Raw genomic sequence first — 55665 nt, forward strand, 5'->3', positions numbered from 1 at the left:
AGCTCAACCCGGGTGGGGTGGGGGTTTGTGGGGGTCGGGTGGGGCTTGTCGGGCGTTGGTGGGGGGGGGGGGGGGGGCCGGCCCGCCCCCCGGGGGCGCGCGCCCCCCCCGCGGCCGTGGGCGATGCGGTCACATGGCTGGCGGGGCGATACCGGGAGCACCTTCCCGAGGGGGACGGCTGGGTGCCGTTGGCGGAGCGTGATCGGATCGCAGGGGAGCAACTCGCCGGTGGTGTCGATGTGGTGTGGTCAGGCTGGGTCTCGGACACCTGGTGGTCGGGGCAGTACGTGATCGTGTGCCCCAACAGGCTCTGGCCCGAGCTTCCGTGTCCAACTGAGCGGGCTGATTGGCCCTGAGTCCGGAATGGTTCGGCCGCCATCGTCATGTGTGACGAAGGCGGCCGGAGGTGGTGAGTTCAGCGCAGGTGGTCGAAGGCGCCGGACTTGGCGCCGTCGAGGAGGGCGCCGATCTCGGTGCGGGTGTAGACGAGTGGGGTCTGCGTGGGGTTCTTGGAGTCGCGGATGGCGATGTGCTGGCCAACGATGCCGAACTCCACGCAGTTGTCGCTGCCGCCGCTGAACGGGGACTTCTCCCAGGCGACGTCGGAGAAGTCGATCTCGGCGGGGTTGGGCTTGTCGATCACGTGCGGGTCTCCTTGAGCATGCTGGTCAGGAAAGCATGGGTCTCGGGTGGGCCGAGGGCGCGGGCACGCAGGTGATCGAACACCTCCGTGTAGTGGGTCACCTCTTCGACGCCCTCCAAGTACACCGAGTTGGGGCCATTTTCCATCCACACGACCTCTGGATTGGGGTCGGGGAAGCCCATCAGGACGAACGGGCCGTCCAACCCTGGGTGGAAGCCGGCGCTGAAAGGCAGGAGCTGCACGGTGATATTCGTCCGAGTCATCACCTGGAGCAGATGTTCAAGCTGGCCGTCGAGCACGGCCGGGTCCGGGACCCTGCGGAAGGCCGCTTCATCGATCACGGCCCACAACTTGATGGCGTTGGAGTTCGCCAACAGGTCACGACGGCCCATGCGCACCTGCACCAGGGCTTCAACTTGGTGAGGGTCGAGGTCGAAGCGCATGTTGCCGATGACCTGCCTCGCGTACTCCTCGGTCTGCAAGAGGCCGGGAACGAGTTCGGTCTCGTAGGTCCGGAGCGAGTCCGCGCTGGACTCCAGGGCCAGGTAGCCGCCGTACTTGGTCGTGTTGATGACGGCGGAGTACTTCTTCCACCACGGCTGACGCTGCGCCGCGTCGGCGCGGACCAGGTCAAGGATGTCCTCGCGGGCTGCCGGGTCGGTTATGCCGTAGCAGTCCAGAAGAGCCTTCGCGAGCACCGGGGTTGTCCCACGGTCGCCGTTCTCGATGCGGCTCAGTGAGCCCTGGCTGACCTCCACCACGGCGGACACCTCTGTCAGCGTCAGGCCGGCCTGTGCCCTCAACTCCTTGAAGCGAGCGGAGAGCTGGCGTCGGTACACCGATGGCGGTGCCGGGTTCCTCTTCCATGCCATGGGCAGCAGTGTGCCACCTGGAGGCCTTGGGGCAACTCGAATGAGGGAAATTTGGTTGGGAATATTGCCCAAGTTGCTAGCGCCGGGACATGCTGCCGGAGGTAGCGATACGTGAGGGCATCGTCGCGGCTCGTGTCGGTGCGTGATCTCATAGGAGGCATCCGGTGCCGTCCATCAGGACCGAACCCCGACAGGTCTCATGGGTTGTCCCCTCGCGGGACGAAGCCGTCGGCTACGTGCGGCACAGAACGGTGGCGGAGATCAGAGCCTGGGGCATTGAGCTCGCCGATCCGCTTGAGGTCGAGCTGGTGGTCACCGAGTTGGTGACCAATGCGGTATCGCACGCAGGTGGGCAGGTCGTTGGCATCGGGGTTCGGGTGGCCAAGGCGGGGGCGGTGGTGATTCGGGTCAGTGATTCGCACCTGGGGTTCTTCGGTGGGCGGGTGTCGCGGGAACCCGGGGAGCACGGGCGGGGGCTCGTCATGGTGCGGCAGTTGGCGCGGTCTTGGTGGTGGGAGCCGTTGCCGGAGGGGAAGGTGGTCTGCGCCCTGGTGGACCTGGGCGGGGGAGGATGGGGGTGTGACGAGGATGAGTGATGGGCGGTACGCGCCGGCGGGGTCGTTGATCGGGATGGTGCAGCGGGGGCGGGGGTTGGGGGCCCGGATGGCTGTGGAGGATCCGGTGGGGGTGACGGAGCTTGTGTATGGGTGTGTGCGGTGGGACTGGCGGTGGGACTCGCAGGATGAGCGGGGGGTGTATCTCGCGCGGTTGGTGAGGGATCTGGGGTTGCCGCTGGGGCCGGTGGTGGAGGGGTTGGCCGGGGACGAGCAGCGGCGTGAGCGGGCGGCGCGGGTGTTGGGGTTGCTGGCGCTGAGTGGGTCGGGGGAGGCGCGGGAGGCGTTGCGGGGATATGTGCAGGAGGAGGAGCGGTGGGGGGTGGAGACGAAGCCTCGGCGGCCGAAGGCTCTGGGAGGGGAGACGAACGCGCGGCTGCTGGAACTGCTGGCCGATCCGGGGGAGTCGGAGGAGCGCAGGGTTGCCGCGCTTGATGTGTTGGACGACCGGGGGCCCGAGCCAGGGGTGATTCCGTTGGTGCCGTCGTTGGGGACGGTGGACGGGAAGTCCGCGCTGTGGCCGCTGATCGGGGTGGTGGAGAAGGCGGGGGCGGTGGCGGTTCCTGCGGCGCGGGAGTGGGTTGGGTCCGGGACACGGTGGTTGGAGGCACTGGGGTACCGGGTGCTGATTGAGCGCGGGGAGGTGGAGGACGTGCCGGTGCTGGTCGCGCGGTTGGAGCGGGACTGGGTGGAGAAGCGGTGGTGTGGGCCGGTGCTCACGGCGCGGGGGTTGGCGCGGTTCGGGGGTGAGGCGCGGGACGCGGTGTCGTTGCTGCGGCGGTTCTGGTTGTGGACGCCGCACTCGTATGAGCGGGCCGGGTACCTGGAGGCGTTGGCGGCGATTGAGCCGGCGGGGTTGGACGGGATCTATGTGGAGTGTCTTTGGGATTGCGAGGGGGAGGCGAGACTGATGGGGGTGGAGCGGGCTCCGGACCAGCCTGAGGTGAGGGAGAGGTTGGCCTACCTCAGGGACGATGAGATGGAGACGGCGGAGGTCAGGGCCGCCGCGCGGGAGCGGTTGGCGGCCCTGACCGGGTAGGGCTAGAGGCCCGGGATGCGGTTGTTGCGGTAGAGGTCGACGAAGAGCTGGTGGTCGGCGCGGGCCTGGGCGCCGTAGGTGTGGGCGAAGTCGACGAGCATCCGGGTGAAGCCGGGCTCGTCGCGGGCTATGGCCTCGTGGATGGCGTGCTCGGTGGAGAACGGGACCAGGGTGTGGCCGCTGGAGGACTCGTCGGCGGCGGCGTGCATGGTGGCGGTGGCGCGGCCCAGGTACTCGGTGACCGCCAGGAGGTCGGGCAGCTCGTTGAGGTCGCGCCAGTCGAGGTCGGTGGCGTACGGGGACACCTCGGCGACCAACTGGCCGCGGCCGCGCAGGGTGGTGTGGCCGAGCCAGGGGTCGCTGTGGGCCTGGAGGGCGCGCTGGGAGATCACCGTGCGGTGGCCCTCGTGCTCGAAGTAGCCGGCGATCGCGGGGTCGGTGACGTGGCGGGAGACGGCCGGGGTCTGGCCCTGCTTCATGTAGATGATCACGTCGTTCTCAAGGGCGTCGGTGTGGCCTTCGAGGAGCACGTTGTAGGAGGGCAGGCCCGCCGAGCCGATGCCGATGCCCCGGCGGCCGACCACGTCCTTCACCCGCAGGGCGGCCGGGCGCACCAGGGAGGACGGCGGGAGGGTGGCGAGGTACTCCTCGAAGGCGGCCAGGACCTCGGCCTTGGTGGGCTCGTCCAGTTCGATCGCGCCGCCGCCGAGGCGGAAGCGGCGGTCGTAGCCCTCGATCACGGTGTCGCCGTCGAGCAGGGAGACCCGGGTCTGCAGACGGGCCTGCTGGAGGGTGGCGAGGATCGGGCCGCCGGCGGTGTCCAGGGTGTACGGGTCGGCGTCGCCGGTGGTGACGTGGGCGGCGATCCGGTGGCGGTAGGCGTCGGCGAAGGAGGTGACCAGTTCGGTGATGGTCGCGTCGGAGAGCGCCTTGGCGTAGCCGATCAGCGCGAGGGAGGCGGCGAGGCGCTGGACGTCCCAGGTGAAGGCGCCGACGTAGGCCTCGTCGAAGTCGTTGACGTTGAAGACCAGGCGGCCCTCGGCGTTGAGGTAGGTGCCGAAGTTCTCCGCGTGCAGGTCCCCGTGGATCCAGACCCGGCTGGTGCGCTCGTCGAGGAAGGGCTCGCCGAAGGCGGAGAACGGCGCGGTGGTGAGGTCCGCGTAGTACAGGGCGGCGGTGCCCCGGTAGAACGCGAAGGCGGAGGCGGCCATCTTGCGGAACTTCACGCGGAAGGCCGCCGGGTCCTGGGCGAGCAGGTCGCCGAAGGCCGTGTCGAAGACTCCGAGTATGGCCTCGGCACGGTCGGTGACGGCGGGCTGTGAGTGGGACATGGGCGATCCTTCGGGGCGCGGCGGGTGGCCGGGGACAGCTGCGTCTGGAGGCTAGAGTAGGAACGTGAACGTGTGAGTGCTGGTCCGGGCCCTGGTTGTGGCTCGGGCCGCATCTGTTTCCGGGCACCCCTCGTGACCTGCGCGTTCGCCGGCCCACCTGTCTGCACCGAGTCTACGGAGGCCCCGCCTTGAGCGATCAGCCGTTCGCGCATCTGCACGTCCACACCGAGTACTCGATGCTGGACGGTGCCGCCCGGCTGAAGCAGATGTTCAAGGAGGTCGAACGGCTGGGGCAGACCCATGTCGCGATGACCGACCACGGCAACATGTACGGCGCGGCCGAGTTCCACAAGCAGGCCACCGCCGCCGGCATCACCCCGGTGATCGGCATCGAGGCGTACGTCGCCCCGGAGTCCCGCTCGAACACCAAGCGCATCCTGTGGGGCCAGCCGCACCAGAAGAAGGACGACGTCTCGGCGTCCGGCGCCTACACCCACAAGACCATCTGGGCCCGGAACAAGGAGGGCCTGCACAACCTCTTCAAGCTGACCTCGCGCTCGTACTCCGAGGGCTGGCTGGTCAAGTGGCCCCGGATGGACAAGGAGCTGATCTCCGACCTGTCCGGCGGCCTGATGGCCACCACCGGCTGCCCCTCCGGCGAGCTGCAGACCCGGCTGCGCCTGGGCCAGTTCGACGAGGCGCTGCGGTCGGCCGCCGAGTACCAGGAGATCTTCGGCAAGGAGAACTACTTCCTGGAGCTGATGGACCACGGCCTCGACATCGAGAAGCGGGTCCGCGACGGGCTGATCGAGATCGGGAAGAAGCTCGGCATCCCGCCGGTCGTCACCAACGACTCGCACTACACCACCGAGGCCGACGCCGGCGCCCACGACCTGCTGCTCTGCGTGCAGACCGGCAAGAACCTCTCCGACCCGGACCGCTTCCGGTTCGACGGCACCGGCTACTACATCAAGTCGGCCGCCGAGATGTACGCGCTCGACCAGTCGGACGCCTGGCAGGAGGGCTGCCGCAACAGCCAGCTGCTGGTGGCCTCGCGGGTCGACACCGAGGGCATGTTCAAGTTCCGCAACCTCATGCCGCGGTTCCCGATCCCGGAGGGCTTCGAGTCCGAGGCGGACTTCTTCAAGTCCAAGGTCTGGGAGGGCATGGACTGGCGCTTCCCGGACGGCTACGACGAGGAGCACAAGAAGCTCGCCGAGTACGAGATGGACACCATCATCCAGATGGGGTTCCCGGCGTACTTCCTCGTGGTCGCCGACTTCATCATGTGGGCGAAGAGCCAGGGCATCGCGGTGGGCCCGGGCCGTGGTTCGGCGGCCGGCTCGCTGGTCGCGTACGCCATGGGCATCACCGACCTCGACCCGATCCCGCACGGTCTGATCTTCGAGCGCTTCCTCAACCCCGAGCGCATCTCCATGCCCGATGTCGACATCGACTTCGACGAGCGCCGGCGCGGTGACGTGATCCGGTACGTGACGGAGAAGTGGGGATCCGACAAGGTCGCCATGATCGTCACGTACGGCACCATCAAGGCGAAGGCCGCCATCAAGGACTCCTCGCGCGTCCTCGGCTACCCCTACGCGATGGGTGACCGGATCACCAAGGCGATGCCGCCGGACGTCATGGGCAAGGGCATCCCGCTGTCCGGCATCACGGACAACAGCCACCCGCGCTACAGCGAGGCCGGCGAGATCCGCGGGCTGTACGAGACCGACCCCGACGTGCGCAAGGTGATCGACACCGCGCGCGGCATCGAGGGCCTGATCCGCCAGCCCGGTGTGCACGCGGCCGGCGTCATCATGTCCGCCGAGCCGCTGACCGACCACATCCCGGTCTGGACCCGGCACACCGACGGCGTCACCATCACGCAGTTCGACTACCCCACCTGCGAGGGCCTCGGCCTTCTCAAGATGGACTTCCTCGGCCTGCGCAACCTGACGATCATGGACGACGCCGTCAAGGCGATCGAGAAGAACAAGGGCATCAAGATCAACCTTCTTGAGCTGCCCCTGGACGACAAGCCGACCTACGAACTGCTGGCGCGCGGCGACACGCTCGGCGTCTTCCAGCTCGACGGCGGCCCCATGCGCTCGCTGCTGCGCCTGATGAAGCCCGACAACTTCGAGGACATCTCCGCGGTGCTGGCGCTGTACCGGCCCGGCCCGATGGGCGTCAACTCGCACACCAACTACGCGCTGCGCAAGAACGGGCAGCAGGAGATCACCCCGATCCACCCGGAGCTGGAGACGCCCCTGGAGGAGGTGCTCCGGCCCACCTACGGCCTGATCGTCTACCAGGAGCAGGTGCAGAAGGCCGCGCAGATCCTGGCCGGCTACTCGCTCGGCCAGGCCGACCTGCTGCGCCGCGCCATGGGCAAGAAGAAGAAGGAGATCCTGGAGGCCGAGTTCGTCCCGTTCCAGAAGGGCTGCCGGGAGCGCGGCTACTCGGACGCGGCGATCCAGGCGGTCTGGGACGTCCTCGTCCCCTTCTCCGGCTACGCGTTCAACAAGGCGCACACGGCGGGCTACGGGCTCGTCTCGTACTGGACGGCGTACCTCAAGGCCAACTACCCGGCCGAGTACATGTCCGGCCTGCTGACCTCGGTGAAGGACGACAAGGACAAGTCCGCCGTCTACCTCAACGAGTGCCGCAAGATGGGCATCAACGTCCTGCCGCCGGACGTCAACGAGTCGGACGCGGACTTCACCCCGCACGGTGACACCACCGTCCGGTTCGGCCTGACCGCCATCCGCAACGTCGGCGGCCCGGTCGTCGAGTCGATGATCCGGACCCGGAAGACCAAGGGGAAGTTCTCCTCCTTCCCGGACTTCCTGGAGAAGGTGGAGTCGGTGGTCTGCAACAAGCGGACCGTCGAATCGCTGATCAAGGCCGGTTCCTTCGACTCGCTCGGGCACACCCGCAAGGGCCTCACCGCGCAGTTCGAGCCGATGATCGACAACGTCGTCGGCATCAAGCGCAAGGAGGCCGAGGGGCAGTTCGACCTCTTCGGGGGCGACGCGACGAGCGACGAGCCGAGCTTCGGGCTGGACGTGGTGTTCTCGGAGGACGAGTGGGAGAAGTCCTTCCTGCTCACCCAGGAGCGGGAGATGCTCGGCCTGTACGTCTCCTCGCACCCGCTGCACGGCATCGAGCACGTGCTCGCCGACAAGGCGGACTGCGCGGTCGCGGACCTCGCGGAGCGGCCGGACGGGACGATCGTCGTCATCGGCGGCATCATCTCGGGACTCCAGCGGAAGATGACCAAGCAGGGCAACGCCTGGGCGATCGCGACCGTCGAGGACCTCGCGGGCTCGATCGACTGCATGTTCTTCCCGGCCAGCTACCAGCTGGTGTCCTCGCAGCTGGTCGAGGACGCGGTGGTGTTCGTCCGCGGCAAGCTGGACAAGCGGGAGGACGTGCCGCGGCTGATGGGCATGGAGCTGTCGGTTCCGGACCTCTCGAACGCGCACGCCGACGCGCCGATCATCATCAACATCCCGACCGGGAAGGTGACGCCCCCGCTGGTGGCGCGGCTCGGCGAGGTGCTGAGCAGCCACCGGGGGACCACCGAGGTGCGGGTCCGGCTGGAGGCGCGGAGCAAGACGACGGTGCTGCGGCTCGACCGGCACCGGGTGAAGTCGGACCCGGCGCTGTTCGGGGACCTCAAGCAGCTGCTCGGCCCGAGCTGCCTCGCGGGCAACGGGGCCGGCTGACGGAGCCCCGCGGGAGCGCCCGCATCCGGCCCGCGGCGGCCGGGTGCGGGCGCTCCGCCGTCACACGGAGTTGCGCAGCGGGGCCGGTACGGCGGTGTGCAGGGCGGAGACGAAGGCGGAGATCGCCGGGTGGGCGCCGGCGCCCGCGCGGAAGGCGGTGCGGGTGCGGCGGTACATCGGCAGCCGGGTGAGGACGACCCCCGGCGGGGGCCGGTCGGTGCCGAGGTGGGGGACCAGCGCCACCCCCTGGCCGGCCGCGACCAGGGCGAGCACGGTCGCGAAGTCGTCGATCTGGTGGCGGATCCGGGGCGCGAAGCCCGCGGCCTCGCAGGCCCGGACGGCCATCGTGTGGCACAGCGTGCCGGGCGGGGACAGGATCCACGGGGCGGCGCGCTGGTCGGCGACGCTGCCGGGGGTGCGGGCCGCCAGGTACATCGGCTCGGTGAAGATCGGCCGGGTCACCGCCAGGCCGGGCTCCGGGTCGGCGGGCACCAGGTCGTACTCGTGCACCAGGGCGACGTCCAGCTCGCCCGCGCGCAGCGCCGCCGCGACCGCGGCCGGGTCGACCTCGGTGACCATCGGCTCCAGGCCCGGGTGCCAGCCGGCCAGTTCGGCGAGGACGGCGGGGATGATCGCCCGGGCCGCCGACGGGTAGGTGCCGATCCGCAGCGGGCCGGCCAGGCCCTCGCGGGCGTGGGCCAGTTCGGCGTCCGCCTGCTCCAGCCGTTCCAGCACGGCCTCGGCGTGCCGGACCAGGTTGCGCCCGGCCGGGGTGAGGGTGACCCGGCGGCCGGTGCGTTCCAGCAGCGGGACGCCGGCCTCCTTCTCCAGGACGGACAGCTGCTGGGAGACCGCCGAAGGGCTGAAGCTGAGCGCCTCGGCGACGGCGGCGATGGTGCCGAGGTGGGCGAGTTCGCGCAGCAGGCGCAGGCGTCGGACGTCGAGCATCGGCTCAGCTTACGAGAAGCTTCGGAAACGTGAACTGGACCTGCGGGATCGGCGGGCCCGAGGATCGTGGGCATGGAACTCAAGGGCATTTTCGTCCCGCTGGTCACTCCGTTCGCGGCCGACGGCTCGGTGGCGCTGGACGCGCTGGAGAAGCTGGCCGGCTCGGTGCTGGACGAGGGCGCGGCCGGGCTGGTGGCGCTCGGCACCACCGGTGAGCCGGCGGCGCTGACCGCGGACGAGCGGCGCGCGGTCACCGAGGTCTGCGCGGAGGTCTGCGCCGCCCGCGGTGTGCCGCTGCTGGTCGGCGCGGGCGGGCCGGGCACCGCCGCGGCCGCCGAGGAGCTGGCCGGGCTGGCCGGGCGGGTGCCGGGGGTGGCGGGCGCACTGGTGACCGTGCCGTCCTTCGTCCGGCCGGGCGAGGCCGGGACGGTCGCGCACTTCCGGGCGCTGGCCGGGGCCAGCTCGGTGCCGCTGGTCGTCTACCACATCCCCTACCGGACCGGGCAGGCGCTGTCGGGCGCCGCGCTGCTGGAGCTGGCCGCGCTGCCGAACGTGGCGGGCGTCAAGTACGCCACCGGCGGGGTGGACCAGGCGGCGGTGGAGCTGCTGGCCGCCGCACCGGCCGGGTTCTCGGTGCTGGGCGGGGACGACGCCGTGCTGGCGCCGCTGCTGGCGCTGGGCGCGGACGGCGGCATCCTGGCCTCCGCCCACCTGGCCACCGCGCGCTTCGTCGAGCTGGCCGAGGCCTGGCGGGCCGGGGACGCGGCGCGCGCCCGGGCGCTGGGCCACCGGCTGACCGGGCTGGCGGTGGCGGCCTTCGCCGCGCCGAACCCGGCGGTGGTCAAGGGCGTGCTGCACGCGCAGGGGCGGATCCCGACGCCGGACGTCCGGCTGCCGCTGCTGCCGGCCGGTGCGGCGGAGGTCGAGCGGGCGCTGGAACTCGTCAGTGGTCTGGACCGCTGAGGACCACAGGATGGAATCCCGGGCCGTCCGTCGCCGATGACAAGGCATGATGGGCGGGGCGCGTCCGACCGTTCGCGTCGCCCGCCCGGCGGGATGTGTCGGACACGGCCGAGGTGCGGCCGTGAGCAGCAAGATCAAGAGGAGTAGTCGGATGAAGATCGGCATTGTCGGGGCCACCGGCCAGGTCGGCGGCGTGGTCCGCGAGATCCTGGCCCAGCGCGACCTCCCGGTGGAGCGGCTGCGGCTGTTCGCCTCGGCCCGCTCGGCCGGGCGCACCCTTCCCTGGAAGGGCACCGAGGTCACCGTCGAGGACGCGGCCACGGCCGACTACACCGGCCTGGACATCGTGATCTTCTCGGCCGGCGGCGCCACCTCCAAGGCGCTCGCCCCCAAGGTCGCCGCGGCCGGCGCCGTCGTCATCGACAACTCCTCCGCCTGGCGCCGCGACCCCGAGGTCCCGCTGGTCGTCTCCGAGGTCAACCCCGAGGCGATCGCCGACCGCCCCAAGGGCATCATCGCCAACCCGAACTGCACCACGATGGCCGCCATGCCCGTGCTGCGCCCGCTGCACGAGGAGGCCGGCCTCGCCGCCCTCGTCGTCTCCACCTACCAGGCCGTCTCCGGCAGCGGCGTGGCCGGCGTGGCCGAGCTCCAGGACCAGGCGGCCAAGGTCGTCGACAACGCCGCCGCGCTCGCCCACGACGGCTCGGCGGTCGAGTTCCCCGAGCCCAAGGTCTACCGGCGCCCGATCGCCTTCAACGTCGTCCCGCTGGCCGGCTCGATCGTCGAGGACGGCTCCAACGAGACCGACGAGGAGCAGAAGCTCCGCCACGAGAGCCGCAAGATCCTCGGCATCCCCGAGCTGAAGGTGGCCGGCACCTGCGTGCGCGTCCCGGTCTTCTCCGGCCACTCGCTGCAGATCAACGCCCGCTTCGAGCGCCCGATCAGCCCCGAGCGCGCGGCCGAGCTGCTCGCCGGCGCCGCCGGCGTCGAGCTGAGCGAGATCCCCACCCCGCTCCAGGCGGCGGGTCAGGACCCGAGCTACGTCGGCCGCATCCGGGTCGACGAGACGGTGGAGAACGGCCTGTCGCTGTTCGTCTCCAACGACAACCTGCGCAAGGGCGCCGCGCTCAACGCCGTCCAGCTGGCCGAGCTGGTCGCCGCCGAGCTCAAGGGCTGACCGGCCGCACGCGGTACGAGGGCCCCCGTCCGGGACCGCGGGACCGGACGGGGGCCCTCGGCGTCGGCGCGGGGAAAGCGGTGGACGGCCGGGGTTCGGCGGGTGGATCCCGGGGAAAAAGGTGACCCAACGATCGGGCGGTTGCGGGCACCCCCTCACCCCACTCCGCCCGGGCCGGGCGCACCGCGCCCACCCCGGCCCCGTCGGCCCCGGCGGAGCCCCACCCCGAGGGCGAGCGGAAAGAGGTGCGCGATGGACCGCTGTGTCGTCCTGGTGGACGCCGGATACCTGCTGGGCGCCGCCGCGAGCCTGCTCGCCGGTGACCCCTCCCGGTCCAAGGTCACCGTCGACCACACCGCGCTGATCGCCGCCCTGCGCGAGCGGGCCGAGGCCGAGACCGGCCTGCCGCTGCTGCGGATCTACTGGTTCGACGCCGCGCCCGAGCGCCGCCCGATGCCCGAGCACCGGCGGCTGCGCGTGCTGCCCCGGGTCACCGTGCGGCTCGGCGCGCTCACCCGGGCGGAGGGCCGCTGGGTGCAGAAGGGCGTCGACGCCGCGATGCACGCCGAGCTCTCCGAACTCGCCCGCAACCGGGCCTGCGCCGACGTGGTGCTGATCACCGGCGACGGCGACCTGCTGCCCGGCATGATGTCCGCCAAGGAGCACGGCGTCGTCGTCCACCTCTGGGCGCTGCAGGCCGCCGACGGCGACTTCAACCAGTCGGAGGACCTGGTCGGCGAGGCCGACGAGCGGCGGGTGCTGGACCGCGAGTGGATCGAGGGGTCGTTCAGCCTGCGCGACACCTCCAGCGTCTTCCCCGGCCCCGGCGCCCGGCACGACATCGCCAAGATCCTCGCCGCACCGCCCGCCGCGCCCCCCGCCACCCTGCCGGGCCCGCTGCCCGCCGCCCAGGTGCCGGGCCACCCCGCCGCCGACGAGCCCCCGGCCGTCGCCGTCGCCGCGGTGGCCGCCCCCGCCGTCAACGGGCGCCCGCAGCCGGCCGCCGCCGGGCTCAAGGTCGTCCCCACCCCCAAGGACCTCGCCGGGCGCAGCGCCGACCGGCAGGCCGCCGTCGCCCAGCAGAACGGGCAGCCGCAGAACGGCCATCAGCAGAACGGCCCGGTGCTGCGCTGGTCCTCGGACCGGGGCTGGATCGACCGGCCGGTCGCCGAGCCCGCCGTCACCGCCGGCGACGGCCTGCCCACCCTCGCCCAGCTCACCACCGCCGAACAGCGCTGGGCCGACCGCGAGGAGGACATCACCTCCATCGGCGGCGACGCCCACGAGGTCGGCCAGGTCTTCGCCCGCCGCTGGACCGACCGGATCGGCGACGCCGAACGGCTGACCGTGCTGTGGCCCGGCTACCCGCGCATCCCGCACCGGGTCGACGGCGAGCTGCTGCGCTACGCGGCCCGCTTCGGGCTGCTCGCGCACAAGGACGACCAGATCGACGAGCACGACCGGTACGCGATCCGGGCGGGCTTCTGGAAGGAGCTGGCCGCCCGGGTGCCCGGCGGGGACCTGGTCGTCGACGACTGACCGGCCGGGAGCCGACGGGGCCTGCCGTCGGGCGCGGGGCGGGGCCCCGTTGTCCGGTTCGCCCGTTGCACCGCGTAGAGTCTTCGGTCGTGAGCGACACGGCCGGGCGGGCACCCCAGGAGACCTCGCCGTGCTGTGCCGTACGCGACCTGGTCCGGACGTACCGCGCCGGGCGCGGCGCCTCCGCGACCGCGATCCGGGCCAACGACGGCATCACCCTGACCGTCCGGCAGGGGGAGATCTTCGGCCTGCTCGGGCCCAACGGCGCGGGCAAGTCCACCCTGGTCCGCCAGCTCACCGGACTGCTGCGGCCCGACTCCGGCAGCATCGAGATCCTCGGCCACGACGTGGTGCGGCACCCCGAACGGGCGGCCCGGCTGCTCGGCTACCTCGGCCAGGAGTCCACCGCGCTCGACGAGCTGACCGTCGCCCTCGCCGCCGAGACCACCGGCCGGCTGCGCGGACTGGGCCGGGCCGCGGCCCGCGCCGCCGCCGACGAGGTGATCACCGAACTCGCCCTGGAGCCGCTCGCCCACCGGCCGCTCGCCAAGCTCTCCGGCGGCCAGCGCCGGCTCGCCTGCTTCGCCGCCGCGCTGGTCGGCGACCGGCCGCTGCTCGTCCTCGACGAGCCCACCACCGGCATGGACCCGGTCGCCCGGCGCTCCGTCTGGTCGGCGGTCGAGCGCCGCCGGGCCGAGCGCTCCACCACCGTGCTGCTGGTCACCCACAACGTGATCGAGGCGGAGACCGTGCTGGACCGGGTCGCCGTGGTCGACGACGGCCGGGTGATCGCCTGCGACACCCCCGGCGGCCTCAAGGCGCTGGTCGACGGCGACGTCCGGCTCGACCTGGTCTGGCGGGACGAGGCGCCGCTGGCCGTCCCCGCCGTGGCGGCACTCGCCGAACGGGCCGAGCGCACCGGCCGCCGCTGGACCGTGCGCACCACCCCCGAGCAGGCCCGCGAGCTGGTCGCCGCCGTCACCACCGGCCCGGCCTTCGCCGCCCTGGACGACTTCACCCTGGCCACCCCGAGCCTTGAGGACGCCTACCTCAAGCTGGGCGGCCGCCACGGAGGACTGGCCAAGTGACGCTGCTCTCGGCACCGCCGCGGACCGCCCCGGGCACGGCCGGCGGGCCCGCCCCGCTCGCCCCCGCCGCCCGGCTGCTGCCGGCCCTGGCCGCCGTCTACCGGGCGCAGCTCGCCCGGGCCCGGGTGGCGCGGATCCCGCTGCTGTTCGTGGCCACCTTCCAGTCGCTGGGCATCCTGGTGATGATGCGGGGCGTCGTCGACGCCGGGCAGACCTCGGCCGCGCAGTACGTGGTCTCGGGCTCCAGCGTGCTGGTGGTCGCCTTCGTGGCGCTCAACCTGCTCGCCCAGTACTTCGGCCGGCTGCGGGCCAGCGGCGGACTGGACCACTACGCGACGCTGCCGGTGCCGGCCGCCTCGGTGGTGCTCGGCGCGGCGGCCGCGTTCGCCTCGTTCACCCTGCCCGGGACGCTGGTCACGGCCGGCGTCGGCGCGGTGATGTTCGGGCTGCCGCTCGGCCAGCTCTGGGTGCTGCTCGCGGTGGTGCCGCTGGCCGGGGCGGCGCTCTCCGGGCTCGGGGCGGCCTGCGGGCTGCTCGCGCCCAAGCAGGAGATCGCCACCATGCTCGGGCAGCTGGGCATGTCGGCGGCGCTGCTGCTCGGCGTCCTGCCGGTGGACCACCTGCCGCAGCCGGTGCTGTGGCTGCGCGACCTGCTGCCGTCCACCTACGCGGTGGAGGCGTTCGCCCGGACGTTCCGGCCCTCGCCGGACTGGGCGGCGGTGGTCGGGGACCTCGCGGTGTGCGCGGGGGTGGGCGTGGTGTCGCTGGCCGCGGCCACCTGGGCGTACCGGCGGGCGACCCGGCGGTAGGGCGTCGGGCCCGGTCGGGGCCTGTCGTCCGGCCGGTGGGTGGCCGGGCCGCGGGGGCGGCGACCGTGAAACGATGGGGGCGTGACCGCACCGAACACACCTCCGGAGCCCGCGCGCGCCGACGGCACCGACGCCGTGGCGGACGCCGTCCCCGCGGAGGCCGCGCCCGCTCCGTACGCCGCGCCCGCTCCGCACGCCGCGCGTGATCCGTACGCACTGCCGCCGGAGCCGGACCTGGTGGCCGCCCACGCGCAGCCGGCGGAGCCGGCGGCCCAGCGGCTGCTGCCCGAGCTGAGGGTCGGGGCGGCCACGGTGCTGGCCTGCCTGGTGCTGGGGGTCGTGATGGGCCTGCTGTGGGCCTGGCTGGCGCCCAAGGTGCCGCTGGTGGTGGACGGCAACAAGATCCTCTACGCGGACCCGGAGGGGGAACAGCGGGCCGGCGCCGACAGCGTGTTCGTGCTGATCGGGCTGGGGATGGGGATCCTGACGGCGCTGGGGGCGTTCCTGGTCACCCGCAAGCGGGGCGGCGGGATCGCGGTGGCGGTCGGGCTGGCGGTCGGCGGACTGCTGGCCTCGGTCGGGGCGTGGGGGCTCGGGCGGTGGCTCGGACCGGGCCGCGACCTGGTCGCCGAGGCACGGAAGGTCGGCAACGGCGGGCACTTCCGGGCGGACATCGACCTCGGCGCGTACGGGGCGGTGCTGGCGTGGCCGATGGCGGCGATGGTGGTGCTGCTGGCGCTGTCGGCGGCGTTCGGGAAGCGCGAGGAGGACCCGCCGCCGTACTGGGTGCCGGGGCCGCCCGCGGTGGACGCGGGGGCCGTGCCGGAGGACCGGCGCGAGGGCTGACGACACCGGGCCGGCGCTCCCGAGGGGGCGCCGGCCCCCGTGCGTCCGGGCCGTGCCCGCGCGGGCACGGCAGGTCGGCGGACCGGTGGACCGGTGGCCTGGAGGGTCAGCGGGCGATCGGGGCGGTGCGGGCGCCGGTGAGGGCGACGAGGTCGGCGGGGGAGAGCTCGACCTCCAGACCGCGGCGGCCGCCGGAGACGAAGACGGTGGGGTGGGCGAGGGCGCCGGCGTCGACGACCGTGCGCAGCGGGCGGCGCTGGCCGAGCGGCGAGATGCCGCCGAGGACGTAGCCGCTGCTGCGCTCGGCGGCGGCCGGGTCGGCCATCGCGGCGCGCTTGCCGCCGACCGCCGCGGCCAGGGCCTTGAGGTCGAGCTGGCCGGCCACCGGGACGACCCCGACGGTGAGGACGCCGTCGACGTCGGCGACCAGGGTCTTGAAGACCCGCTCGGCCGGCACGCCGAGCGCCTCGGCGGCCTCGCCGCCGTAGGAGGCGGCGGCCGGGTCGTGCTCGTAGGAGTGGACGGTGAACGGCACGGCGGCGGTCTCCAGGGCGACCGTCGCGGGCGTGCCCTGGCCGCCCTTCTTCGGCTTCCTGGCCATGGGGCTCCGCAATCGGTGGGGTCGGTCAGTTGGGGCTGAAGGACTGGCGGGTGAGGTTGACCGCGGGCAGCGAGGGCAGCCAGCCGAGCACCGCCGTCTCGCGGCGCAGCAGGTCCAGCTCCGCGCGCAGCCGCTGGGCGTTGTCGGGGCAGGCGAGCAGCTGTTGCTTGAGCGGGACCTCCAGGACGGCGGCCGCGGCGACCAGGTAGGACAGCACCTGCGGGTCCTCGGGCAGCTCCGGACGGCCGACGGTGCTGGCCTCGCGGGCGCCGGCGAGCCGGCGCTGGTAGGTGCGGAAGACCCGCTCGACCTCGGCGGCGAGCGCCCCGGAACCCTCGCCGGTGCGCTCCTCGATGGGTTCGAGCTCGCCGACCAGGTAGGGGCCGCCGACGTCGACGGACCGGAGCCAGAACCGGGTGGTGCCGGTGATCAGCAGCTCGTAGCGGCCGTCCGGCTGCGCCTTGACGGAGGTGACGTCGGCGACGCAGCCGATGTGGTGGAGCGCCTCCAGCGGGTCGCCGGTGGCGGTGCCGAGGCCGTCCAGCGGGCCGGCCGGGCCGTCGTCGGGGCGGACCGGGGCGACCTCGCGGCCGTCCTTGATGGCGAGCACGCCGAAGCGGCGCGGCCGGTCCTCGGGACCTTCCAGGAGGTCGGCGACGAGACGGCGGTAGCGCTCCTCGAAGACGTTGAGGGGCATCACCAGGCCCGGGTAGAGCACCGTGTTCAGCGGGAAGAGCGGAAGCCGTTCTGTCACGGCGGACAGCGTAGTTCCCCGGGCCCGCCGGGCCTTCACGGCCCTGGCGCCTGTCCGGGGCACGGCTAGCCGCGCTGGAGCATCCGGCTGGCCCCGGCGGCGACCGTGGTGGCGAGCACCCAGCCGACGACGACCAGGCCGGAGGAGATCCACTGGGCGGCGCCGCCGGGGTTCCAGCCGTTCTGGCCGAGGTCGACGACGGGCAGCAGCTGCCCGAGCGCGTACAGCACCGGGTTCCAGTGCGGCCGTTCGTCGGCCTTCAGCGGCTGCAGCGCGTGGGTGGCGAAGTAGAGGCTGCCGAGCGCCCAGGCGAGGAGGAGCCACAGGGCCGCCCGGCCGGGGCGGAAGCCGTAGCCGACGGTGGCGTCCTGGACCCGGCCCCAGACCCGGGCCGGCAGCGGCAGGGTCTGGTGGCGTCGGCGCTGCTTGGCGTAGAGCACCTCGCGGGCGTCGTCGTCGGCGCCGTCGCGGCGCAGGGCGGCGGCCAGCTGCTCGTAGGACTCGGGCTGGAACTCCACGGAGGAACGTTCCAGCCAGCCGATCCGCTCGCGGACGGGGAACGGCACGGCCGGGCGCAGGCACTCGTAGGTGAACCCGGTGAGGCCGACCGCGCCCTCCCGGGGCCAGGCACCGGGGGCGTCGACGAGGTTGCCGATCCGGGCCCGGGACAGCGAGACGCCGCCGCCGCCGGGGAAGCGGCAGGTGAAGCGCAGCTCCGGGGTCTGGATCCGGCGCAGGGCCAGCTCGTCGCCGTCGGCCAGGTGGAACTCGGCGTCGGAGAGCAGGCAGGCGTTTTCGAAGCGGCCGTCGGAGAGCCGGACCTGGCCGAAGGCGCGGAACGGCGTGCTCGGCGCGTCCGGCGGCGGGACCTCGCCGTACCCGGAGCCGTAGTAGGTCTGGGACCCGTACCAGCCGCCGTCGGCCGAGCCGCTCAGGTACAGGGTGTGGCCGACGGTGAGCCGCACGGCGTTGAGGGCGTTGCGGTTGCCCGGTACGGCGCGCAGCTGGGCGCCGCGCAGCGACAGCCGCCCGCCGATCCGGGCGGTGCGCAGGCTGACCTCGCCCTCGGTCGCCAGCCGGTCGGCCTCGCAGTCCTGGCTGACCGCGATGCCGTCGGCGGACAGCGCCCGGCCGAACCGGTCACCACCCAGGACGGCCTGGTTGATCAGCAGGTCGGTGCCGATCCGGGCGTCGGTGAGCCGCACGCCCTGGGGTATCCGGCAGCGGGCCAGGTGGAGGTCCCCGGAGGTGGCCAGCCGGGAGGCCTCCAGCCGGGGGATCAGGCAGTTGATGAAGCGCAGTGTGCCGGCCTCGGCCTCGGAGATCAGGATCTTCTGGTCGAAGCGGCAGTCGTGCAGTTCGACGTAGTGGCCGATGGTGCCGCCGGCCAGGTCGAGCGGGCCGGTGACCAGGGCGCCGGTCAGCTTGAGCGAGGCGACCCGACCGGGGGCGGGGGCGGGTCCGTCCAGCAGCAGCCGGGCGAGCACCCGGGCGCGGACCGTCCGCCCGGGGCCCCAGACGGCCTCGCCGAACGGGTCGTCCTCGGCGGTCTCGCCGCTGCGCAGGTCGTGGATCCGGCCGAGCCGGAACGCCTGCCAGAGCGCCTGCTCGGCCGCCGTCCAGTCCTCCGGTGCCCGATCCGTCATGGTTCCCCCCGATTCCCCACGGCCTCCCCCGGCCGTCTCGCCCTTCGTATCACGGACTGAAATGCGGGACCGTCGGTTCCGGCCACTCCTTACACTGGGTGGCGTGATCTCTCGAATCGATCTGCGCGGCTCGCTCGACGACCCGCGCGACCTGCTGCCCCGTGCCGACTTCGACGTCGCGGCCGCCCTGGAGAAGGTGCGTCCGATCGCCGAGGACGTACATCATCGCGGGGTCGCGGCGCTGATCGACATCACCGAGCGCTTCGACGGCGTGCGGCTGGAGTCCACCAGGGTCCCGGCCGAGCAGCTCACCGAGGCCCTGGCCGGGCTGGACCCGGAGGTGCGCGCCGCGCTGGAGGAGTCGATCCGCCGCGCCCGCATCGTGCACGGCGACCAGCGCCGCGAGGGGCACACCACCCAGGTGGTGCCCGGCGGCACGGTGACCCAGCGCTGGGTGCCGGTGGACCGGGTCGGGCTGTACGTGCCGGGCGGACTGGCCGTCTACCCGTCCTCCGTTGTGATGAACGTGGTGCCGGCCCAGGAGGCGGGCGTGCGCGGCATCGCGGTGACCTCCCCGCCGCAGAAGGCCTTCGGCGGCCGGGTGCACCCGACCATCTTGGCGGCCTGCGCGCTGCTTGGGGTCACCGAGGTGTACGCGGTCGGCGGCGCCCAGGCGGTCGCCATGTTCGCGCTGGGCACCGAGGAGTGCGCGCCGGTGAACATGGTCACCGGCCCCGGCAACATCTACGTCGCCGCCGCCAAGCGCTACTTCGCCGGGCGGATCGGCATCGACTCCGAGGCCGGCCCGACCGAGATCGCCGTCCTCGCCGACGACAGCGCCGACCCGGTGGACGTCGCCGCCGACCTGATCAGCCAGGCCGAGCACGGCCCGACCTCGGGCTCGGTGCTGGTCACCGACTCGGTGGAGCTCGCCGACGCGGTCGAGGCCGAGCTGAAGACCCAGGTGGCCCGTACCCGGCACAGCGAGCGGGTGGCCGAGGCGCTCGGCGGCCGGCAGTCCGGCATCATCCTGGTCGACGACCTGGAGCAGGGCCTGACCGTGGTCAACGCCTACGCGGCCGAGCACCTGGAGATCCAGACCCGGGACCCGCACGCGGTCGCCGCGAAGGTCCGCAACGCCGGCGCGATCTTCCTCGGCCGGTTCACCCCGGTCTCGCTCGGCGACTACGCCGCCGGCTCCAACCACGTGCTGCCCACCGGCGGCTGCGCCTGCCACTCCTCGGGCCTGTCCGTGCAGACCTTCCTGCGCGGCGTGCAGGTCGTCGAGTACGACCGCGAGGCGCTGGCCGGCATCGCCAGGCACGTGGTCAACCTGGCGAACGCCGAGGACCTGCCCGGTCACGGCGACGCGATCAAGGCCCGATTCGACTGGACGGTTCCCGGCACGTGACGACCATCGACGACCTCCCCGTCCGGGACGAGCTGCGCGGGCAGTCGCCCTACGGCGCCCCGCAGCTCGACGTCCCGGTCCAGCTGAACACCAACGAGAACCCGTACCCGCTCCCCGAGGAGCTGGTCGCCCGGATCGCCGAGCGGGTCGCCGAGGCCGCCCGCGGGCTCAACCGCTACCCCGACCGGGACGCGGTCGAGCTGCGCGAGGGCCTGGCGGCGTACCTCACCCGCACCACCGGCCACGCCGTGGCCCGGGAGAACGTCTGGGCCGCCAACGGCTCCAACGAGGTGCTCCAGCAGCTGCTGCAGACCTTCGGCGGACCCGGCCGCACCGCGCTCGGCTTCGAGCCCTCGTACTCGATGCACGCGCTGATCTCCCGCGGCACCGGCACCGACTGGATCTCCGGCCCGCGCAACGCCGACTTCACCATCGACGTGGACGCGGCCGTCGCGGCGATCGCCGAGCACCGCCCGCACGTGGTGTTCGTCTGCTCGCCGAACAACCCGACCGGCACCGCCGTCGCGGCCGACACCGTGCTGCGGCTGTACGAGGCCGCGCAGGCCGCCCGGCCCAGCCTGGTGGTGGTCGACGAGGCGTACGTCGAGTTCTCGCACCGCGCCTCGCTGCTCCCGCTGATCGAGGGCCGCCCCAACCTGGTGGTCTCGCGCACCATGTCCAAGGCCTTCGGCGCGGCCGGGCTGCGCCTGGGCTACCTGGCCGGCGACCCGGCGGTGGTGGACGCGGTGCAGCTGGTCCGCCTGCCGTACCACCTGTCGGCCGTCACCCAGGCCACCGCGCTGGCCTGCCTGGAGCACACCGACACCCTGCTCGGCTACGTCGGCCGGCTCAAGGAGGAGCGCGACCGGCTGGTCGGGGCGCTGCGCGGGCTCGGTCTGGAGGTGACCGACTCGGACGCCAACTTCGTCCAGTTCGGCCGCTTCGCCGACACCCGCGCCGTCTGGCAGGCCATCCTCGACCACGGCGTCCTGGTCCGTGACAACGGCGTCCCCGGATGGCTGCGCGTCACCGCCGGCACCCCCGCCGAGAACGACGCCTTCCTGGACGCCGTCCGACTCGTGATCAAGGAGCTCTAACCCGTATGACCCGCATCGGACGCGTCGAGCGCACCACCAAGGAGACCGCCGTCCTGGTCGAGATAGACCTGGACGGCACCGGCAAGACCGACATCTCCACGGGCGTCGGCTTCTACGACCACATGCTCGACCAGCTCGGGCGCCACGGCCTCTTCGACCTCACCGTGAAGACCGACGGCGACCTGCACATCGACACCCACCACACCATCGAGGACACCGCCCTCGCGCTCGGCGCCGCCTTCAAGCAGGCGCTCGGCGACAAGGTCGGCATCTACCGGTTCGGCAACTGCACCGTGCCGCTGGACGAGTCGCTCGCCCAGGTGACCGTCGACCTCTCCGGCCGCCCCTACCTGGTGCACACCGAGCCGGAGTCCATGGCGCCGATGATCGGCACCTACGACACCACCATGACCCGGCACATCCTGGAGTCCTTCGTCGCCCAGGCCCAGATCGCCCTGCACGTCCACGTGCCGTACGGACGCAACGCGCACCACATCGTGGAGTGCCAGTTCAAGGCGCTGGCCCGGGCCCTGCGCTACGCCGCCGAGCGCGACCCGCGCGCGGCCGGCATCCTCCCGTCGACCAAGGGTGCGCTGTGAGCAACTCCGCGATGATCCTCATTTTCGTCGGGCTCTTCCTGGCCGGCGGCGTCATCTCGTTCTGGAAGCAGAAGCAGTCCAGGGGCGTCATCCTCGTGCTCGCCCTGGGCTCGCTGATGTGCCTGGGCTCGGGCCTCATGCGCCTGTAACCGTCGAGCGAACGAAAGACTGGACACCTGAACATGGGCAAGAACGTCGTGGTGCTCGACTACGGCTCGGGCAACCTCCGCTCGGCGCAGCGCGCCCTGGAGCGGACCGGGGCGAACGTCACCGTCACCTCCGACTACCGGACCGCGATGGACGCCGACGGCCTGCTCGTCCCGGGCGTCGGCGCCTTCGAGGCCTGCATGCGCGGCCTGAAGTCGGTCCGCGGCGAGTGGATCATCGGGCGCCGGCTGGCCGGCGGCCGGCCGGTGATGGGCATCTGCGTGGGCATGCAGATCCTCTTCGAGAAGGGCGTCGAGCACGGCGTGGAGACCGCCGGCTGCGACGAGTGGCCGGGCACGGTGGAGCCGCTGGAGGCGCCGGTCGTGCCGCACATGGGCTGGAACACCGTGGACGCCCCCGAGGGCAGCCGGATGTTCGCCGGCCTGGACGCGGACACCCGCTTCTACTTCGTCCACTCCTACGGGGTGCGCAGCTGGGAGCTGGAGGCGCACAGCGCGCGGATCAACCCGCCGCTGGTCAGCTGGGCCACCCACGGGCAGCCGTTCGTCGCGGCCGTCGAGAACGGTCCGCTGTGGGCCACCCAGTTCCACCCCGAGAAGTCCGGCGACGCCGGTGCCGCCCTGCTGACCAACTGGGTCAGCACCCTCTGACGACGGAAGAGTTGTAGATCATGAGTAGCCTCGAACTGCTGCCCGCCGTCGACGTCCGGGACGGCCAGGCCGTCCGCCTGGTCAAGGGCGCCTCCGGCACCGAGACCTCCTTCGGCGAGCCGCTCGCCGCCGCCCTCGCCTGGCAGAACGCCGGCGCCGAGTGGCTGCACCTGGTCGACCTCGACGCCGCCTTCGGCACCGGCTCCAACCGGGACCTGGTGCGCGAGGTCACCGGCACCCTGGACATCAAGGTCGAGCTGTCCGGCGGCATCCGCGACGACGCCTCGCTGGCCGCCGCGCTGGCCACCGGCTGCACCCGGGTCAACCTCGGCACCGCCGCCCTGGAGAGCCCCGAGTGGGTCGCCAAGGTCATCGCCGAGCACGGCGACCGGATCGCGGTCGGCCTGGACGTGGTCGGCACCACCCTGCGCGGCCGCGGCTGGACCAGCGACGGCGGCCAGCTCTTCGACGTGCTGGCCCGTCTGGACGCCGAGGGCTGCGCCCGCTACGTGGTCACCGACGTCAACCGGGACGGCACCCTGACCGGCCCCAACCTGCAGTTGCTGCGCGACGTGTGCGCCGCCACCGACAAGCCGGTGGTCGCCTCCGGCGGCGTCTCCTCGCTGGACGACCTGCGGGCGATCGCCGGCCTGGTCGGCGAGGGAGTCGAGGGCGCCATCGTCGGCAAGGCACTCTACGAGCAGAAGTTCACGCTCGGAGAGGCGCTGGAGGCGGTTTCGGGATGACGGAGCGTCGGATCGTACGCGGCCGGGTCGGCGGGTTCTCGTCCTGGGAGGAGGTCCTCGGCGCGTCGCAGGCGGTCGCCGCCGGGGACACCGTCCACGTGGCGGGCGCCCGGCCGCTGGTGGACGGAGTGCTGCACGGCGAGGGCGACCCGTACGAGCAGGCCCGGACCGCCTTCGGCAACGCCCTGGAGGCCCTGGCCGCGTACGGTCTGACGGCGGACGACGTGGTCCGCACCCGGGTGTACCTCACCCACGCCCGTGACATCGACGCGGCCGGCCGCGCCCACCAGGAGCTCTTCGGCGCCGTGCGCCCGGTGGCCGCCGTCGTGGTGGTGCAGAGCCTGGTCGACTCGCGGATGCTCGTCGAGATCGAACTCGACGCCCACCGCGGCGGACTGGCCGCGACCCTGGAAGCTCTGGAAGGCAATCAGCCGTGACCCTCGCAGTACGTGTCATCCCCTGCCTGGACGTCGACGCCGGCCGCGTGGTCAAGGGCGTCAACTTCCAGAACCTGCGCGACGCCGGGGACCCGGTCGAGATGGCCAAGCTCTACGACGCCGAGGGCGCCGACGAGCTGACCTTCCTCGACATCACCGCCTCCTCCGGTGACCGCGAGACCACCTACGACGTGGTCCGGCGCACCGCCGAGCAGGTGTTCATCCCGCTCACCGTCGGCGGCGGCATCCGCGCCGTCGAGGACGTCGACAAGCTGCTGCGGGCCGGGGCCGACAAGGTCGGCGTCAACACCGCCGCCATCGTCCGCCCCGAGCTGGTCCGGGAGATCGCCCAGCGGTTCGGCCGCCAGGTGCTGGTGCTCTCGGTGGACGCCCGCCGATGCCCCGAGGGCACCGAGACGGCCTCCGGCTTCGAGGTCACCACGCACGGCGGCCGCCAGGGCACCGGCCTGGACGCCGTCGAGTGGGCCGGGCGCGCCGCCGAGCTGGGCGCGGGCGAGATCCTGCTCAACTCGATGGACGCCGACGGCACCAAGGACGGCTACGACCTGGAGCTGATCAGGGCCGTGCGGGCGACCGTGTCGGTGCCGGTGATCGCCTCCGGCGGGGCCGGGAAGCTCGCCGACTTCGCCCCGGCGGTGGAGGCGGGCGCGGACGCGGTGCTGGCCGCCAGCGTCTTCCACTTCGGCGACCTGCGGATCGGTGAGGTCAAGGACGCGCTGCGGGAGGCCGGGCACCCGGTCCGTTGAGGTCCCCGGGGTCCGTGGCCGGACCCCCGTCGGCCAGCTCCAGCAGACCGGGCAGCGAGAGCACGGTGGTGCTGCGCCGGCCCAGCCGGAGCAGGCCGAGGCCGGCCAGCTCGTGCAGGGCGTGGTGGACCCTTCGCTCACCGGCCCCGGTCAGGGCGGCCAGCTCGGCCTGGGTCAGCCGCGGGCGGACGGTGATGCCGGTGCCGCGCGGGCCGGCGGTGCCGTACCGCCCGGCGAGGTCGGCGAGCTGTCGGGCGAGCCGGTTCAGCACCGGCTCGGAGGCGAGGCCGACCAGCCGGCGGGTGGTGGCCCGGCCGCGGTGCACCAGGCAGCGGCTGAGTGCGATGCCGGCCGGGGCGTGGGCGCCCAGCCAGTGCAGCCACTCGGGCTGGGAGATCCGGCGCACGGTGACCGGTCCGGCCGCGGTCACGGTCGCCGAGCGGGGCCGCCCGTCGAGGGCGGCGGCCTCGCCGACCACGTCCCCGTAGGCCCGGACGTCCAGCAGGGCCGTCGTGCCCGCGGTGTCCTCGACGGTGGCCTTGGCGAAGCCGGTCAGCAGCAGGAGGACGAAGCCGCCGGGGTCCCGGTCGAGGATCAGCGTCTCGCCGCGGCCGTGCGCGCGCCGGGTGCCCAGCCGCAGGACGGCCTGCTCGGCGGCGAGCGCGGCGGGCGAGCCGTCGCGCCGCAGCTCGGCCAGCAGGGTGCCCTCGGGCCAGCCCCCGTCCGCCGCTCCTGTGCGCTGCACGGCCTCACCCCCTGCGCCGCTGGTGAGGCTAGCGCAGGGGGTGGGGCGGCGGAAGCGGTCGGGGCCGCCGGTCAGGACTCCTTCGGCGGCTCGCCCTTGATCAGGGCGAACGGGGCGCCGAACGGGTCGGCCAGCCAGGCGATCCGGCCGACGTCCGGGACGCTCTCCGGGCCCATCAGCACGGTGGCGCCGGCGCCGGTGGCCCGGGCGACCACGCCGTCCACGTCGGAGGCGCCGAAGTACGGCGTCCAGCTGGGCGGCTGGGCCTCGTCCATCACCGGGGCGATGCCGCCGAAGGCGGTGCCCCGCAGGTCGCCCTCGGCCGGGGAGACCACCTTGTACGTCATGCCGGGCGCGGGGAAGTCCTCGGAGCGCCAGCCGAAGGTCGTCCGGTAGAAGGCGAAGCCCGCGTCCACCGCGCTGGTGTGCAGCTCGGCCCAGATCAGCGCGCCGTCCTCGGAGACGACGTCCAGGCCGGTCACCGTGCCGGGCTGCCAGACCGCGAACTCGGCGCCCTGCGGGTCGGTCAGCTGGGCCATCCGCCCGGCGTCCATCACGTCGAAGGCCGGGACCCGCACGGTGCCGCCGGCCTGCTCGACGGCCTTGCCGGCGGCCTCCGCATCGGGCGTGCGGAAGTACGTCGTCCAGGCGGACCGCGCGCCCTCCTCGGTGAGCGGGCCGACGGCCGCGGCCGTCCTCCCGTTCAGCTGGAGGAAGCCGTAGCCGCCGGCCTCCGGGCCGGCGGACTGGAAGGTCCAGCCGAAGACCGTCCCGTAGAAGCCGGCGGCGGCCGCCGGGTCCGGGCTGCCGAGGTCGATCCAGCAGGGGGAGCCGGCGGGGAAGTCGGTGGTGAGCATGGTGTCGCGTCCCTTCGGGGGAGGGGGGACCGGTCACGTCCGGCCCGGGCCGGACGGCACCCGCCCGGCCCTGCCACCTGCGAGTCTGCACCCCGCCACCGACATCCGCAGCCGGGGCCGCTAGGGCGTCGGCAGGACGTGGCGCAGCGCCTCGACGGCGTCCTCGGGGCCGTCCACGGCCAGCTCGGCGCGGGCGCCGCGGCCGAAGGCGAAGAGCACCAGCTCGCCCGGCTCGCCGGTGATCCGCACGGTCGGCAGGCCGGCCGGGCCGACGGTCAGGCTCCGGCCGTCCGGGCGGCCCAGCTCCAGCCGCACCGGGGAGCGGCGGCCCGCCTCCAGCCGGGCGATCAGCGGCAGCCGGCGCCAGAGCGCCTCGGCCCGGCCGGGCGGCACGGTCTGCGGCCCGGGGCCCTCGCCGGCCCGGGCGACGTCCTCGGCGTGCACGTAGTACTCGACCGTGTTGGCCGCCTCGTCCGCGCCGGGCAGCGAGAACAGCGAGAGCACCGGCGGGCCGGAGCGGAACATCCGCACCAGCTCCTCGTAGGGCCGGTCCGCGTACGACTCCTGCACCCGGTGGGTCCAGCCGGCCAGCGGGCCGATCCGGATGCCCGCGGCGGCGTCCGGCCGCCGCTCGCGGATCACCAGGTGGGCGGCGAGGTCCCGGGTGGACCATCCGGCGCAGAGGGTGGGCGCGTCCGGCCCGGCGGCGGCCAGCAGTTCGGCCAGGCGGTGGCGCTCGGCGAGGGCGTGGTTCGACATGCCCCCACCCTAGAAGGACTGACGGTGGTTCAGCGCAGTCGGCCGGTGAGCTTGGTGGAGCCGGGCCGGTTGCTCGCCGTCAGGATGCAGGTGTAGTCGCGCCATCCCTGCTGGTAGAAGGTGAAGGTCGGGCCCACCGGGTAGCCGTAGTACGGCCCGCCGCCGCCCTGCCGGGCCTCGGCGGCGGCCTGCGCCTCCTTGCAGCCGTCCCGCATCGCGTTGGCCAGCTGGTAGTCGCCGGGCAGTCCCTCCGGCAGCAGCTGGTCGGCGATCGCCTCGCCGTCGTGCTTCTCCTCGCAGGGCCGGGCCTCCGGCTTGGTGACCGTCTTGCTCAGCTGCGGGTGGTCCAGGCAGGTGCCGACCGGGAAGAAGGAGTACGGCACCGTCCTGGTCGGTGTCGGGGTGGGGGTCGGCGTGGGCGTCGGGGTGGGGGTCGGCGAGGCCGTGGTGGGGGAGGGCGGGGGCGGCTTGGGCGCCGGGTCGTCCTCGGGCCACAGCAGGACCGTCGCCACCACCGCGAGCAGGACCGCCAGCACCGCCGCGACGGCGATCAGCAGGCCCCGGGACGGGCGGGAGTCGGAGGTGCCCCCCGGGCGGGGGAGGTCGTCGTCGCCCGGCGGTTCGGCGGGCCCGGCGGCGCGCTGCTCGGAGGTCATGACCACGAGAATGGCGCAGACCGGGCCCGCCCGGCAGGCGGTTGGAACAACTCGTTCGATCGGATGGTCTGTCCGGCCGCGCCGCACCCGTCCGCCGCCGCCCACCGGCGCGGTCGCGATCCGGACGGCGGCCCGGCCGGGCGGACCGGGCTGACACAATGGCCCCATGTCCACCACACCCGCCGCCCCCGGTTCCACCGCCCTGGCCGCCGACATCGCCGCCCGCCTCAAGCGCACCGAGGACGGCCTCCTCCCGGCGATCGCGCAGCAGTACGACACCGGCGAGGTGCTGATGCTGGGCTGGATGGACGACGAGGCGCTGCACCGCACCCTCACCACCGGCCGCTGCACCTACTGGAGCCGCAGCCGCCGCGAGTACTGGGTGAAGGGCGACACCTCCGGCCACGCCCAGGAGGTCAGGTCGGTCGCGCTGGACTGCGACGGCGACACCCTGCTGGTCAAGGTCGACCAGACCGGCGCGGCCTGCCACACCGGCGACCGCACCTGCTTCGACGCCGATGTGCTCCCGCTCGGCTGATCGAGCACCCGGCCGGCCGCCCGGCCACCCCCTAACGTCCCTCCGTCGTAAGGTGCCGCCCGTCATGGACCTCGAAGCCTTCCGCAAGCTCGCCGTCGACACCCGGGTCATCCCGGTCACCCGCAGGCTCCTCGCGGACGGCCTCACCCCGATCGGCCTCTACCGCAGCCTCGCCGACGAGCGCCCCGGCACCTTCCTGCTGGAGTCCGCCGAGCAGGGCCGCAGCTGGTCGCGCTACTCCTTCGTCGGCGTGCGCAGCGCCGCCACCCTGACGGCGGGCCCGGACGGCACCGCCCGCTGGCTCGGCGCGCCGCCGGTCGGCATCCCCACCACCGGTGACCCGCTGGAGGTGCTGCGCGCCGCACTGCGGGCCCTGCACACCCCGCGCCACCCCGACGACGGCCTGCCCCCGCTCACCGGCGGCCTGGTCGGCTACCTCGGCTACGACGTGGTCCGCCGGCTGGAGAAGCTGCCCGACCTCAACCCGGACGACCTGAAGCTGCCCGAGCTGACCCTGCTGCTCGCCACCGACCTGGCCGTGCTCGACCACGCCGACGGCACCGTGCTGCTGATCGCCAACGCGGTCAACCACAACGACCTGGCCAGCGGCGTGGACGAGGCCTACGCGGACGCCGTCGCCCGGCTCGACGCGATGGAGGCCGACCTGCTGAAGCCGGTCGACCCGGGCCTGGCCACCTTCACCCCGAGCGGCCCCGGCGAGGTCCGCTCGCCGTTCGGCGGGGAGCCCTACCGGGCCGCGGTGGAGGAGATCAAGGAGCGGATCCGGGCCGGCGAGGCGTTCCAGGTGGTGCCCTCGCAGCGGTTCGAGGCGCCCTGCCCGGCCTCCGCGCTCGACGTCTACCGCGTCCTGCGCACCACCAACCCGAGCCCGTACATGTACCTGTTCCGCTTCCCCGGCCCGGACGGCGGCGCCGAGGGCGGCTTCGACGTGGTCGGCTCCAGCCCGGAGGCGCTGGTCAAGGTCACCGACGGCGAGGCGATGCTGCACCCGATCGCCGGCACCCGGCACCGCGGGGCCACCCCGCACGAGGACGCCGAGCTGGCCGCCGAACTGCTCGCCGACCCCAAGGAGCGGGCCGAGCACCTGATGCTGGTCGACCTCGGGCGCAACGACCTCGGGCGGGTCTGCGCGCCGGGCAGCGTCGAGGTCGTCGACTTCATGCAGATCGAGCGGTACAGCCACGTCATGCACATCGTCTCCACGGTGACCGGCAAGGTCGCCGAGGGGCGGACCGCCTTCGACGTGCTGACCGCGTGCTTCCCGGCCGGCACGCTGTCCGGGGCGCCCAAGCCGCGGGCGATGCGGATCATCGAGGAGCTGGAGCCCACCCGCCGCGGCCTGTACGGCGGCTGCGTCGGCTACCTGGACTTCGCCGGGGACTCCGACACCGCGATCGCCATCCGCACGGCGGTGCTGCGCGACGGCACCGCCTACGTCCAGGCCGGCGCCGGCGTGGTGGCCGACTCCGATCCGCACGGCGAGGACACCGAATGCCGCAACAAGGCCGCCGCCGTCCTGCGCGCGGTCGCCACGGCGAATACGCTGCGTAGGCCGTAGGAGGCCGGCACCCGCGCGGGTCGCGGGGCCGCCGCGGCGGAAGGGACAGCAGGATGCCGGACGCGCAGCGGCGGATCGTGACCGCCGCCAGGGAACAGCTGGTGCGGCAGCCGGGCGGCCACGGGGGCGTCCTCGCGGACGTGCGGCTGGACGGGCAGGCGGCCGCGCTCGTGCTGCTCGCCCCGGGCGCGGTGCCGGACCCCGCCGGGCACTACCGGGCCGTGGACGCGCGGGTGGTGCTGGACGTGCTCCCGGTGCCGGAGCCCGTCGGACGCCACCGGTTCCACGCCGCCGCGGGCGTCCCGCTGTACGTCGTGGTGGACCCGGGGGAGGGGGTCTGCACGGTGCACAGCCGCCCGCTGCCCGGCGTCGGGTACCGGGAGGCGGAGCGGGTGCCCTTCGGGAACGATCTCTTCCTGCCGCTGGGGGAGCGGACGCTGGTGCTGGAGACGGGCGACTTCCCCGCCGAGCCGCCCACCCCGGGTGCGGCGGAGGGATGAGGGCGGGGGACACTGGAGCGGTGAGCGCTGAAGCCCCTACCGACACCGTGTCCGCCGACCCCGCCGCCGCCCCCGCGCCCGCCGCGGGCGCCGGGCGGCGCACGCTGGGGGTGATGCTGCTGCTCACCGTGCTGGGCGCGGTGCTGGTGCTGACCGCCGCCGGCCGGGTCTGGGCCGAGGGGATGGCGGGGACCCTGGAGGTCTCGGTCACCGGCGGGAGGATCTCCGAACTGCCCGCCGGGCTGGCGCTGGTGGCGCTGGCCGCGGCGGTCGCGGTGTTCGCGGTGCGCGGCACCGGCCGGCTCGCGGTGGGGGCGCTGACCGTCCTGGCCGGGCTGGGCGCGGCGGCCACCGCCGCGGCCGGCGCCGGGGACACCGCCGCGCTGGACGCCGAGGCGGCCCGCAAGCTCGCGCTGACCGGGTCGGCCGCGACCGGGATCGGGCACACCGCCTGGCCGTGGGTGGCGCTGCTGGGCGGGCTGCTGCTGGCGCTGGCCGGACTGCTGACCGTCCGCTACGGGCGCGGCTGGCCGGCCATGGGCAGCCGGTACGAGGCGCCGACCGGCCAGGCGCCGGCGAAGCGGCGGGCGGCCGCCGCCGACAACACCCCGGCGGACCTGTGGAAGGCGCTGGACCGGGGCGAGGACCCGACGGCGGGCTGACCGGCCGCACGGGCCCGCGCGGCACTGTGACGCGATAGACCCGCCACCCCCTTTGGGGCGCCGGTGTGTGGCCCGGCACAATGGAGGCGTCCATGGGACACGTCACCCCGTGAGGGGCCGAGCAGGCCCGGTCGGGCCCCGAGAGCGTAGGAGCACCATCCAATGGCAGCAGCAGCACACGGCCACAACCCCGCCGCCTGGACCGGCGTGACCATCGCCTTCATCGGCTTCGGCATCGCGGGCGTTGCGATGATCCTGCCGTCGGTGCTGCTCACCGTGGCCGGCCTGGCGGTCGTCCTGATCGGCGGCGTGGTCGGCAAGGCCATGTCGATGGCGGGCATGGGCAAGCAGCCCAGCACCATGGTGTACACCCCCGAGGAGCAGGCCGCGCTGGCCGCCGCCGCGGCCTGACCGACCGGCACCTCGCGCGAACGGCGGCCCACGGGCCGCCGTTTCGCTTCTCCCGCGCGGCCGCCGGGGCGGGCACAATCATGGGCGTGAACGCCGCCCCCGCCCCCACCGCCGCCGCCCGGCCCTCCGCGCCGCGTCGGCTGGTGCCGCCGCTGGCCGCAGCCGCCGCCGTGGCCCTCCCCGCCGGGTACGTCGCCGCGGTGGACCCGAACGACCCCGGGCACTACCCCGACTGCCCCTTCCTGGCGGCCACCGGCTGGTGGTGCCCCGGCTGCGGCGGGCTGCGCTGCGTGCACGCGCTGACCCACGGGGACCTCAGCGGCGCGCTGCACGACAACGCGGTGGCCGTGCTGCTGTTCGCCGTGCTGGGGGTGCTCTGGGTGCGCTGGCTCTGGGCGGCGCTGCGCGCCCTGCCCGGGCCCCGGCTGGTGCTCGGGGCCCGCCGCTGGGCGCTGGTGGGGCTGCTCGTCCTGGTCTTCACGGTGGTCCGCAACCTGCCGATCGGCGCCGGCCTGGCCCCGCCGCCGGTCTGACCGGCGCGGTGGCGACGGTGTGAAGCCGCAGCTCGCGGCGGTACCCGGGGGTCCGTTCCGTGAGACGCGCGCCGGGCGGATGCGCTGTGCGCTCCCTCTTGCCGATACCATCGAAGGGCCGGAGGCCCGCTGGCCACCCGGCTCCTCGCTAGCAGAACCAGGACTAGCAGACATGATGGGGGCGCCCGAGTGAGTGTGCTCGACTCGATCGTCGAAGGGGTCCGCGAGGACCTCGCCGAGCGGCAGGCCCGGGTCTCGCTGGACGAGCTCAAGGAGCTCGCCGCCAAGGCCCCGGACGCCAAGGACGGCGTGGCGGCCCTGCGCGGCGACGGCGTCCGGGTGATCTGCGAGGTCAAGCGCTCCAGCCCGTCCAAGGGCGCGCTGGCCACGATCGCGGACCCGGCGTCGCTGGCGATCGACTACGCGGCCGGCGGTGCCGCCGCGATCAGCGTGCTGACCGAGCAGCGCCGCTTCGGCGGGTCGCTGGCGGACCTGGACGCCGTCCGGGCCGCCGTGGAGACGCCGCTGCTCCGCAAGGACTTCATCGTCACCGCCTACCAGCTGTGGGAGGCCCGCGCGCACGGCGCGGACCTGGCGCTGCTGATCGTCGCGGCCCTCGACCAGCCGGCCCTGGTGTCGCTGATCGAGCGGGCCGAGTCGATCGGCCTCACCCCGCTGGTCGAGGTGCACGACGAGGAGGAGATCAAGCGCGCGGTGGACGCCGGTGCGCGGATCATCGGCGTCAACGCCCGCAACCTCAAGACCCTCGAAGTGGACCGCGACACCTTCGGCAACGTCGTCCACGCCATCCCGGACGGCATCGTCAAGGTCGCCGAGTCCGGCGTGCGCGGCCCGCTGGACGTGATCTCCTACGCCAACCTGGGCGCGGACGCGGTGCTGGTCGGCGAGTCGCTGGTGACCGGCAGGGACCCGCGGGCCGCGGTGGCCGACCTGGTCGCGGCCGGCGCCCACCCGGCGATCCGGCACAAGGACTGATCCCGCCGCCATGAAGATCGCCACCCGTCTCGCCCCCGGCTGCCGCCCGCGCGGCTGCCGCGCGCCCGCGCGCCGGGTGCTGGGGCGGCGGGTGCGGTACGTCATCGGCTGCGAGCCCGGGCAGGTGCCGGGGAGGCGATGGCGCGCGACGTCCGGCTGAACCAGGCCGACAGACGTCACCGTCAACCGTCGTCATCTTTCCCGAGGGACTCCACCATGTCCGAACGGTCCGACAAGGACTACCTGCCCGGCGCCGAGGTGCCGGACGCGCGCGGCTACTTCGGCGCCTACGGCGGCCGCTTCATCCCGGAGGCGCTGGTCGCCGCCGTGGAGCAGGTCGCCGAGGAGTACGAGAAGGCCAAGGCCGACCCGGCCTTCGCCGCCGAGCTCGACGCGCTGCTCAAGGACTACACCGGCCGCCCCAGCCCGCTGACCGACGTCAGCCGGTTCTCCGCCGAGGCGGGCGGCGCGCGCGTCCTGCTCAAGCGCGAGGACCTCAACCACACCGGCTCGCACAAGATCAACAACGTGCTGGGCCAGGCCCTGCTCACCCGGCGGATGGGCAAGACCCGGATCATCGCCGAGACCGGCGCCGGCCAGCACGGCGTGGCCACCGCCACCGCCTGCGCGCTGTTCGGCTTCGACTGCACCATCTACATGGGCGAGGTCGACACCCAGCGCCAGGCGCTGAACGTCGCCCGGATGCGGATGCTCGGCGCCGAGGTGGTGGCCGTGAAGTCCGGCAGCCGCACCCTCAAGGACGCCATCAACGAGGCGTTCCGCGACTGGGTCGCCAACGTCGACTCCACCCACTACCTGTTCGGCACCGTGGCCGGCCCGCACCCCTTCCCGATGATGGTCCGCGACTTCCACCGGGTCATCGGCGTGGAGGCGCGCGAGCAGGTCCTGGAGCGCACCGGGCGGCTGCCCGACGCGGTCGTCGCCTGCGTCGGCGGCGGCTCCAACGCGATGGGCATCTTCCACGAGTTCATCCCGGACGCCGGGGTGCGCCTGATCGGCTGCGAGGCGGCCGGCGAGGGCGCCGAGACCCCGCGCCACGCGGCCACCCTCACCAAGGGCGACCCGGGCGTGCTGCACGGCTCGCGCACCTACGTCCTGCAGGACGAGGACGGCCAGACCATCGAGTCGCACTCGATCTCGGCCGGCCTCGACTACCCGGGCGTCGGCCCGGAGCACGCCTGGCTGAAGGACACCGGCCGGGCCGAGTACCGACCGGTCACCGACGACGCCGCCATGCAGGCGCTGCGGCTGCTGTCCCGCACCGAGGGCATCATCCCGGCCATCGAGAGCGCGCACGCGCTGGCCGGCGCCCTGGAGCTGGGCCGCGAGCTCGGGCCCGAGGCCACCATCCTGGTCTCGCTCTCCGGGCGCGGCGACAAGGACATGCACACCGCCGCCGAGTACTTCGGCCTCTACGACGAGCCGGGCGCCGGCTCCGCCCACGGGGGTAAGTGACCATGGCTTCGAAGCTCAGTGGCATCCTGGCCGCCGCCAAGGCGGAGGACCGCGCCGCGCTGATCGGCTACCTGCCGGCCGGCTTCCCGTCGGTGGACGGCGGCGTGCGGGCGGTCAACGCGCTGATCGAGGGCGGCTGCGACATCGTCGAGGTCGGCCTGCCGCACTCCGACCCGGTGCTGGACGGCCCGACCATCCAGACCGCCGACGACATCGCGCTGCGCGGTGGCGTGCGGATCAAGGACGTGCTGCGCACCGTCCAGGAGGTCGCCGCCGCGAACCCCGCCGCGGCGGTGCTGGTGATGACCTACTGGAACCCGGTGGACCGGTACGGCGTCGAGCGGTTCGCCGCCGACCTGGCCGCGGCCGGCGGCGCGGGCTGCATCCTGCCGGACCTGCCGGTGGAGGAGTCCGAGGAGTGGCGCAAGGCGGCCGGGGAGCACGGTCTGGACACCGTGTTCGTGGTCGCGCCGAGCAGCAAGGACAAGCGGCTGGCCGAGGTCACGGCGGCCGGCAGCGGCTTCGTGTACGCGGCCGCGGTGATGGGCGTGACCGGCAGCCGGGCGCAGGTCGGCGACCTGGCCGAGGACCTGGTCGCCCGGACCAGGGCCACCACCGGGCTGCCGGTCTGCGTCGGCCTCGGGGTGTCCACCCGCGAGCAGGCCGCCCAGGTGGCCGGGTTCGCCGACGGTGTGATCGTCGGCTCGGCCTTCGTGCAGCGGATCCTGGACGCCGACGGGGACGAGCGGGCCGCGCTGGCGGCGGTGCGCTCGCTGGCCGGCGAGCTGGCGCAGGGCGTCCGCCGGAGCTAGGACCGGAACGCCTCCGACGGCCCGCCACCCCTCCCGGGGGTGGCGGGCCGTCGCCGTCCCAGGACCCGTTCGACCCGGCCGGTCAGCCCGCCGACCCGAACGGGTGAACAGTGGCGGGCACGCGCACCAGCCGGCGGTTGGGCGGCGTTGAGTGGAGGGAGGAGTGCACGAGCGACGTGCCCGCGGGCCAAGCGAGCGGAAGGGGTCGGCCGATGCCCGGTCTTCAGCGAGCCGTGCTGCTGCGGGCGGCCGCGGCCGCGCTGGCGCTCGGCGCCGCGCTCGGGGCCCAGTGCGCGGTCGGCCCGGCGCTGGCCAAGCGGGGGGTGGAGCGGGCGGAGCGGGACGCCTTCGTGTGCGCGGAGGCGGTCCGGATGGAGGCGGCGGCGCGGACCGGTCGTGCGGAGGCACCGGGTCCGCCGGGCCCCGCCGACCCGGGCCGGGCCGCCGCCGGCCGCTACGACCTCGACCACTACGACCTCGACCGCTACGACCTCGACCGCTACGACCTCGACCGCTACGACCTGGGGTGGCCGCCCGGCTGCGATCCCGATCACCCTTTGGGGTGAGACCGCGGCGGAGTGGATCGGCCGTCACTCTTTCGGCTTGACTCCGAGAACCCGAGAAACCCGGCGTCCTCGGCGGCGTTCACAGGGCGTGACGGTGTTTCCCGAGGGGATTGTCCGGCCGGCCGGGCCGGTGGCGGAGTGGATCGGCACGGCCGCCCGGCTGGGCCTGGCCGTGGTCTGGGGCTGGGCCGGGCTGGCGAAGATCGCCGACCCCGCGGAGGCCGCCCAGGCGGTGCGCGCGTACGAGATCCTGCCCGAGTCCCTGGTCAAACCGGTGGGCCACGGGCTGCCCTTCCTGGAGCTGGCGCTCGCCCTGCTGCTGGTGGCCGGCCTGGGCGTGCGCCTGGTCGCGGCCGTCTCGGCCGTGCTGCTGCTCGCCTTCGTCGGCGGGATCGCCTCCGCCTGGGCGCGCGGCATCTCGATCGACTGCGGGTGCTTCGGCGGCGGCGGGGCGGTCGACGCCTCGCAGACCGAGTACCTGCAGGAGATCCTGCGCGACACCGGGTTCCTGCTGCTGGCCGGCTGGCTGGTCTGGCGGCCCCGCACGAAGCTCTCCGCGGACGGCCGGCTGGCCGGCTGAACGCCCGCCCCGCCCACCGCACCCCCACCCCCCCGAACCTGGAACTCCAAGGCTGATGAGCGAGAAGAACCGAGAAGGCAAGCGCACCGCCCGTGAGCGGATGCTGGCGGAACGGGCCGAGGACGAGGCCCGCGGCCGGCGGCGGAGGAAGCTGATCGTCGGCGGCGTGGCCCTCGCGGTGATCACCGCAGCCGTGGTCACCGGCGTGGTGGTGCAGGACCAGCGCTCCACCCCGGAGACCCCCAACGCCGCGCCGGCCGGCACGATCGGGGACAAGAACCTGGTCGTCCCGGTGGGCTCGGACAACGCGCCCTCCGTCCTCACCGTCTACGAGGACCCGCGCTGCCCCGCCTGCGGCATCTTCGAGCGGGAGTTCTCGCCCACCATCAGCCAGCTGGAGGACGCGGGCAAGATCTACACCAACTACCACATCGTCTCGTTCATCGACCGGGCCGTGCAGGGCAAGGGCTCCAAGTACGCCGCCAACGCGCTGGGCTGCGCCCAGGAAGCCGGGCACTTCCGCGACTACCACGACGTGCTCTACCGCAACCAGCCGGACGAGACCAACGACGCCTTCGGCAACAAGGCGGTCCTGATCAACCTCGCCAGGCAGGTCGAAGGCCTGGTCACGCCGACCTTCGAGGCCTGCGTCAACGACCTGGAGTTCGGCGACTGGGTGTCGGCGGTTCAGCAGGACTTCGACAAGTCCAACTTCAAGTCCACGCCGACGGTGCTGCTCAACGGGCAGCCGATCTACCCGAAGTTCAACAACGAGGAGATCACCCCGGCCAACCTGGTGAAGTGGGTGGACGCCGCCAACCAGGGCAAGCCGCTGGGCACTCCGGGCACCCACGGCCAGTCGCCGGCGCCCACCAGCACCGCCTCGGAGTCGAACAACCCCTCGCCCACCGCCGGCTGAACCTGCCGCGTACGCTGCGGGGTGGTCGCCGCCCCCTCCCCGTCCGGAGGGGGTGGCGGCGGGCGCCGCTCCGGGGCCCGGCCGGGGCCCGCGCACCGATCTGTGCCCGACTGTGACCCGCCGGGGTGCCCTGGACGGGCCGCCGACCCTGTAGCGTCGGAGCTGCCATGGATATCGCCTACATTCCCAGCCCGTCGCGGGGTGTCCTGTACCTCGGACCGATCCCGCTGCGCGCCTACGCCTTCTGCATCATCCTCGGTGTCGTCGTTGCCGTCTGGCTCGGCAGCAAGCGCTGGGTCGCCCGGGGCGGTGGCCGGCACACCGTCGGGGACATCGCCGTCTGGGCCGTGCCGTTCGGCCTGGTCGGCGGTCGGCTGTACCACGTGATCACCGACCACCAGCTGTACTTCGCCGAGGGGAAGAACCCCTGGAACGCCTTCAAGATCTGGGAGGGCGGCCTCGGCATCTGGGGAGCGATCGCGCTGGGCGCGGTCGGCGCCTGGATCGGCGCCCGCCGCCGCGGCGTCCCGCTGCCCGCCTACGCGGACGCGATCGCCCCGGGCATCGTGCTCGCCCAGGCGCTCGGCCGCTGGGGCAACTGGTTCAACCAGGAGCTGTACGGCCGGGAGACCACCCTGCCGTGGGGTCTGGAGATCACCAGGACGCTGCCCGACGGCGAGGTCGTCACCACGATCCACCACCCGACCTTCCTCTACGAGTCGCTCTGGTGCGTGGGCGTCGCCGTGCTGGTGATCTGGGCGGACAAGCGGTTCACCCTGGGTCACGGGCGGGCCTTCGCGCTGTACGTCGCCGGGTACACCGCGGGCCGGTTCTGGACCGAGTGGCTGCGGGTCGACGAGGCGCACCACATCCTGGGGCTGCGGCTGAACGACTGGGTGGCGATCGTCGTCTTCGTCGCCGCCGTGGCGTACTTCGTGATCGTCGGCAGGAAGCGGCCCGGCCGGGAGGACCCGGCGAGCATCGACCCGATGGCGCGCGCCGAGGCGGAGGCCGAGGCCGGCGCCGCGGGCGAGGAGCCGGGTGACGGCCCGAAGGGCGACCTGCCGAAGGGCGGTCTGCCGAAGGCGGAGCGCGACGGCAAGCCCGCCGACGGGCTCGCCGAGAAGCTCGACAAGCTGGAGAAGGGCGCCAAGCACCCCGCCTGACCTGCGCCGCCGCTCGCCGCCGGCCGCCCCCGCACCCGTGCGGAGGGCGGCCGGAGCCATGTTCGGACAGCCTTACTTTGCTGGAAATGCCCAGCTCAAGAGGGCTACGGTCATGCAGTAAGGCGATCGGACCAAGGGACGGAGGGGAACGGCCGTGACTGCGACCGCCCTGGAGCACGAGACCGGACAGCACCCCCGGATACCCGCCGCCGGGCACCACCGGGACGTCAACGGCGGCTGGCTGCGACCCGCGGTGTTCGGGGCGATGGACGGCCTGGTGTCCAACTTCGCACTGATGACCGGCGTCGTCGGCGGCGCCGTCTCCACCAGCACCGTGGTGCTCACCGGCCTCGCCGGACTGGCGGCCGGCGCCTGCTCGATGGCGGCGGGCGAGTACACCTCGGTGGCCTCCCAGCGGGAGCTGGTGCAGGCCGAGATCGAGGCCGAGCGGCTGGAGCTGCGCCGCAACCCGCACGGCGAGCTGGCCGAGCTGGCCCAGCTGTACATCGAGCGCGGGGTGGACCCGAAGCTGGCCCACGAGGTGGCGCGGCAGCTGTCCGCGGACCCGGAGCAGACGCTGGAGATCCACGCCCGGGAGGAGCTGGGCGTCGACCCCAACGACCTGCCCTCGCCCTGGGTGGCGGCCGGCTCCTCGTTCGTCTGCTTCGCGGTCGGCGCGCTGCTGCCGCTGCTGCCGTACCTGCTGGGCGCGACCTCGCTGCTGCCGGCGCTGCTGGTCGCGGCGGCCGGGCTGTTCGTCTGCGGCGCGGTGGTGGCCCGGGTGACGGCGCGCAGCTGGTGGTACAGCGGTCTGCGGCAGCTGGTGCTGGGCGGGGTCGCGGCCGGGGTGACCTATCTGCTGGGCGCGCTGATCGGCGGACAGGTCGGCTGACGGCCGGGCTGTTCGAGGAGCCGTCCTAGGGGGGGCGACCGAGGCCGGGCGGGGTCGCCGGGTGCTGTGCTGTTGCATTGTTATGCGTCCGAACGGGTGAGGTTGCACACATGGCGGCCCGGCCACGCCTGGCCTTGTCTCGGAATGTGGGCCGCCTGGCCGAAGAATCGCATCCGCGGATCGACTTCCGAGATGGAATCGCAGGCGGCTGTGATCGACTTCGATGACGGCCCGATGTCGCCCCTGTTTCAGGGCGTGGGGCGCCGGGCACAATCGTCGGGACGTGCGGTGTGGCACGTCCCCTCATCATCCCCGTGACCTGCGGATCCGTCCGCGATGTGGACGCAGATTTCCGCTTCCCGGGGTCTTCGGCATCATGTAACGTGCGTGCCTCAATCGCATCAGGGCCAACGTCGTCCCTACTGCATCAGTTTCGAAAGACGACGACGGGAGAGCCGATGCTGTCTGCATCCATGCACTCCGCCAACGAGCCCCAGGCCGGCGCCGCCCGCCCGCCGTACGCGCTCGTTCCGGATGCGCGACCTGCTGCTCAGGGCCTGTACGACCCGCGGAACGAGCACGACGCCTGTGGCGTCGGATTCGTCGCCACGCTGACCGGCACCGCCGACCACACCGTCGTCGAGCAGGCGCTGACCGTCCTGCGCAACCTGGAGCACCGCGGCGCCACCGGCGCCGAGCCGGACTCCGGTGACGGCGCGGGCATCCTCACCCAGGTCCCGGACGCCTTCCTGCGCGCCAAGGTCGACTTCGACCTCCCGGCGGCCGGCGCCTACGCGGTCGGCATCGCCTTCCTGCCCGACGCCGACGACCAGGACGCCGCCGCCGTCGCCCGGATCGAGGCGATCGCGGGCGACGAGGGCCTGACCGTCCTCGGCTGGCGCGACGTGCCGGTCACCCCCGACCTGCTGGGCGCCACCGCCCGCGGCGTCATGCCGCGCTTCCGCCAGCTCTTCCTGGCCGGCGAGGGCAAGGCCGGCATCGAGCTGGACCGGGTCGCCTTCGTGGTCCGCAAGCGCTCCGAGCGCGAGGCCGGGGTCTACTTCCCCTCGCTGTCCGCGCGCACCATCGTCTACAAGGGCATGCTGACCACCGGCCAGCTGGAGCCCTTCTTCCCGGACCTGTCGGACCGGCTCTACGCCTCCGCGCTCGGCCTGGTGCACTCGCGCTTCTCCACCAACACCTTCCCGAGCTGGCCGCTCGCCCACCCGTACCGGTTCGTCGCGCACAACGGCGAGATCAACACGGTCAAGGGCAACCGGAACTGGATGACCGCCCGGGAGTCCCAGCTCGCCACCGACCTCATCCCGGCCAACCGGAACGGGCAGGGCCTGGAGCGGATCTTCCCGATCTGCACCCCGGACCACTCCGACTCGGCCTCCTTCGACGAGGTCCTGGAGCTGCTCCACCTCGGCGGCCGCTCGCTGCCGCACGCCGTGCTGATGATGATCCCGGAGGCGTGGGAGAACCACGCCACCATGGACCCGGCCCGCCGCGCCTTCTACCGGTACCACTCCAACCTGATGGAGCCCTGGGACGGCCCGGCCTGCGTCACCTTCACCGACGGCACGCAGATCGGCGCCGTGCTGGACCGCAACGGCCTGCGCCCCGCCCGCTACTGGGTCACCGAGGACGGCCTGGTCGTCCTCTCCTCCGAGGTCGGCGTGCTCGACATCGAGCAGACCCGGGTGGTCAAGAAGGGCCGGCTGCAGCCCGGCCGGATGTTCCTCGTCGACACCGCCGAGCACCGCATCGTCGAGGACGAGGAGGTCAAGTCGGCGCTGGCCGCCGAGCACCCCTACGAGGAGTGGGTCGAGGGCGGGCAGATCCAGCTCGCCAAGCTCCCCGAGCGCGAGCACATCGCGCACACCCACGCCTCGGTCACCCGCCGCCAGCAGACCTTCGGCTACACCGAGGAGGAGCTGCGGGTCGTCCTGGCGCCGATGGCGAAGACCGGCGCCGAGGCGCTCGGCTCGATGGGCACCGACTCGCCGATCGCCGCGCTGAGCGAGAAGCCGCGCCTGCTGTTCGACTACTTCGTGCAGCTCTTCGCGCAGGTCACCAACCCGCCGCTGGACGCCATCCGCGAGGAGCTGGTCACCTCACTGCTGTCCAACCTCGGCCCCGAGGGCAACCTGCTGGCCGCCGAGGCCGCCGCCTGCCGCTCGGTCGGCATCACCTTCCCGGTGATCGACAACGACGAGCTGGCCAAGCTGGTCCACATCAACGCGGACGGCGACCAGCCCGGCCTCAAGGCCGTCACGCTGTCCGGCCTGTACAAGGTCGCCGGCGGCGGCGAGGCGCTGGCCGCCCGGCTCGCCGCGATCGCCGCCGAGGCCGACGCGGCGATCGCCGACGGCACCCGGATCATCGTGCTCTCCGACCGGCACTCGGACGCCGAGCACGCCCCGATCCCCTCGCTGCTGCTCACCTCGGCGGTCCACCACCACCTCATCCGCACCAAGCAGCGCACCCGGGTGTCGCTGCTGGTCGAGGCGGGCGACGTCCGCGAGGTGCACCACGTCGCGCTGCTGATCGGCTACGGCGCCGGCGCGGTCAACCCGTACCTGGCCATGGAGTCGGTCGAGGACCTGGTCGCCCAGGGAGTCTTCATCGAGGGCGCGGAGCCCGAGAAGGCGATCAAGAACCTGATCAAGGCGCTCGGCAAGGGCGTGCTCAAGGTGATGTCCAAGATGGGCATCTCCACCGTCGCCTCCTACCGCGGCGCGCAGGTCTTCGAGGCGATCGGCCTCTCCCGCGAGCTGGTGGACGGCTACTTCGCCGGCACCACCACCAAGCTCGGCGGCATCGGCCTGGACGAGATCGCCAAGGAGACCGCCGCCCGGCACGCCAAGGCCTACCCGGCCTCCGGCATCCCGGCCGCGCACCGCGCGCTGGAGATCGGCGGCGAGTACCAGTGGCGCCGCGAGGGCGAGCCGCACCTGTTCGACCCGGACACCGTGTTCCGGCTGCAGCACTCCACCCGCAACCGCCGGTACGACATCTTCAAGCAGTACACGGACCGGGTGAACGAGCAGTCCGAGCGGCTGATGACGCTGCGCGGCCTGTTCACGCTGGACGCGCTCGGCCGCACCCCGGTGCCGGTCGAGGAGGTCGAGCCGGTCTCCGAGATCGTCAAGCGGTTCTCCACCGGCGCCATGTCGTACGGCTCGATCTCCCGCGAGGCGCACGAGACCCTGGCGATCGCGATGAACCGCCTCGGCGGCAAGTCCAACACCGGCGAGGGCGGCGAGGACCCGGACCGCCTCCACGACCCGGAGCGCCGCTCGGCGATCAAGCAGGTCGCCTCCGGCCGGTTCGGCGTCACCTCCGAGTACCTGGTCAACGCCGACGACATCCAGATCAAGATGGCCCAGGGCGCCAAGCCCGGCGAGGGCGGCCAGCTGCCCGGCCACAAGGTGTACCCGTGGGTCGCGAAGACCCGGCACTCCACCCCGGGTGTCGGCCTGATCTCGCCGCCGCCGCACCACGACATCTACTCGATCGAGGACCTGGCGCAGCTGATCCACGACCTCAAGAACGCCAACCCCGAGGCCCGCATCCACGTGAAGCTGGTCTCCGAGGTCGGCGTCGGCACGGTCGCGGCCGGCGTCTCCAAGGCGCACGCGGACGTCGTGCTGGTCTCCGGCCACGACGGCGGCACCGGCGCCTCGCCGCTCACCTCGCTCAAGCACGCGGGCGGCCCCTGGGAGCTCGGCCTCGCCGAGACCCAGCAGACCCTGCTGCTCAACGGCCTGCGCGACCGGATCGTGGTGCAGACCGACGGCCAGCTGAAGACCGGCCGCGACGTCGTCATCGCCGCCCTGCTGGGCGCCGAGGAGTTCGGCTTCGCGACCGCCCCGCTGGTGGTCTCCGGCTGCATCATGATGCGCGTCTGCCACCTGGACACCTGCCCGGTCGGCGTCGCCACCCAGAACCCGGTGCTGCGCGAGCGGTTCTCCGGCAAGCCGGAGTTCGTGGTCAACTTCTTCGAGTTCATCGCCGAGGAGGTCCGGGAGATCCTGGCCTCGCTGGGCTTCCGCTCGATCGAGGAGGCCGTCGGCCACGCCGAGCACATCGACGCCCAGGCCGCGATCGGCCACTGGAAGGCCGCCGGGCTCGACCTGGCCCCGCTGTTCCACGTGCCCGAGCTGCCCGAGGGCGCGGCCCTGCACCGCACCACCACGCAGGACCACGCGCTCGACAAGGCCCTCGACAACCAGCTGATCGACCTGGCCCAGGACGCCCTGGAGAACGGCGACGCCGTCCGCATCCAGCTGCCGATCCGCAACGTCAACCGGACCGTCGGCACCATGCTCGGCCACCACGTGACCAAGCGGTACCGCGGCGAGGGCCTGCCGGAGGGGACCATCGACGTCACCTTCACCGGCTCGGCCGGCCAGTCCTTCGGCGCCTTCGTGCCGCGCGGCATCACGCTGCGCCTGGAGGGCGACGCCAACGACTACGTCGGCAAGGGCCTGTCCGGCGGCGTGATCGTGGTCCGCCCGGCCCGCGACGCGGCGGCGATCGGCAACGACGCGCAGAACCACGTCATCGCCGGCAACACCATCGGCTACGGTGCCACCGCGGGCCGGATCCACCTGCGGGGCAAGGCCGGCGAGCGGTTCGCGGTCCGCAACTCCGGGGCGACCCTGGTCGTCGAGGGCGTGGGCGACCACGGCCTGGAGTACATGACCGGCGGCCGGGTGGTCGTCCTCGGCGAGACCGGGCGCAACCTGGCGGCCGGCATGTCCGGCGGCATCGCCTACGTGCTGGACCTGCGCCCGGCCAACGTCAACAGCGGGATGGTGGGCATCGAGGCCCCCGACGCCGCGGCCCGGGAGTGGCTGCGCGAGACCGTGCAGCAGCACTACGAGGAGACCGGCTCCACCGTCGCCGCCGAGCTCCTGGCGGACTGGGGCAGCGGGGTCTCCCGCTTCTCCACGATCATGCCGACCGACTACAAGGCCGTGCTCGCTGCCAAGGACGCCGCTGAGCGCGATGGCCTCTCCGAGGCCGAGACCACTCGCAAGATGATGGAGGCGGCACATGGCTGACCCCAAGGGCTTCCTGACCACGCCCAAGCAGCTGGCCGAGCGGCGTCCGGTGGACGTGCGCCTGCGCGACTGGAACGAGGTCTACGTCGAGCGCAGCCTGCTGCCGATCATCACCAAGCAGGCCGGCCGCTGCATGGACTGCGGCATCCCGTTCTGCCACAACGGCTGCCCGCTCGGGAACCTCATCCCCGAGTGGAACGACCTCGCCTACCGGGACGACTGGAAGGGCGCGATCGAGCGGCTGCACGCGACCAACAACTTCCCGGAGTTCACCGGGCGGCTCTGCCCGGCGCCCTGCGAGTCGGCCTGCGTGCTCGGCATCAACCAGGACGCGGTGACCATCAAGAACGTCGAGGTCACCATCATCGACAAGGCCTGGGACCGCGGCGGGGTCACCCCGCAGGTGCCGGAGCGGCTGTCCGGCAAGACGGTCGCCGTGGTCGGCTCCGGGCCGGCCGGCCTGGCCGCCGCCCAGCAGCTCACCCGGGCCGGGCACACCGTGGTGGTCTACGAGCGGGCCGACCGGATCGGCGGCCTGCTGCGGTACGGCATCCCCGAGTTCAAGATGGAGAAGCGCCACATCAACCGCCGCGTCGAGCAGATGCGCGCGGAGGGCACCCGGTTCCGCACCGGCGTGCACGTCGGCGAGGACATCACCGGGCAGCAGCTGCGCGAGCGCTTCGACGCGGTGGTCGTCGCGGCCGGCGCCACCACTGCCCGCGACCTGCCGGTGCCCGGGCGCGAACTCAAGGGCGTCCACCAGGCCATGGAGTACCTGCCGCTGGCCAACAAGGTGCAGGAGGGCGACTTCGTGGAGTCGCCGATCAGCGCCAAGGGCAAGCACGTGGTGGTCATCGGCGGCGGCGACACCGGCGCGGACTGCGTCGGCACCGCGCACCGGCAGGGGGCGGCCTCCGTCACCCAGCTGGAGATCATGCCGCGGCCCGGCGAGGACCGGCCGGCCAACCAGCCGTGGCCGACCATGCCGATGACCTACAAGGTCACCTCGGCGCACGAGGAGGGCGGCGAGCGGGTCTACTCCGTCTCCACCACCCACTTCAGCGGCGACGAGGAGGGCAACGTCCAGGAGCTGCACCTCGTCGAGGTGCGGTTCGAGAACGGGAGGTTCGAGCAGGTGCCGGGCACCGAGCGGGCCATCCCGGCGCAGCTGGTCACCCTGGCGATGGGCTTCACCGGGACGGACGTGAGGAACGGTCTGGTGGAGCAGCTGGGCGTGGACCTCGACGCACGCGGTAATGTGGCTCGCGACGGCCGCTTCGCCACCAACGTCGATGGCGTCTACGTCTGCGGCGACGCCGGACGAGGCCAGTCGCTGATCGTCTGGGCCATCGCGGAGGGCCGCTCGGCCGCCGCGGCGGTCGACACCTACCTGGGCGGCAAGACTCCGCTGCCCGCCCCGATCCGGCCGACGGACCGCCCCCTGGTGGTCTGATCCGGTCCAGGTAGCCCGGCGCCGCATCGCCGGGTCGTACCGAGCCGCACCCCGTCAGCGTCGCCGGGCCACCGCGGTCCATGGCGCCTGCCCACATCCCCGACCAGTTTGGGGGCAGGCGCCTTTCGCGTTTTCCGGGTCCGGGCGCGCCGGGGCCGGGCGGCGGCGCCGCGGGGCGGCGCGGGGTGGCGCCGGGCGGCGTCAACCGGCGGCGCCGTTGGCCGAGTCGCACCGGTGCGGGGCGTCCGGCGGGGGTTGGGGATGTCCATGGCGACGGCGGGGGACTAGAGTGCGTTCGGGGAGCTACGGGGTGGCTACCGCGCGTATCCGGACGCCGGTCGTCCGGGCGGCTCCGCCGAGGGTGTGCGGATGTCCGGTGACTCCGCAGAGGGTGTTCCGAGGACTGTTGTTTGTCGGTCCCTGATGGAAGACTGCGGCCGACGGCCGGGGGGCTGCGCGAGGTGCGGAGGGTTGAGGCGATGGGTGCGACTCAGGCGGGTGGTGGTGCCACCGTGCGGCGGCTGCTGCTGGGGTCGCAACTGCGAAGGCTGCGGGAGGCCCGCGGCGTCAGCCGGGAGGAGGCCGGGTACTCGATCCGGGCCTCCGAGTCGAAGATCAGCCGGATGGAGCTCGGCCGGGTCGGCTTCAAGGAGCGCGACGTCGCCGACCTGCTGACGCTGTACGGGGTCGACGCGGAGCCGGAGCGGGCCTCGGTGCTGGGGCTGGTGCGGGCGGCCAACGCGACGTCCTGGTGGCACGGCTACGGGGACGTCCTGCCCGGCTGGTTCCAGAACTACCTGGGCCTGGAGGAGGCCGCCACCGAGATCCGCAGCTACGAGGTGCAGTTCGTCCACGGGCTGCTGCAGACCGCCGACTACGCGCGGGCCGTGATCACCCACGGCGGGCACGTCACCGAGCCGGCCGAGATCGAGCGGCGGGTGGAGGTGCGGCTCAAGCGCCAGGAGGTGCTGACCGCCGAGCGGGCGCCGCGGCTGGTCGCGGTGCTGGACGAGGCCGTGCTGCGCCGTCCCTGGGGCGGACCGGAGCTGATGCGGGCGCAGGTCGACCGGCTGCTGGAGCTGGCCGGGCTGCCGAACGTCGAACTCCAGGTGATGCCGCTGGGCTTCGGCGGGCTGCGCGCGGAGGGCGGGGCGTTCTCGGTGCTGGCCTTCGACGAGCAGGAGCTGCCGGACATCGTGTACCTGGAGCAGTTCACCACCGCCCTCTACCTGGACAAGCCGGCCGAGGTCGCCGAGTACGCGGGCGCGATGGACGGTCTGGTGGCGGACAGCCTCTCCCCCGAGCGGACACGAGAACTTCTTCGCTCCGTACGCCAAGAGCTCTGACGGATAAGTACGATGAGCCCCGATCAGATCTGATCGCGAACGACCGCGAACGAGGTTCGTGCGTTCCCGTAGGCATGAGAGGGATCAGATGTCGTACCTTTCCGAGTTGGCGCTGCAGTACATCGACGGCGAGTGGCGCGAGGGCAGCGGCTCCTGGGACATCGTCGACGTCGATCCCTTCACCGGTGACAAGATCGCCGCCATCACCGTCGCCACCGTCGAGGAGGTCGACCAGGCCTACCGGGCGGCCGCGCAGGCGCAGAAGGAGTGGGCGGCCACCAACCCCTACGCCCGCCGGCTGGTCTTCGAGCGCGCGCTGCGGATCCTGGAGGACCGCGAGCAGGAGATCACCCGGGACATCATGACCGAGCTCGGCGGCACCGCCGTCAAGGCCTGGTTCGAGCTCTCGCTCACCAAGGACATGCTGCGCGAGGCGATGCAGCTGTCGCTCCGCGCCGAGGGCCGGCTGCTGCCCTCCCCGGTGGACGGCAAGGAGAACCGGCTCTACCGGCTGCCGGTCGGCGTCGTCGGGGTGATCAGCCCGTTCAACTTCCCGCTGTTCCTGTCGATGAAGGCGGTCGCCCCGGCGCTGGCGCTCGGCAACGGCGTGGTGCTCAAGCCGCACCAGGAGACCCCGGTGGTCGGCGGCACCCTGATCGCCAAGATCTTCGAGGAGGCGGGCCTGCCGGCCGGCCTGCTGAACGTGGTGGTCACCGACATCGCCGAGATCGGCGACGCCTTCATCGAGCACCCGGTCCCCAAGGTGATCTCCTTCACCGGCTCCGACAAGGTCGGCCGGCACGTCGCCACCGTCGCCGCCTCGCACTTCAAGCGCACCGTGCTGGAGCTGGGCGGCAACAGCGCGCTGATCGTGCTGGACGACGCCGACCTCGACTACGCGGTGGACGCGGCCGTGTTCAGCCGCTTCGTGCACCAGGGGCAGGTCTGCATGGCCGCCAACCGGGTGCTGGTCGACCGCGCCGTCGCCGAGGAGTTCACCCGCAGGTTCGTCGCCAAGGTCGCCACCCTCAAGGTCGGCGACCCCCGGGACCCGGCCACCCACATCGGCCCGCTGATCAACCCGGTCCAGGCCGACTCGCTCACCGCGCAGGTCGACCAGGCGATCGCCGCCGGCGCCACCGCGCTGCTGCGCGGCACCACCACCGGCAGCCTGATGGAGCCCGTGGTGCTGGGCGACCTGCCGTCCGACGCGCCGATCCTGCGGCACGAGCTGTTCGGACCGGTCGTGCTGGTCGTGCCCTTCGACGGCGAGGACGAGGCGGTGCGGATCGCCAACGACACGCCGTTCGGGCTCAGCGGCGCCGTGCACACCGCCGACGTCGAGCGCGGTGTGCGGGTCGCGCAGCGGATCGAGACCGGCATGATCCACGTCAACGACGGGACCATCGCGGACGAGCCGGTGGTGCCCTTCGGCGGCGAGAAGAACTCGGGCGTGGGCCGGCTGAACGGCGACGCCACGGTCGACGCGTTCACCACGGTGAAGTGGATCTCGATCCAGCACGGGCGCAGCCGCTTCCCGTTCTGACGCGGACCCGGCCGTCCCCCGACCTCGGAGGGGACGGCCGGGTTCCGGTTGATGGCCGGGGCTGCCCTATGCTGCGCCCTGTCGGATCGTGTGGGGACGGTGTTCGACGGTGTGTGACCGGAACGGACCGAAGGGGTGGCAGAGGTGACCGGGTTTCAGGAGATCGGCCGGGAGTGGCTCGTCGGGGGCGAGGGTGACGAGGCGCGGCCGCCCGCCGACCTGCGCCCCGAGATCCCGCACCCCGCGCGGATGTACGACTACTACATCGGCGGCAAGGACAACTTCCCGGCCGACCGCGAGGCCGCGGAGCGGGTGCTCGCCATCAGCCCGATGGTGCGGCTCAGCGCGCTGGCCAACCGGGCCTTCCTCGGCCGTGCGGTGCGCCACCTCGCCGGCGAGGGCATCCGGCAGTTCGTCGACATCGGCACCGGCATCCCCAGCGCCGGGAACACCCACGAGGTCGCCCAGCAGGTGCGGCCGGACGCACGGGTGGTCTACCTCGACAACGACCCGATCGTGCTGGTGCACGGCCGCGCCCTGCTGAGCGGCACCACCCCGGAGAGCACCTCGGTGGTCCAGGCCGACCTGCGCGACCCGGCCGCGATCCTGGCCACCCCCGAGGTCCGGCGGGCGCTCGACTCCGGCGAGCCGGTGGCGCTGCTGCTCGTCGCCGTCCTGCACTTCATCGACGAGGAGGACGACCCGTACGGCATCGTGCGGACCCTGGTGGACGCCCTGCCGTCCGGCAGCCGCCTCGTCCTCTCCCACGGCACCCTGGACTTCACCCCGACCGCCGACGCCGGCCGCGGCGCCGCCGTCTACCGCAACGCCTCCGCCCAGCTGACCATGCGCAGCCGCGCGCAGGTGCTGCGCTTCTTCGACGGCCTGCACTTCGCCGACCCCGGCCTGGTCACCGCCCCGCTCTGGCGCCCCGACAGCCCCGAGCAGGCCACCGACTCCCAGATCGGCATCTGGGCCGCCGTCGCCGAGAAGCCCTAGGCGGGGCGCGGAGGCCCTAGGCGGGGTAGCGGAGCAGCTCGGCGGTCCCGAGCTCGAAGGAGAACGGGGCCGGGATCGGCACGCCGTCGCCGAACTTCCCCGTCCACCGCCGGTGGTATGTGGCGCCGCCGGGCTCGGAGTGGAGGGTGAGGGTGCCCTCGCGCGGGTCGATCACCAGGTAGAGCGGGATCGCCATCTGCGGGTAGTCGCGGACCTTTCCGACCAGGTCGTTCTCCGGGTTGGAGGGGGAGACGACCTCGACCGCGATCGCGGCCAGCTCGGCGGGGACCTGGTTGCCGCCGAGCTCGACGGTGTCGAGCGGGATGTAGGTCAGGTCCGGGTTGCGGAGTTTGCCGGTGTGGGGCGAGGCGAGATCGGTGTTCTCGCTGGGCATCAGCTCGGCCGGGCAGTGGGCGTCGAACTGGCGGCGGACGACCAGCAGGTTGCGCTGGTGGATCACCGATGGGCCGGCCGTCATGATGATCTCGTCGCCGGAGACCTCGATCTTCCAGCCCGACGGCGGGGTGAGGCTCTGTGCGTACGCCAGCAGCTGTGTGTGCCGTTCGGGGATCTGGAAAGCGGTCATACAGCCATCTTCTCACCTGGGGCTGCCGGTCCACGCGGTAGTTCGTAGCACGAATTGTGGCTGTTAGGCTGAGTGGGTGGACACGAGCAAGGGTGGCGGGATCGGGGTTGTCGGGGCGCTGGTGCGGGCGGCGTTCCTGGTGGACGCGGTGTACGCCGAGTCGGCGCGGGAGCACGGGCTGACGCCGCAGCAGGGGCAGTTGCTGTGCGTGCTGATGGGGCGGTCGTACGTGATGGGGGAGCTCGGGGGGCTGTTGCGGCTGGCCAAGTCGAGCCTGACCGGGCTGGTGGACCGCAGTGAGCGCAACGGGCTGGTGCGGCGGGAGAGTTGCGAGGCGGACGCGCGGGCGGTGCGGGTCGCGCTGACGGCGGAGGGGGCGGTGCTGGCGGAGCGGTTCCACGCGGAGACCTGTCGGCGGATCGACGAACTGCCCGGCGGGCTCTCCGCCGGGGAGCGGGAGGCGCTGGCCGGGCTGCTCGGGCGGGTGGTGCTGGACAACGAGGCGCCGCCGGTCTTCGGCGAGCCGGGCTGATCCTGTGGAAAGGGTTGCAGTTCGCGAAACGAACTAATATGTTCGTGGAGCGAACTTCAACTCTTTTCTGCTTTGGGGGCAAGAGAACATGAGTCGTACCGTTGTCGTGGTCGGCGGGGGCTACGGGGGGTCCGCGGTCGCCAAGGCGCTGGACGCCGAGGCCGACGTCGTCCTGATCGACCCGCGCGACGCCTTCGTCAACTCCGCCGCATCGCTGCGGGCCCTGGCCCGCCCGGACTGGGCGGACGCCATCTTCTTCGGGTACGAGACCCTGCTCGCGCGCGGCGAGGTGGTCCGCGACCGGGTGGTCTCCGCGGACCCGGGCGGCGTCACCCTCGCCTCCGGGCGGCGGATCGGGGCCGACTACCTGGTGCTCGCCACCGGCTCCAGCTACGCCTACCCCGCCAAGCCGGTCTCCGACTCCCGGGCCGAGGCGCTCGACCAGCTGCGCGCCACCCACGAGGAACTGGCCGGCGCGGACCGGGTGCTGATCACCGGGGCCGGGCCGGTCGGGCTGGAGCTGGCCGGGGAGATCAAGGAGGTCTGGCCGGAGAAGCAGGTGACCCTGATCGACCCGGCCGACCGGCTGGTGCCCGCCCTGCTGCCCGAGCTGCGCGAGGAGCTCCACCGCCAGCTGGACGCGTTGGGCGTCACCGTGCGGCTGGGTGCGCGGCTGGCCGCCGACCCCGCCGTCGCGCCGGGCCGGGCGGGCGCCTTCACCGTCGCGCTGGAGAGCGGCGAGGAGCTCACCGCCGACCTCTGGTTCCGCGCCCACGGCGTGCGGATCAACAGCGACTACCTCGCCGACGGCCGGCTCGTCGAGCGCACCGCGCAGGGGCAGGTCCGGGTCGGCGACACGCTCGCCCTGGACGCCCACCCGCACGTCTACGCGCTCGGCGACCTCACCGCCATCGAGGAGCCCAAGATGGCCGGCGTCGCGCTCCAGCACGCCGAGGTGGTCGCCCGGAACATCGCCGCCCAGCTGCGCGGCGAACCCGCCGGGGCGCACTACCGGCCGTCGGCCCACCCGTTCATGCTGGTGCCGCTGGGCCCGCGCGGCGGGGTCGGCCAACTGCCGGGCCCCGACGGGCCGGTGCTGGCCGCGACCGAGACCGTGGTGGAGCACAAGGGCACCGACCTGTTCACCGGCCGGTTCGCCGAGCTCTTCAACACCGCCTGAGGGCCCGGAACGAGCGAGGGAGCACACGATGGGCATCGAGAACGCGAAGGTCGTCTTCGGATTCGGCGCGCCGGGGGACCTGGCCGACACCGGGCAGCTGCTGAGCGTGGTCCAACAGGCCGACCGCGACGGCCTGGACCACTTCTCCCTGTCCGACCACCCCTACGTCGGCGGGAGGGTCGACGCCTACGCCGCGCTCGGGTTCCTGCTCGGGCGCACCGGGCGGATCAGCGGCTTCGCGAACGTCACCAATCTGCCGAGCCGGCCCGCGCCGCTGCTGGCCCGGGCGGTCACCTCGCTCTCGGCGCTCTCCGGCGGGCGGGTGGTGCTGGGCATGGGCGCCGGCGGGCTCTGGGACCGGATCGCCGACCTGGGCGTGGAGCGGCTCACCCCGGGCGAGGCGGTGGAGGCCTTCGAGGAGGCGATCGTCCTGGTCAAGCGGCTGTCCGGGGGCGGCGGGCCGGTCACCCACGAGGGCCGGCACTACCGGGTCCGGGAGATCGAGCCCGCGCCGGTGGCCGCCCCGCCGGTGTGGACGGGCTCCAACGGCCGCAGGTCGCTGGCCGTCACCGGGCGGGTCGCCGACGGCTGGATCCCCGGCCACGCGGCGGACTGGCTCAGCGAGCGCTACCGGACCTCGCGGCCGGTCGTCGACGAGGCGGCCGCCGCCGTCGGACGCGACCCGCGGGAGATCCGCACCGTCTACAACCTCCCGGGCCGGATCACCGACCGCCCGCTCGCCGGGACCCGGGACGGCGGGCGGATCTGGCTCGGCGGCTCGGTGGACCAGTGGGTGGAGGAGCTGACCGGCGCGGTGCTGGAGCACGGCGCGTCCGGGTTCACCCTCTTCGCCGCCGACCACGGCTCGCCGGACCCGCTCACCCTCGGCCGCTGGGCGAACGAGATCGCCCCGGCGGTCCGCGAGGCGGTCGCCAAGGGGTGAGGGCGGCCCCGGCGGGGAGTGGAGCGGGACGTCGGCCGGGCCGACGTCCCACTCCGCCGGCTCAGGGGCTTACGGGCCGCGGGACGACGGCCGGCTCAGGCGGCCCGGGCGTCCCGGCGGTAGCCGCCGGGGGCCAGCCCGAACTCCCGCTTGAACGCCTTCGCGAAGGCGTACTCCGAGCCGTAGCCGGTCTGCGCGGCGACGGAGGTCAGCGGGGCCTCCGACTCGCGCAGCAGCCGGGCCGCGGTGGTCATCCGCCAGCGGGTCAGGTAGGACATCGGCGGCTCGCCGACCAACATGGTGAAGCGGCGGGCGAACGCCGCCCGGGAGAGCCCGGCCCGGGCGGCGAGCGACTCCACCGTCCACGCCGCCGACGGCGCCTCGTGGATCGCGGTGAGCGCCGGGGCCACCGCCGAGTCGCCGAGCGCCGCCGCCCAGCCGGCCGCGGTGGCGGGCGGCTGCTCCTCGAACCACGCCCGCAGGATGTACAGCAGCAGCGAGTCGATCAGGGCCGGGACGATGCCGGTCGAACCGAGCCGGGGGTTCTCCAGCTCGGCGCCGAGCAGCTGGACGGCCGCGCTCAGCTCCGGGTGCCGGCCGTGCCGGGTCTGCAGGTGGACGATCTCCGGCAGCTGCCGCACCAGCGGGTGCGGGCGGGCCTGGTCGAGGTGGTAGTTGCCGCACAGCAGGCTGGTGCGCGGCCCGTCCCCGCCGATCGCGAGGGTGCCGATCGGCAGGGACGGCCGGAACTGGGAGGGCTGCTCGGGGACGGCCGGGGTGTCCGGCCGGTCGGCGAGGACGTGGCCGCGGCCGTCCCGCAGGAACACCACGTCCCCCGGGCTGAGCGCGATCGGCGCGGCCCCCTCCTCCAGCGGCACCAGCCAGCACGTCCCGTACAGCACCACGTGGAACCCGGCGCCGGCGACCGGGGGCAGCCGCAGCCCCCACGGGGCCCGCCCCTCGGTGCGGACGGAGGCGGGCTGCCCCGTGCGCATCGAGCTCAGTGCCTCGGTCAGGATGTCCACGGACCCTCCCTGGTCGCCGTTCCCCGGGCCACCCTACGGAACTCAGGCGACGGTCAGGACGATCTTGCCCTGGGTGCGGCCGGTCCCGATCAGCTCGTGCGCCTTCGCGGCCTCCTCCAGCGGGAAGGTCTCGGCGATGTGCGGACGGATCCGGCCCTCGTCCACCAGCCGGGCGATCGCCTCCAGCGAGGCGTAGTCCGGCTCCACCATGACGCCCGCGAACCGCCGCCCGGCGGCCTCGACCTCGGCCGCCAGCTCGGTGTTCCAGTGCTCCATGATCGAGACCAGCACACCGCCCTCGGGCAGCACCGCCAGCGAGGCGGTGCCCTGCGAGGAGGAGTCGAACACCACGTCCACCTGGCCGACCCGCTCCAGGAAGCCCTCCTCCCGGTGGTCGAGCACCTCGTCGGCGCCCAGCGAGCGCAGGAACGCGTGCTTCGGCTCGCTCGCCAGCGCGATCACGTACGCGCCGCGCGCCTTGGCGATCTGCACGGCGAGGTGGCCGACGCCGCCCGCCGCCCGGTGGATCAGCACCCGCTGCCCCTCGGACAGCCCCGCCGCGTCCACCAGGCCCTGCCAGGCGGTCAGCGCGGCCAGCGGCAGGGCGGCGGTCTCCACGTGGCTCAGCGAGGCGGGCTTGCGGGCCACCTGGCGGGAGGGCACCGCGACGTACTCGGCGTAGCCGGTCGCGGCGCGCGGGAAGAACGGCAGCCCGAACACCTCGTCGCCGGCCTTGAAGCGGGCACCCGGGCCGGCCTGCTCGACCACGCCGGAGATGTCCCAGCCGACCCCGAACGGGGGCTCGCCGAGCAGCGGGTAGACGCCCGAGCGGACCGCCGCGTCCACCGGGTTGACGCCGCTGGCGTGGACGCGGACCAGCACCTCGCTGCCGAGCGGGGCGGGCCGCTCGGTCTCGACGACCTCCAGGACCTCGGGGCCGCCGATGGACTTCTGGATCACTGCGCGCATGGGACTGCTCCTTCTCGGATTCTTCTCGACGACCGTGCTCCCGGTGACGTGATCAACGGTAGGCAGGTCCCGCGCGCGGCTGAATATCCTGCTGTCTCGGGAAGATGTCCCAGCGTCTCGCGGGCCGGGCGCCTCGGCCGGACGCCTCGGCCGGACGGCGGGCCGCGGTGGACCCTCCCACGGGGGGAGGGTCCACGATGGGGCCGTGCGCGACCCAGACGACGTCCCGCGGGACGACCTCCTCACCATCGGGCGCTTCGCCCGCCTCTGCCGGCTGAGCGTCAAACAGCTCCGCCACTACGACGACACCGGACTGCTGCCCCCGGCCCGGGTCGACCCGGCCACCGGCTACCGCTACTACACCCCCGGGCAGGCCCGCGACGCGCTCACCGTCGCCCTGCTGCGCGAACTCGACGTGCCGCTCGCGGTGATCGCCGCGACCCTGGCGGCCGCCGAGCCGGAACGGGCCCGCCTGCTGTGCGCCGAACGCGACCGGGTCGCCGAGCGGATCACCCGCGACCGGGCCCGCCTGGAGCTGCTGGAGCGCCTCGCGGCCGGCGGCGGACTGCCCGGCTACGAGATCACCCTCGCGCCGGAGCCGGAGCGGCGGCTCGCCGTCGTGCGGGCGGTGGCCGGGCCGGGCGAACTGGCCGAGCGGATCGGCGGATGCGTCGGCCGGCTGCTGGCCGGCCTGGACGGCACGCCGTGGCGGCCCCCGCTGTGGGGGCTCTTCCCGCTGGACCTCGCGGAGGACATGCGGATCGCCGTCGGCGCCGAGACGGACGGGGCGGACGGGCCGCCGGCCGGGCTGGACCGCGAGGTGCTGCCCGGCGGCCCGGCGGTGGCGACGGTGCACCACGGACCGTACGCCCAACTTCCGCT

Annotated in this window: 55 protein-coding genes (1 of these 55 only partly in view); 41 read left to right on the forward strand and 14 right to left on the reverse strand. The window is 73.4% G+C overall.

The genetic code is table 11. The annotated features are described in order from the left end of the window. Positions 1-415: 415 nt before the first annotated feature. Positions 416-643 carry a DUF397 domain-containing protein gene (locus tag ACFVFS_RS01415; protein WP_380618837.1) on the reverse strand — a complete coding sequence of 76 codons (228 nt, stop codon included), beginning with the start codon at positions 641-643 and terminating at the stop codon, positions 416-418. Continuing rightward, a complete protein-coding gene (locus tag ACFVFS_RS01420; protein WP_380618839.1) occupies positions 640-1515 on the reverse strand; it encodes a helix-turn-helix transcriptional regulator in 876 nt (291 codons plus the stop codon). Before ACFVFS_RS01420 ends, ACFVFS_RS01415 begins: the two co-directional genes overlap by 4 nt. A gap of 164 nt (positions 1516-1679) precedes the next feature. Between ACFVFS_RS01420 and ACFVFS_RS01425 the strand changes: the two genes are divergently transcribed. After that, a complete protein-coding gene (locus ACFVFS_RS01425) occupies positions 1680-2111 on the forward strand; it encodes an ATP-binding protein (protein ID WP_380618841.1) in 432 nt (143 codons plus the stop codon). 67 nt (positions 2112-2178) lie between these two features. Continuing rightward, positions 2179-3168, forward strand: coding sequence for a hypothetical protein (locus ACFVFS_RS01430; protein WP_380618843.1), 990 nt, complete (start codon positions 2179-2181; stop codon positions 3166-3168). A gap of 2 nt (positions 3169-3170) precedes the next feature. On the opposite strand, the gene ACFVFS_RS01435 is transcribed toward ACFVFS_RS01430, so the two are convergent. Beyond that, on the reverse strand, positions 3171-4499 hold the full coding sequence (locus ACFVFS_RS01435; protein ID WP_380618845.1) for a DUF2252 domain-containing protein: 1329 nt from the start codon (positions 4497-4499) through the stop codon (positions 3171-3173). Between the two features lie 188 nt (positions 4500-4687). On the opposite strand from ACFVFS_RS01435, the gene dnaE reads away from it, so the two are divergent. Beyond that, a complete protein-coding gene (gene dnaE / locus ACFVFS_RS01440; protein WP_380618847.1) occupies positions 4688-8233 on the forward strand; it encodes a DNA polymerase III subunit alpha in 3546 nt (1181 codons plus the stop codon). Between the two features lie 60 nt (positions 8234-8293). Here dnaE and ACFVFS_RS01445 read toward each other — a convergent pair whose 3' ends face one another. Beyond that, complete coding sequence (locus ACFVFS_RS01445; RefSeq protein WP_380618849.1) at positions 8294-9181, reverse strand: LysR substrate-binding domain-containing protein; 888 nt, start codon at positions 9179-9181, stop codon at positions 8294-8296. Positions 9182-9253: 72 nt separating this feature from the next. Here ACFVFS_RS01445 and ACFVFS_RS01450 point away from each other — a divergent pair, with 72 nt between their 5' ends. From ACFVFS_RS01450 to ACFVFS_RS01475, 6 genes are all read left to right on the forward strand, one after another. After that, a complete protein-coding gene (locus ACFVFS_RS01450) occupies positions 9254-10144 on the forward strand; it encodes a dihydrodipicolinate synthase family protein (RefSeq protein WP_380618851.1) in 891 nt (296 codons plus the stop codon). A gap of 151 nt (positions 10145-10295) precedes the next feature. Further along, positions 10296-11324 (forward strand): aspartate-semialdehyde dehydrogenase, encoded by a 1029-nt coding sequence (locus ACFVFS_RS01455; RefSeq protein WP_380618853.1) that lies wholly within the window; start codon positions 10296-10298, stop codon positions 11322-11324. Positions 11325-11576: 252 nt separating this feature from the next. Next, positions 11577-12863: an NYN domain-containing protein gene (locus ACFVFS_RS01460; RefSeq protein WP_380618855.1), complete on the forward strand. Its 1287-nt coding sequence runs from the start codon at positions 11577-11579 to the stop codon at positions 12861-12863. An 89-nt stretch (positions 12864-12952) separates the two neighbouring features. Further along, positions 12953-13951 carry an ABC transporter ATP-binding protein gene (locus ACFVFS_RS01465; protein WP_380618857.1) on the forward strand — a complete coding sequence of 333 codons (999 nt, stop codon included), beginning with the start codon at positions 12953-12955 and terminating at the stop codon, positions 13949-13951. Beyond that, positions 13948-14760: an ABC transporter permease gene (locus ACFVFS_RS01470; protein ID WP_380618858.1), complete on the forward strand. Its 813-nt coding sequence runs from the start codon at positions 13948-13950 to the stop codon at positions 14758-14760. Before ACFVFS_RS01465 ends, ACFVFS_RS01470 begins: the two co-directional genes overlap by 4 nt. Before the next feature lie 81 nt (positions 14761-14841). Next, a complete protein-coding gene (locus ACFVFS_RS01475) occupies positions 14842-15606 on the forward strand; it encodes a hypothetical protein (protein WP_380618860.1) in 765 nt (254 codons plus the stop codon). A 106-nt stretch (positions 15607-15712) separates the two neighbouring features. On the opposite strand, the gene ybaK is transcribed toward ACFVFS_RS01475, so the two are convergent. The 3 genes from ybaK to ACFVFS_RS01490 all read right to left on the reverse strand — a co-directional run bounded on the left by ybaK (position 15713) and on the right by ACFVFS_RS01490 (position 18607). Further along, entirely contained in the window at positions 15713-16207 is a 495-nt protein-coding gene (gene ybaK, locus ACFVFS_RS01480) for a Cys-tRNA(Pro) deacylase (protein ID WP_380618862.1), read from the reverse strand. Positions 16208-16232: 25 nt separating this feature from the next. Then, the gene (locus ACFVFS_RS01485; RefSeq protein ID WP_380618864.1) at positions 16233-16961 is read right to left on the reverse strand and encodes an LON peptidase substrate-binding domain-containing protein; all 729 of its coding nucleotides are present in this window, start codon (positions 16959-16961) and stop codon (positions 16233-16235) included. A gap of 65 nt (positions 16962-17026) precedes the next feature. Next, a complete protein-coding gene (locus ACFVFS_RS01490) occupies positions 17027-18607 on the reverse strand; it encodes an oxidoreductase (RefSeq protein WP_380618866.1) in 1581 nt (526 codons plus the stop codon). Positions 18608-18710: 103 nt separating this feature from the next. On the opposite strand from ACFVFS_RS01490, the gene hisD reads away from it, so the two are divergent. Genes hisD through hisF form a run of 8 tightly spaced genes read left to right on the forward strand, consistent with a single transcriptional unit; the run spans position 18711 to position 24482 of the window. Then, the gene (gene hisD, locus ACFVFS_RS01495) at positions 18711-20018 is read left to right on the forward strand and encodes a histidinol dehydrogenase (RefSeq protein ID WP_380618868.1); all 1308 of its coding nucleotides are present in this window, start codon (positions 18711-18713) and stop codon (positions 20016-20018) included. Next, the gene (locus tag ACFVFS_RS01500; RefSeq protein ID WP_380618870.1) at positions 20015-21115 is read left to right on the forward strand and encodes a histidinol-phosphate transaminase; all 1101 of its coding nucleotides are present in this window, start codon (positions 20015-20017) and stop codon (positions 21113-21115) included. Before hisD ends, ACFVFS_RS01500 begins: the two co-directional genes overlap by 4 nt. Before the next feature lie 5 nt (positions 21116-21120). Further along, positions 21121-21714 carry an imidazoleglycerol-phosphate dehydratase HisB gene (gene hisB, locus ACFVFS_RS01505; protein ID WP_380618872.1) on the forward strand — a complete coding sequence of 198 codons (594 nt, stop codon included), beginning with the start codon at positions 21121-21123 and terminating at the stop codon, positions 21712-21714. Beyond that, positions 21711-21863, forward strand: a complete 153-nt coding sequence (locus tag ACFVFS_RS01510) for a hypothetical protein (RefSeq protein WP_380618874.1) — start codon at positions 21711-21713, stop codon at positions 21861-21863. Before hisB ends, ACFVFS_RS01510 begins: the two co-directional genes overlap by 4 nt. A 33-nt stretch (positions 21864-21896) precedes the next feature. After that, a complete protein-coding gene (gene hisH, locus ACFVFS_RS01515) occupies positions 21897-22532 on the forward strand; it encodes an imidazole glycerol phosphate synthase subunit HisH (RefSeq protein ID WP_380618876.1) in 636 nt (211 codons plus the stop codon). Between the two features lie 20 nt (positions 22533-22552). Continuing rightward, positions 22553-23278: a bifunctional 1-(5-phosphoribosyl)-5-((5-phosphoribosylamino)methylideneamino)imidazole-4-carboxamide isomerase/phosphoribosylanthranilate isomerase PriA gene (gene priA / locus ACFVFS_RS01520; protein ID WP_380618878.1), complete on the forward strand. Its 726-nt coding sequence runs from the start codon at positions 22553-22555 to the stop codon at positions 23276-23278. Continuing rightward, positions 23275-23715, forward strand: coding sequence for a Rid family hydrolase (locus ACFVFS_RS01525; protein WP_380618880.1), 441 nt, complete (start codon positions 23275-23277; stop codon positions 23713-23715). The genes priA and ACFVFS_RS01525 overlap by 4 nt, the downstream gene beginning before the upstream one ends. Then, positions 23712-24482 (forward strand): imidazole glycerol phosphate synthase subunit HisF, encoded by a 771-nt coding sequence (gene hisF, locus ACFVFS_RS01530; RefSeq protein ID WP_380618882.1) that lies wholly within the window; start codon positions 23712-23714, stop codon positions 24480-24482. Before ACFVFS_RS01525 ends, hisF begins: the two co-directional genes overlap by 4 nt. Here hisF and ACFVFS_RS01535 read toward each other — a convergent pair. From ACFVFS_RS01535 to ACFVFS_RS01550, 4 genes are all read right to left on the reverse strand, one after another. Next, positions 24442-25227, reverse strand: a complete 786-nt coding sequence (locus tag ACFVFS_RS01535) for a Crp/Fnr family transcriptional regulator (RefSeq protein ID WP_380618884.1) — start codon at positions 25225-25227, stop codon at positions 24442-24444. The genes hisF and ACFVFS_RS01535 overlap by 41 nt on opposite strands. A gap of 71 nt (positions 25228-25298) precedes the next feature. Continuing rightward, the gene (locus tag ACFVFS_RS01540; protein WP_380618886.1) at positions 25299-26084 is read right to left on the reverse strand and encodes a VOC family protein; all 786 of its coding nucleotides are present in this window, start codon (positions 26082-26084) and stop codon (positions 25299-25301) included. 120 nt (positions 26085-26204) lie between these two features. Beyond that, complete coding sequence (locus tag ACFVFS_RS01545; RefSeq protein WP_380618888.1) at positions 26205-26843, reverse strand: TIGR03085 family metal-binding protein; 639 nt, start codon at positions 26841-26843, stop codon at positions 26205-26207. Positions 26844-26872: 29 nt separating this feature from the next. Further along, positions 26873-27499 (reverse strand): hypothetical protein, encoded by a 627-nt coding sequence (locus ACFVFS_RS01550; RefSeq protein WP_380618890.1) that lies wholly within the window; start codon positions 27497-27499, stop codon positions 26873-26875. A 166-nt stretch (positions 27500-27665) separates the two neighbouring features. Here ACFVFS_RS01550 and hisI point away from each other — a divergent pair, with 166 nt between their 5' ends. The 20 genes from hisI to ACFVFS_RS01650 all read left to right on the forward strand — a co-directional run bounded on the left by hisI (position 27666) and on the right by ACFVFS_RS01650 (position 49548). Next, positions 27666-28037, forward strand: a complete 372-nt coding sequence (gene hisI / locus ACFVFS_RS01555; protein ID WP_380618892.1) for a phosphoribosyl-AMP cyclohydrolase — start codon at positions 27666-27668, stop codon at positions 28035-28037. A 64-nt stretch (positions 28038-28101) separates the two neighbouring features. Then, on the forward strand, positions 28102-29616 hold the full coding sequence (locus ACFVFS_RS01560; protein ID WP_380618894.1) for an anthranilate synthase component I: 1515 nt from the start codon (positions 28102-28104) through the stop codon (positions 29614-29616). Between the two features lie 53 nt (positions 29617-29669). Continuing rightward, entirely contained in the window at positions 29670-30116 is a 447-nt protein-coding gene (locus ACFVFS_RS01565; RefSeq protein WP_380618896.1) for a hypothetical protein, read from the forward strand. A gap of 20 nt (positions 30117-30136) precedes the next feature. Further along, positions 30137-30778: a TIGR02234 family membrane protein gene (locus tag ACFVFS_RS01570; RefSeq protein WP_380618898.1), complete on the forward strand. Its 642-nt coding sequence runs from the start codon at positions 30137-30139 to the stop codon at positions 30776-30778. 162 nt (positions 30779-30940) lie between these two features. Further along, a complete protein-coding gene (locus tag ACFVFS_RS01575; RefSeq protein ID WP_376083976.1) occupies positions 30941-31189 on the forward strand; it encodes an HGxxPAAW family protein in 249 nt (82 codons plus the stop codon). 80 nt (positions 31190-31269) lie between these two features. Next, a complete protein-coding gene (locus tag ACFVFS_RS01580; RefSeq protein ID WP_380618900.1) occupies positions 31270-31722 on the forward strand; it encodes a DUF2752 domain-containing protein in 453 nt (150 codons plus the stop codon). Between the two features lie 189 nt (positions 31723-31911). Continuing rightward, positions 31912-32718: an indole-3-glycerol phosphate synthase TrpC gene (gene trpC, locus ACFVFS_RS01585; RefSeq protein ID WP_380618902.1), complete on the forward strand. Its 807-nt coding sequence runs from the start codon at positions 31912-31914 to the stop codon at positions 32716-32718. A gap of 10 nt (positions 32719-32728) precedes the next feature. Next, a complete protein-coding gene (gene trpM, locus ACFVFS_RS01590; protein WP_350543990.1) occupies positions 32729-32878 on the forward strand; it encodes a tryptophan biosynthesis modulator TrpM in 150 nt (49 codons plus the stop codon). Positions 32879-32934: 56 nt separating this feature from the next. After that, positions 32935-34194, forward strand: a complete 1260-nt coding sequence (gene trpB, locus ACFVFS_RS01595) for a tryptophan synthase subunit beta (RefSeq protein ID WP_380618904.1) — start codon at positions 32935-32937, stop codon at positions 34192-34194. Positions 34195-34196: 2 nt separating this feature from the next. After that, positions 34197-35006, forward strand: a complete 810-nt coding sequence (gene trpA / locus ACFVFS_RS01600) for a tryptophan synthase subunit alpha (protein ID WP_380618906.1) — start codon at positions 34197-34199, stop codon at positions 35004-35006. A gap of 212 nt (positions 35007-35218) precedes the next feature. Beyond that, positions 35219-35572, forward strand: coding sequence for a hypothetical protein (locus tag ACFVFS_RS01605; protein WP_380618908.1), 354 nt, complete (start codon positions 35219-35221; stop codon positions 35570-35572). 88 nt (positions 35573-35660) lie between these two features. Next, the gene (locus ACFVFS_RS01610) at positions 35661-36152 is read left to right on the forward strand and encodes a MauE/DoxX family redox-associated membrane protein (protein WP_380618910.1); all 492 of its coding nucleotides are present in this window, start codon (positions 35661-35663) and stop codon (positions 36150-36152) included. A gap of 55 nt (positions 36153-36207) precedes the next feature. After that, entirely contained in the window at positions 36208-37071 is an 864-nt protein-coding gene (locus ACFVFS_RS01615; protein ID WP_380618912.1) for a DsbA family protein, read from the forward strand. 167 nt (positions 37072-37238) lie between these two features. Beyond that, positions 37239-38237 (forward strand): prolipoprotein diacylglyceryl transferase, encoded by a 999-nt coding sequence (lgt, locus tag ACFVFS_RS01620; RefSeq protein WP_380618914.1) that lies wholly within the window; start codon positions 37239-37241, stop codon positions 38235-38237. A gap of 169 nt (positions 38238-38406) precedes the next feature. After that, on the forward strand, positions 38407-39129 hold the full coding sequence (locus ACFVFS_RS01625) for a VIT1/CCC1 transporter family protein (protein WP_380619123.1): 723 nt from the start codon (positions 38407-38409) through the stop codon (positions 39127-39129). 473 nt (positions 39130-39602) lie between these two features. Next, positions 39603-44204, forward strand: a complete 4602-nt coding sequence (gltB, locus tag ACFVFS_RS01630) for a glutamate synthase large subunit (protein WP_380619125.1) — start codon at positions 39603-39605, stop codon at positions 44202-44204. Further along, positions 44197-45657: a glutamate synthase subunit beta gene (locus tag ACFVFS_RS01635; RefSeq protein ID WP_380618916.1), complete on the forward strand. Its 1461-nt coding sequence runs from the start codon at positions 44197-44199 to the stop codon at positions 45655-45657. The genes gltB and ACFVFS_RS01635 overlap by 8 nt, the downstream gene beginning before the upstream one ends. Before the next feature lie 479 nt (positions 45658-46136). Beyond that, positions 46137-47003: a helix-turn-helix domain-containing protein gene (locus tag ACFVFS_RS01640; RefSeq protein ID WP_380618918.1), complete on the forward strand. Its 867-nt coding sequence runs from the start codon at positions 46137-46139 to the stop codon at positions 47001-47003. Between the two features lie 88 nt (positions 47004-47091). Further along, the gene (locus ACFVFS_RS01645) at positions 47092-48549 is read left to right on the forward strand and encodes an aldehyde dehydrogenase family protein (RefSeq protein WP_380618920.1); all 1458 of its coding nucleotides are present in this window, start codon (positions 47092-47094) and stop codon (positions 48547-48549) included. Positions 48550-48693: 144 nt separating this feature from the next. Beyond that, complete coding sequence (locus ACFVFS_RS01650; protein WP_380618922.1) at positions 48694-49548, forward strand: SAM-dependent methyltransferase; 855 nt, start codon at positions 48694-48696, stop codon at positions 49546-49548. A gap of 16 nt (positions 49549-49564) precedes the next feature. Here ACFVFS_RS01650 and ACFVFS_RS01655 read toward each other — a convergent pair whose 3' ends face one another. Next, positions 49565-50134, reverse strand: coding sequence for a Uma2 family endonuclease (locus tag ACFVFS_RS01655; RefSeq protein WP_380618924.1), 570 nt, complete (start codon positions 50132-50134; stop codon positions 49565-49567). 100 nt (positions 50135-50234) lie between these two features. On the opposite strand from ACFVFS_RS01655, the gene ACFVFS_RS01660 reads away from it, so the two are divergent. The 3 genes from ACFVFS_RS01660 (at position 50235) to ACFVFS_RS01670 (ending at position 52789) form a co-directional block, all read left to right on the forward strand. After that, positions 50235-50666: a MarR family winged helix-turn-helix transcriptional regulator gene (locus ACFVFS_RS01660; RefSeq protein ID WP_380619127.1), complete on the forward strand. Its 432-nt coding sequence runs from the start codon at positions 50235-50237 to the stop codon at positions 50664-50666. Positions 50667-50754: 88 nt separating this feature from the next. Further along, positions 50755-51846 carry an NAD(P)/FAD-dependent oxidoreductase gene (locus ACFVFS_RS01665; protein WP_380618926.1) on the forward strand — a complete coding sequence of 364 codons (1092 nt, stop codon included), beginning with the start codon at positions 50755-50757 and terminating at the stop codon, positions 51844-51846. Between the two features lie 28 nt (positions 51847-51874). Next, a complete protein-coding gene (locus tag ACFVFS_RS01670; protein ID WP_380618928.1) occupies positions 51875-52789 on the forward strand; it encodes an LLM class flavin-dependent oxidoreductase in 915 nt (304 codons plus the stop codon). A gap of 95 nt (positions 52790-52884) precedes the next feature. On the opposite strand, the gene ACFVFS_RS01675 is transcribed toward ACFVFS_RS01670, so the two are convergent. Continuing rightward, on the reverse strand, positions 52885-53814 hold the full coding sequence (locus tag ACFVFS_RS01675) for an AraC family transcriptional regulator (RefSeq protein WP_380618930.1): 930 nt from the start codon (positions 53812-53814) through the stop codon (positions 52885-52887). Positions 53815-53856: 42 nt separating this feature from the next. Further along, a complete protein-coding gene (locus ACFVFS_RS01680) occupies positions 53857-54783 on the reverse strand; it encodes an NADP-dependent oxidoreductase (protein WP_380618932.1) in 927 nt (308 codons plus the stop codon). Positions 54784-54988: 205 nt separating this feature from the next. Between ACFVFS_RS01680 and ACFVFS_RS01685 the strand changes: the two genes are divergently transcribed. Further along, on the forward strand, positions 54989-55665 hold the 5' portion of the coding sequence (locus ACFVFS_RS01685; RefSeq protein WP_380618934.1) for a MerR family transcriptional regulator. It continues 160 nt past the right edge of the window; the window shows 677 of its 837 coding nt (coding positions 1-677); it begins with the start codon at positions 54989-54991; its stop codon lies beyond the right edge, outside the window.

This window comes from Kitasatospora sp. NPDC057692 (assembly GCF_042799475.1).
In the GTDB taxonomy this organism is placed as follows: Bacteria; Actinomycetota; Actinomycetes; order Streptomycetales; family Streptomycetaceae; genus Kitasatospora.

Coding starts and splice junctions, on each gene's coding strand:
- ACFVFS_RS01420 (WP_380618839.1), bottom strand. CDS start 1,515: ATGGCATGGAAGAGGAACCCGGCACCGCCATCGGTGTACCGACGCCAG.
- ACFVFS_RS01430 (WP_380618843.1), top strand. CDS start 2,179: ATGGCTGTGGAGGATCCGGTGGGGGTGACGGAGCTTGTGTATGGGTGT.
- ACFVFS_RS01435 (WP_380618845.1), bottom strand. CDS start 4,499: ATGTCCCACTCACAGCCCGCCGTCACCGACCGTGCCGAGGCCATACTC.
- ACFVFS_RS01445 (WP_380618849.1), bottom strand. CDS start 9,181: ATGCTCGACGTCCGACGCCTGCGCCTGCTGCGCGAACTCGCCCACCTC.
- ACFVFS_RS01450 (WP_380618851.1), top strand. CDS start 9,254: ATGGAACTCAAGGGCATTTTCGTCCCGCTGGTCACTCCGTTCGCGGCC.
- ACFVFS_RS01455 (WP_380618853.1), top strand. CDS start 10,296: ATGAAGATCGGCATTGTCGGGGCCACCGGCCAGGTCGGCGGCGTGGTC.
- ACFVFS_RS01460 (WP_380618855.1), top strand. CDS start 11,577: ATGGACCGCTGTGTCGTCCTGGTGGACGCCGGATACCTGCTGGGCGCC.
- ybaK (WP_380618862.1), bottom strand. CDS start 16,207: ATGGCCAGGAAGCCGAAGAAGGGCGGCCAGGGCACGCCCGCGACGGTC.
- ACFVFS_RS01490 (WP_380618866.1), bottom strand. CDS start 18,607: ATGACGGATCGGGCACCGGAGGACTGGACGGCGGCCGAGCAGGCGCTC.
- hisB (WP_380618872.1), top strand. CDS start 21,121: ATGACCCGCATCGGACGCGTCGAGCGCACCACCAAGGAGACCGCCGTC.
- hisH (WP_380618876.1), top strand. CDS start 21,897: ATGGGCAAGAACGTCGTGGTGCTCGACTACGGCTCGGGCAACCTCCGC.
- priA (WP_380618878.1), top strand. CDS start 22,553: ATGAGTAGCCTCGAACTGCTGCCCGCCGTCGACGTCCGGGACGGCCAG.
- ACFVFS_RS01525 (WP_380618880.1), top strand. CDS start 23,275: ATGACGGAGCGTCGGATCGTACGCGGCCGGGTCGGCGGGTTCTCGTCC.
- ACFVFS_RS01540 (WP_380618886.1), bottom strand. CDS start 26,084: ATGCTCACCACCGACTTCCCCGCCGGCTCCCCCTGCTGGATCGACCTC.
- ACFVFS_RS01545 (WP_380618888.1), bottom strand. CDS start 26,843: ATGTCGAACCACGCCCTCGCCGAGCGCCACCGCCTGGCCGAACTGCTG.
- ACFVFS_RS01550 (WP_380618890.1), bottom strand. CDS start 27,499: ATGACCTCCGAGCAGCGCGCCGCCGGGCCCGCCGAACCGCCGGGCGAC.
- hisI (WP_380618892.1), top strand. CDS start 27,666: ATGTCCACCACACCCGCCGCCCCCGGTTCCACCGCCCTGGCCGCCGAC.
- ACFVFS_RS01560 (WP_380618894.1), top strand. CDS start 28,102: ATGGACCTCGAAGCCTTCCGCAAGCTCGCCGTCGACACCCGGGTCATC.
- ACFVFS_RS01565 (WP_380618896.1), top strand. CDS start 29,670: ATGCCGGACGCGCAGCGGCGGATCGTGACCGCCGCCAGGGAACAGCTG.
- ACFVFS_RS01575 (WP_376083976.1), top strand. CDS start 30,941: ATGGCAGCAGCAGCACACGGCCACAACCCCGCCGCCTGGACCGGCGTG.
- ACFVFS_RS01580 (WP_380618900.1), top strand. CDS start 31,270: ATGGGCGTGAACGCCGCCCCCGCCCCCACCGCCGCCGCCCGGCCCTCC.
- trpM (WP_350543990.1), top strand. CDS start 32,729: ATGAAGATCGCCACCCGTCTCGCCCCCGGCTGCCGCCCGCGCGGCTGC.
- trpB (WP_380618904.1), top strand. CDS start 32,935: ATGTCCGAACGGTCCGACAAGGACTACCTGCCCGGCGCCGAGGTGCCG.
- trpA (WP_380618906.1), top strand. CDS start 34,197: ATGGCTTCGAAGCTCAGTGGCATCCTGGCCGCCGCCAAGGCGGAGGAC.
- ACFVFS_RS01605 (WP_380618908.1), top strand. CDS start 35,219: ATGCCCGGTCTTCAGCGAGCCGTGCTGCTGCGGGCGGCCGCGGCCGCG.
- ACFVFS_RS01615 (WP_380618912.1), top strand. CDS start 36,208: ATGAGCGAGAAGAACCGAGAAGGCAAGCGCACCGCCCGTGAGCGGATG.
- lgt (WP_380618914.1), top strand. CDS start 37,239: ATGGATATCGCCTACATTCCCAGCCCGTCGCGGGGTGTCCTGTACCTC.
- gltB (WP_380619125.1), top strand. CDS start 39,603: ATGCACTCCGCCAACGAGCCCCAGGCCGGCGCCGCCCGCCCGCCGTAC.
- ACFVFS_RS01635 (WP_380618916.1), top strand. CDS start 44,197: ATGGCTGACCCCAAGGGCTTCCTGACCACGCCCAAGCAGCTGGCCGAG.
- ACFVFS_RS01640 (WP_380618918.1), top strand. CDS start 46,137: ATGGGTGCGACTCAGGCGGGTGGTGGTGCCACCGTGCGGCGGCTGCTG.
- ACFVFS_RS01645 (WP_380618920.1), top strand. CDS start 47,092: ATGTCGTACCTTTCCGAGTTGGCGCTGCAGTACATCGACGGCGAGTGG.
- ACFVFS_RS01655 (WP_380618924.1), bottom strand. CDS start 50,134: ATGACCGCTTTCCAGATCCCCGAACGGCACACACAGCTGCTGGCGTAC.
- ACFVFS_RS01665 (WP_380618926.1), top strand. CDS start 50,755: ATGAGTCGTACCGTTGTCGTGGTCGGCGGGGGCTACGGGGGGTCCGCG.
- ACFVFS_RS01670 (WP_380618928.1), top strand. CDS start 51,875: ATGGGCATCGAGAACGCGAAGGTCGTCTTCGGATTCGGCGCGCCGGGG.
- ACFVFS_RS01680 (WP_380618932.1), bottom strand. CDS start 54,783: ATGCGCGCAGTGATCCAGAAGTCCATCGGCGGCCCCGAGGTCCTGGAG.